The organism is Carnimonas nigrificans ATCC BAA-78, from assembly GCF_000526695.1.
GTDB lineage: Bacteria > Pseudomonadota > Gammaproteobacteria > Pseudomonadales > Halomonadaceae > Carnimonas > Carnimonas nigrificans.
In genome coordinates, this window is record NZ_JAGO01000010.1 from 287,580 (window position 1) to 345,250 (window position 57,671).

The following is a 57,671-nucleotide window of genomic DNA, read 5'->3' on the forward strand; positions in this document are numbered from 1 at the left end:
TCCGATACTGACGGAACTTCCTATATATTCAGAAAGCATCATTCCGGCTATTAACCAAGCGGGAAACGAGCGACCACCAGAGGCAAAGGCACTACCACTTCTTGTATGCTTTTTAGCGTTAAAACCAATCCATAGCATTACTAACAAGTATACAATCAGGGCAGAGACAACAATGATACTACGCATTATTCAAGCAATCCTTTTCAGCACTACCAGCGACTGATTCATCATCAGAATTTCATATAACTTATAGGCTGAATAATTATTCTCACCATTACACATAGGTAGATGAATTCTTTTTTTGGATTAACTGATTTATCGTGAGTATCAAAGCTGTATGAATAGTGCCATTTAGCATCATTAGAGTGAAACGGCTGTAGGCTACCCCCTCAGGAATATACTATTTGACCTTACATCTTTTGATAATTTTTCTAATAACGGTATGCAAGGACAGCTTGGACTGATGACCTTTTCTGCCTGGGCACAACCTTTCATCCAGAGAGATGTCTGTAGCCTTGCTATGACTTTAGGAGGTGATGCGGATTGGTAATATTCCAGTCCGATAAAACAGATAAGTGAGCAGACCACTATAGCGCCACATTTCGCGTAACTCGGCGTTTTGACACCGCGATAGACGTACAGTCGTCGTACATCTTGTCTCACTTGTAGGCTTGAGACACAAAGCCCCACTCCGAACGGTCAATGGAGAAAACCGCTGCCTGTAGCGGCTTTGACCTACCACTATGAGCAAGGTGCATAGCTTTCCTAACCCTTAAGGGATGAAAGTCATTGGCCGTCGCTCTATAATACTTTGTGATTAGAAAAATCCATGGGGTGCATAGATTCCCATGCAGAAACGCGCCTACACCGAAAAATAAAGCACGTCAAGACCGGGACTGTCACCTCTCCCCACTCGATATCAGCCATGGGCAATGGCCAACCGATACCGGCAGGGGCTGACACCCTCGATAAAAATCCAAAAGAATCCATTCCAGTGATCCCGTAATGTGATCATCGAGAGGTAGCTATTCTTGAAAGACAAACACAAGACAGACGTTGGGCAGTGGATGCTCACTCGTCGCAGTGCCGTTACTGGCTTGCTAGGCTCCATGGCCTTGTTGACCTTGCCACGGATGGGGTGGGCTAAAAACCTTCAGTCCGACTACACCCTGCCATCGAAGGCGTCTCGCTTTCTCAATGTTTCCGCTGCACTTACCGAGCGCAGTGATCTGGACCCTTTGATCGCCAATCGCACTTACAAGGCGATCACTGAACTCGACCCTAGTCAAACAGCGGCCATCGAAAAACTGCATGCACTGCTCACCGATGGAATGAGTGCGCGTGAGCTTTTCAATGCGGCAACCGATGCGGGTCTGAAAGATACCGTCGTGAATATCCAGACGGCCTGGTATACCGGCACGGTAGGCTCCGGCGAAGATTCTCGCTTGATCGCCTACAAGGACGCGCTGATGTACCGCACGGTAGAGGATGGCCTGGTTGTGCCTACCTATTGTGACTTTGGCCCGCTGTGGTGGTCAGGCACGCCTGTACCGCCGTCTCGGCTACCTGCCAATAACAGTGCATCGTAAATCGTTGGGAATAGACATGAGTGAAGTGAAATTTGCATCCAACGGCGATGCACAGGCAGACGTTATTATTGTGGGTTCAGGTGTCGTTGGCGCATTGATCGCCAACCAGATGCGTGATGAAGGCCACTCCGTACTGATCATCGAAGCCGGTTTGCGCATCAATCGTGCCCAGGCCGTTGAGAACTGGCGCAACATGCCGCTGCGCAACCGTGCGGGCGGTGACTTCCAGGGGCTTTATCCCCAGTCGGAATATGCTACCGCGCCGCTCTACTTTCCGGCGAACGACTATGTTGGACTGAGCGGCCCCAACGGTTCCAGTTTCAAACAGGGCTATCTGCGTACCGTAGGGGGCACCACCTGGCACTGGGCGGCTTCCTGCTGGAGGCACCTGCCGGAAGATTTCCGCATGAAGTCGCTGTATGGCGTTGGTCGCGACTGGCCGATCTCCTACGAAGACCTGGAACCCTATTACTGCAAGGCGGAAGAGCAGATGGGGGTTGCCGGCCCCAATGATCCTGAGATGCAGTCTCCCAGCCAGCGCAGCCGCCCCTATCCGATGGACATGGTTCCCTGGGGTCATGGTGATCGCTACTTCGCTGAAGTGGTCAACGATCACGGCTTCAAATCCATTCCGATTCCGCAGGCGCGCAGTACCCGCCCATGGAATGGCCGCCCTGAGTGCTGCGGTAACAACAACTGCCAGCCGATCTGCCCGATTGGTGCCATGTACAACGGAATTCATACCGTCGAAGCTGCTGAATCCAAAGGGGCGAAGGTACTTGCGGAATCCGTTGTCTACAAGATCGACACCGACAGCAATAACCGCATCACCGCTGTGCATTGGCTCGACACCGACGGCGCCAGCCACAAGGCGACAGGTCGTCAGTATGTGATCGCCTGTAACGGTATCGAAACGCCGCGCTTGCTGCTATTGGCCGCCAACGAGCGCAATCCGCGCGGTATTGCCAACTCGTCCGATCAGGTAGGGCGCAACATGATGGACCACTCCGGCTTCCATTGTACCTTCCTGACCAAAGAACCCATGTGGCTTGGCCGTGGCCCAGCGCAGAGCAGCTGTCTGGTAGGCCCGCGTAGTGGCGAGTTCCGCTCCGACTACTCAGCCTCCAAGTTCATTTTGAACAATATCAACGAGGTGCCTGGCGCTGCGACCAAGGCGCTGCAACTGGGGCTGGCTGGACGCGAGCTGGAAGCTGAAATTCGTCGCCGCGCCATTCATGGGGTGGATCTCTCCATCAGCCTTGAGCCGCTGCCGGATCCCAATAACCGCCTGACGCTAAGCGACACCCGCAAGGACAAGCATGGCCTGGCGTGCCCTGATATCCACTACGATGTGGGTGACTACGTTCGCAAAGGCTACGATGCAGCCAGCGAGCAGCTTCGCCAGATCGGTCAGCTATTCAATGCCGAAGAGTTCAACATCACCACCAGCCTGAATGCCAACAACCACATCATGGGCGGTTGCATCATGGGCAGTGATCCGTCGGATTCCGTCACCGATGGCGACTGCCGTGCGCACGATCATGACAACCTGTGGCTGCCGGGTGGCGCTGCCATGCCTTCGGCAAGCGTGGTGAATACTACCTTGAGCATGGCGGCACTGGCGCTGAAATCCGCAGATGCCATCTCCCAGGCATTGAGCCGTGACGCACAAGGAGCCACTGCATGAAACCATTACTTTCCCGTGGCTTCGGCATGAAGGTCATGACCTCGCTGGCTCTCTCGGTCTGCATGGGGTCGGGCGCTGTCTGGGCGGCTGATGCGTCCAGCGATACAAGTGCCGACAACAGCGCCGAGGCGAGTGATCAGAACCATGTAACTCCTCATGTGGGCACCACGATCCACGCCCCCCGCCACGGCCCGGCTGCTGCGCCCGGTATCAACGTTGATATCTCCAGCTTCCCGCAAAGTGAGCAGCAGGAGATCAACCAGGGACATGCCCTGGCGGTAGCGGGCGACTGCGCGGCGTGTCACTCACTGCCTCACAGCAGTGACGACCAGATGTTTGCCGGTGGATATGCCATTTCATCCCCGCTGGGCACCATTTTCTCAAGCAACATCACCCCTTCCAAGCAGTATGGTATCGGTAACTATACGGAAGAAGAGTTTAGCCGCGCGGTGCGTGACGGCGTCCGTCGTGATGGCGCCAACCTCTATCCGGCAATGCCCTATACCTCTTATGCGGGCATCACGGATGAAGACATGCACCATCTGTATGTGTACTTCATGCGAGGGGTGAAGCCTGTCGAGAAACCTTCACCGGAGACGCAGCTTCCCTTCCCCTTCAGCATCCGCGCCTCCATGAAAGCGTGGAACATGCTCTATCTGGATCAGAAACCGTTCGAAAACGATCCCGATCAGAGCGAAGAGTGGAACCGCGGTGCCTATCTGGTAGGGCCGCTGGAGCACTGTAGTGCCTGCCATACGCCGCGTAACGTGATGATGGCTGAAAAGGTAGGCGATCACTACCTTGCGGGTGGCAGCGTCGGTTCCTGGTATGCGCCGAACATTACCTCTGATGAAGTCAGCGGTATTGGCAGCTGGTCGAATGATCAGATCGTTCAGTACCTGAAGACAGGGCATGTGCCCGGCAAGGCGCAGGCAGGAGGCGGTATGGCGGAAGCTGTCGAGCACAGCCTGCAATATCTGCCCGATTCCGACCTTCAGGCGATTGCGGTGTATCTCAAGTCCACGCATCCGATTCGTACCAGCGACGAAGAGAAAGCGCGTTTCGATTATGAGCGTTCACAGACTGAAGGTCTTGAAGATGAGCTGAGAGGCAAGCACCCCCAGAATTCCAATCACACCATGGATTCCGGTGCGGCCCTGTACAGCGGATATTGCGCAAGCTGTCACCAGCCCGACGGCTCAGGCAGCAAGAATCAAGCCTACCCTTCACTCTTCAACAACTCGGTGACTGGCGCGGACAACGCCAATAACCTGGTTTCCGTGATACTGGAAGGGGTTGATCGCAACGCAGATGGCCATCATGTGCTGATGCCAGCCTTCGGTCAGAACTCCTACGTTGACGAGCTGAATGATACGCAAATCGCCAGTATCGCCAACTATGTGACCAAAACGTTCGGTAATCCGGATGTTCAGGTCACACCGGAGCAGGTAGCGCAACTGCGTGCCGGCGGCCCCAAACCGCTGATGGCCCAGATGCAGCCCTACATGCTGCCGCTGATGATTATTGGCGCGATCGTGGTGGTACTGCTGATCGTTCTAGTGGTCGTCAAAGTCAAACGCAGGAAAAAGAGAGCCTGATGATCGTTTGATCAAAACCGTTTTGGGTGAGAAGCAGTAGCGCCAAAACGGTTCAGGTAATTGATAAAGCCTTGGCAATCGCCAAGGCTTTGTTGTTATTGGGAAAGCCTCACGGTCAGTACATCTACCGCTTCGTTCTACCCCTATTTTTACCACGCGATACCGGCAAATGTCCTGTCAGACGGGCACAGAAGTGAGCCTCTACGGGGAACAAAAGCTGACTCATAAAGGCCCAGCGTTGCAGTATTCATTCTCGCCCGGCAAGACAATGACTCTCCCGCTCTTGCCTTCAAGTCCCCAATCTGACCTTCCTGCTATCTACCTTCCGACCATTAATGCTCGGATTACTCATGCGCTTTCATATCAACGTGATAAGGCATCTCGCCATCCAGTACACGCTGTGCTCTGGCGCGATCAAAGTCGCCTTCCCATTTGCCTATCGCTATCGTGGCGACGCAGTTGCCCAGCACGTTGGTCAAGGCGCGAGCGATGCCCACAAACCAGTCGATGGGAAGAATAACTGCGAGCGCGGCCACCGGTAAGGAAGGAATTGCTGACAGCGTAGCGGCCAGAATAACGATGGCGGACCCCGGTACACCATGGGCGCCTTTGGAGGTCACCATGGCGACGGCGATAATCAGCACCAGATCGACCGTACTTAGTGCCGTGCCGGTGAACTGAGCAATAAAAACCACAGCCATCGTAATGTAGATGGAAAAGCCATCCAGATTGAACGAATAGCCGGTGGGAATTACCAGCCCTACCGTAGAGCGCCCTACTCCTAGCCACTCCAGCTTGCTCATAAGCTGCGGCAGCACTACATCGGAGGCCGTGGTGCCGAACACAATCCCCAGTTCGGCGCGCAAATAGACCACCAGCTTTTTAAGGCTCACGCCGCAGAAGCCTGAAATTGCCCCCAGCACGACCACGATAAAGATCAGACACGTTGCAAAATAGAGCGCCAGGAAGCCGACGAGATGGCTGAGTGAGTCCAGCCCGTAGTTGCCCACCATATACGCGACAGAGCCGAATACCCCCACAGGAGCCGCGCGCACCAGGATGCCCATCATGCGGAACATCACGGTGCTCAGCCGATCAATCAAATCCACGATAGGCCGCCCTTTTTCGCCACTCAGCGTCAATGCCACGCCGAACAGCACCGAAAGGATCAGCACTTGCAGCACATCGCCGTCAGCAAAGGCGCCGATGAAGGTATTGGGAATAAGCCCGGTAAGAAAATCGACTAGGCTATTCATATGAGCGCCGTGGGTAGCGGCCTCCAGCGCACTCTCACCTTCATCGAGCTGAATATGAGTATGCGAGCCAATCCCCGTGAGCAGCGAAACCACCAGCCCCAGTATCAGCGCGAAGATAGTCACCACTTCGAAATAGATAATGGTTTTGCCAACCAAACGCCCCACATGCCGCAGGTTGGAGTTGGAGGTAATGCCATGCACCACAATAAGAAAGACCAGCGGCGCAATCACCATCTTGATCAGCTTGATAAAGCTGTCGCCCAGCGGTTTGAAGGTAGCGGCTGTTTCAGGGAGTAGCCATCCCAATAGCGCACCTGCTATCAGCGCAATCACCACTTGCCAAAAAATAGAGCGTCCGAAGCGCCGACCTACCGCTGTACCCATTGCTATCTTCTCCCCATTGAACCCGATATTGCCCCAGTCTCAGTCATCTATTGGCGAATCATGACCGCTCAATGGATACCAGATAGCCTAAGTATGCAAAATACAGGCCATGCGCCTCTTGCCGACACGGATACATGTCAGGAAGCCGTACACCCAGCAAGGGCATGGATAGCGCAACGTGAACATCAGGCCATCAGGGAAGAATAAAGGGAGAAATAGCGATAGAGGCCCTTCGCTTATCAGGAAGGAGTAGGATAACCAGCGTGGCGTTGAGAAAAGCAAAGCGCCCCGTCTGGGAGAGTGTGCCCATAGCAGCCAGACATTCGCACCAAAACGGTGCAGATACTCAGCATGAATTACAGAATCTGATGCACGGCTTCACTTCCCGCCAAATCGGCGGCTATTTGAAAACAGGCCGCGCCGTAGGAAGAGTTCATGCGACCCGGCCTACGGGGCAGGCCAATCCAGGAAACGCAGGCTTAGCCTTGATGCAAGGCGCTGCTTTTAACTCTCCAATACCTGTTCATCAAAGGCAGAAGGAAGCCTGCCTTCTATATATAGCTGCGCAAGGGTGGCAGCGCCCTGGCTGGCGCTATGGAGAGGCACTTGCACTTCAAGCCCTGCCTGCTGGAGCCGCGCAACAAGCTGACCACGCAGCCACGAGCCTTCACTGAGCAAGCCACCGCTCAAGGTGACGCTGCGCGATAGCCCTTCGGTGGCCTGACGGGCGGTTTCAAACAGGTGATCGACGGCAGCGTGACATAGCGTGGTAGCGTTCTGATCACCGCTGGCCGCCAGTTCAATCACATTACGAGCGAAGGAGGCCAAGAGCGCGGAAGGCGCATCGGCGCTGTGGACATTGCTGATATAGTCGTCGAGCGATCTGAAGTGCGACAGGAAAGCGCGCTCCAGTGCGCTGGCGCTCGGTGCTCGCTGGGTGATACCGGCGATGGCACGCCACACCGCTTCCCGCCCCAGCCACGCCCCCGAGCCAAGATCACCGGCGAGAAACCCTAGCCCATCCACCCGCCGCCATACCTGAGCACCATTACTCGCCACAGCGATACTGCCGGTGCCAACAGTCAGCAAGGCCCCCGCTCCTACGCCCACGGCCCCCACATAGGAAGCCACGCTGTCGGTGGTAACGATAGTGCGAGCGTTGGGAAAGACGCTTTGCAGCCCCTCCTTCAATACGCTAACACGCTGCGGATGATACTCAGCCCCCGCCATCCCAACGCCGATCAACGCAACCACGGCCTCTTCTCCCGCGAGCTGGCGCACATAGTCGTACAGCGACTGGGCAGCTTCCGGCGGAAACAGCGAGAATGCGTTGCCTTCCGTGTCAAAGCGAAATTCCTGCGACGACAATGGGCGCCGAGAGCAGCCATCAAGCGCAACCGCGCGCAAGCCACTCCCGCCAATATCAATCCCCAGCACCACCTTCTCTGAGGAGGGCGCAGCGATCGCTTCACTGGAGTGTCGAGCCAGTTGATCGGCCCGTGAAGTGCATGAAGGGTGTTCAGAGGAAGGGAACGAAGAAGAGGTCATGAACCGTCCGTTATTGCTGATTCAGAAAGGCATCACTATCCCATAAAGGAACGTCTGAAAGTGTCAAAAATGGCCACCCGCAGGTGACCATTTGAATAGGTGCCCGTCGTGGCGCTACCTTCAATCGGCACTAACCACCGACACCGGCACCTGCCATACGCGCATGCCCGAGGTGGTATAGGCCCAGTGTTCGCCGTTTGAACCCTTGCACAGCGCTACATTGGAGGTCGCTGGCTCTGAGGGGATCAGCACCTTGCCCAACAGCTCAGCGTCAGGTGAGTAGATGTGCAGCCCTTCCTTGCTACTGCTCCACACATTGCCCTTGGTATCCACATCAATGCCATCAGGGCCGCCGGGGGATACGCTCACGAATTCGCGCTCATGAGTCAGCGCATGGTTACGCACGTCATACGCCATGATGCGATGGTGCTCCTCGGAGGAATCCGCCACATACAGCACCTTGCCATCCGGGGAGAAGGCCAGCCCGTTTGGCTTCGCTACTTCTTTGGTGGTGAGCTGGGCAATATCCCCCGAGGCGGGATCAAAGCGATAGACGTGCTCCGCAAGCTCCTGCTCGCCGCCGGGATAGCTTTCGTCCTGGCTTTTCAGCCCATAATCAGGATCGGTAAACCAGATCGCGCCGTCACTGGCGACCACCACATCATTGGGACTGTTAAACCGCTTGCCCTGATAGCGATCTACCAGCATTTCCCATTCGCCATCCGCATTGCGGCGCTCGATACCGCGCTTACCGTGGGAGGCGGCAATCACTCGCCCTTCGCCATCAACTGCATGACCATTCTGGAAGTCGGACGGTGAGCGCTCGACCTTCAAGCCGCCCTCTTCACTCCAGCTCATCAAACGGTTGCGAGGAATTTCACTGAACATCACCGAGCCATCGGGCAAACAGACGGGGCCTTCCGACCATACCGACTGTTTGGCGATCACGCGGGCTTTCCGGGATTGATCCACCAGCTGATTAAAGGCGGCACTGGAGCCTTTGAACTCCACTTGAGGTGTCTCCTCCGCCGCAACACCATGGCTCAGGGTCGAGAGCGCCAAAGGGAGCGTGCAGAGTGCGAGCACCCGCGATGTCGTAGCGCGAGAAAAAGGACGAGAAAAGAGATTGAAACTCACATGAACCTCCTCAACAGAGAGCAACGGATTAGCGATGCCGCCAGTAGCGGCTTGCGCCGGCGGCCTGTTCTACAGTAACCCGTAAACATAGCGCACGAGCTGGCGCATGACCTGAACAAAGTCTTTCAGGTTTATACATTCTTCACATTTATCACGCACCACCAGATATCGAAGGCAGTGAAGCCGCGCGCTTTTCGCTACATAAATGCGGCAAAAGCGCTCCAGCTCTCGTCTCATGCCGATAGTGCCCGTCTCTATGCGGCCATGACCAGGCGCACCGCAATGCCCCACATAAGCAGCGCCACCGCGCCATCCAGCAGCTTCCACGACAGCGGATTGGCAAATAGTGGACGTAGCCAGCGTGCTCCATAGCCCAGCGCAAAGAAGAACAGCAGCGACGCGCAGATTGCTCCGCAGGCGAAGGCGATTTCGTTCCCGGGAAAGCGCGTCGAGATCGTGCCCATAAACACCACAGTATCCAGATAGACGTGGGGGTTGAGCCAGGTCAGCGCCAGACAGGTGAGCAGCGCCTGCTTGAGCGATGGCGTTGCGTCACCCTTCACCACCAGACTGTCGTTGGCACAAAATGCTGCGCGCAGGCTTTTGGCCCCAAACCACAGCAGGAACAGCGCGCCACCGTAGCGCATGACCGGATCAAGCCACGGCAGCAGCGCCATCACGCGGCTGAAGCCACTCACGCCCAGCGTAATAAGCACCATATCCGACAGCGCACAGGTCAGCACCACTGCCAAAACGTGCTCCTGCTTGATCCCTTGCCGCAGCACGAAGGCATTCTGGGCACCTATTGCCAGAATCAGGCTCAGGCCAATACCAAATCCGGTAGAAAACGCGACCGACATCATCGTCCTTATATGGGTTCAGGAAGTAAAACGGCGCTCAGTGTAACGCTTTCTCCCCTTCGGCCACTTGTTCATCACCAAAGCTCCCGCAGGGCAGGTGGCCTGCGAGGCATGAAGCCGCGAGGCCGACCATCACTTTAAAGCGAGTCACCTCAGATGCGCTGCCACTGCAATCGTCATATCCCCTGTCGCTGGAATAGATATAAACGAGGGACTGCCGAGCAGATCTTCAGCGAACCATGCTGGTGAGAAGGCTCGCAGTAAGCGAGCATAGGCGGCACCGATCCATGAAGGCGATTGCCGGTGAACGGCATATGAAGGTGCGAGGGGAATAGTTGCGGTAAGACGTTAATACCCGCTTTGCGCCGCCGGCGCGGGTGACCGGTGTGAGGAGGCTAGGCTCTCGGCTTGCACATTGGCTGGTCTGCGCTGCTGGCCCCGATTTTGGCTCATCCGCCGATAGGGGTGGCGGTTGGTCGCTACACGCAGGGCGGGCATGTGCCATACCCGTGCTCAAGGCACCCCTGCATAATAACCACTTTTTTATTGTGGTTATAGGGCCATGCGACAGTTTTACACATATTTTTTACATACTCCGCCATAATTTCCATTCAAGAAAATGAGTTTTACGCCAAACATGGCCGATACTCGCATAAAAATTCACTATTATCGGCACACAAAAGCGGTTCACTCCCTCTTGCGATCATCCCCTATTTTTTCCGATTGATGCATAGATGGATGTATAAACGAGGAGGCAGCCCCTCCTCCATCACTGTCTTTCAGGAGATGCCCACCATGGCGTTCAAAAAAACCGTTCTCTCTTCCCTTGGCGTGGCGACATTGGCGGCTGGCTTGAGCCAGGCACCGCTGGCCGTGGCAGCCAACGTTCAAAGCGGCACCTATCAGGTAGAGCCGGCCCACACGCAAGTGCTGTTTAGCGTGAATCACTTTGGCTTCACCAATTACCACGGCGTCTTCTCAGGCGCATCGGGCACCCTGACCCTGAATGCCGACGACACCTCCAAAAGCAAGGTTGATATCACCATCCCCATCGGCACCGTGCAAACCACGTCGGACAAGCTGACCGAGGAGTTGAAAGGCACCGACTGGTTCAACACCCAGGCCCACCCCAATGCTCGTTTCATCTCGACCAAGGTGTCTGGCAGCGACAACGACAGCGCGACGGTAGAGGGCAACCTGACGCTGAACGGTGTGACCAAACCGGTCACTCTCAACGTGCGCTTCCATGGCGCGGGCGAAAATCCGCTCAACAAGGCGTATACCGCGGGGTTTGATGCCACTACCACCATCAAGCGCTCCGAGTTTGGTATCAAGCAGTACGTTCCAGCGGTGAGTGATGAAGTCAAACTGACCATTGAAGGTGCGTTTGAAAAGACGAAGTAGAGACGCTACACCGCAATCTTTCAGTGCCCTGCTTCCTCGGCGGGGCTTTTTTTGCCCCACGGCTCCCCTTCTCATCCAGACACATTGCATGCAACATGGAAATAATGGTCGAAGGGGCACAGCCCGCGCGGGCGAGGTTACTTTCTATGCAGTACCCCACCTGGCTCAACCGCTTTACCTTCGCCGCTAATATCGCGGGAGCTGGCCTATTTCCAGGTATCGGGTAATGCTGGTGAGAATTCTTCGGCCCAACATCAGTCTCAGTGATATCAAAAGCTCGTGAAGCCCGACATTGGTACTCTGTCACCGCCAGTGTGTTCTTGAAAAAGAATGGAAAAAACGGGACATCTTGAGCGCCAACGCTCAGCTAGGGATAGGCGCGTTATCATTACCCTTACCGCACAGGCTAGGGTGCTACGTGAGTAGATCACCGCTCAGCGCCGCTTACCTATGCGCTACCCATTCATTTGCCGTGGAGAATCCCATGACACTCAACAAGCACTCAACCGCGCTGATTATCATTGACTTGCAGGAAGGCATTGCCACTGAAGGCAGAGCGCCCTACTCCTCCGAGCAGATTGTCACTACCAACAAGGCCATCGCCGCTCGCTTTCGCGAAGCCGGCGCGCCGGTGGTGCTGGTCAAGGTAGCTTTCAATGCAGATGAAGCGCCCAGCAGCGCGGTTTCCTCACCCTCACTGCCCGAGCAGACCCCGGAAGGATTTGACACGTTGGTAGAAGGTTTGCAGCAGCCAGAAGATATCGTAGTTACCAAGCACCACTGGGGCGCTTTTATCGGCACAGACCTTGATCTACAGCTACGCCGTCGCGGCATTGATACGGTCGTGATCACCGGCATTGCGACCAATTTCGGCGTCGAATCCACCGCGCGCTCAGCGTGGGAGCTTTCCTACAACGTGGTGATTCCAGAGGATGCTTGCACCTCTTTCAGCGACGAGATGCACCGTTTCTCGTGTGAGAATATTCTCAAGCGCATTGCCGTGATCAACCGCAGCGACGATCTTCACTTCGACTAAGGCATCGCACCTTTATCCCCATGGACGGGCCACCTGATGGCCCGATTAGCTGTACCGAATGAACGAACACACTATGCCGCTCGATCTCACCAAACTGCTCGCCGAGCAGCCCATGCTGGTACTGGATGGCGGACTTTCCAATGAGGTAGAAGCACAGGGCGCAACGCTTGCCACTGAGTTGTGGTCAGCGCGTCTGCTGCTTGAAAGCCCTGATCTCATCAAACGCGCCCACCGCGCCTACTTCGACGCGGGCGCGGATGTCGCCATTACCGCCAGCTATCAGGCGTCACTGGCAGGATTTACCGCCATTGGCTTAAGCGAACAGCAGGCGATTGAGCTAATCAAGCGCTCGGTTACTCTAGCGCGTGAGGCGGCGGATGAAAGCAGGCACAGCGCGGCAGGCGCGCGCATTCGCCCCCTGGTGGCGGGATCAATCGGCCCTTACGGGGCTTATCTGGCCGACGGCTCAGAGTATAGCGGCGACTATTCGGTCTCCGAACAGGAGCTGGAAGACTTCCACCGCCCGCGTATCGAGGCCTTGCTGGACGCTGGCGCCGACCTTCTCGCCATTGAAACCCAGCCCTCGTTCAGCGAGGTCACTATCCTGATGCGGCTATTGCAGGATTACCCTGAAGCCCGCGCATGGGTCAGCTTCAGTGCGCGTAATGGCCACGAGATCAACGATGGCACGCCGATTGCGCAGTGCGCAGCGTGGCTGGAGCAGCAACCGCAGGTCGTCGCTCTGGGGGTTAACTGTACCCAACCTGACGTGATCTCCTCGTTGCTTGGTCAACTTTCCCGGCACACTTGCAAACCCTTGGTGGTCTATCCAAACTCAGGCGAGCAGTATGATGCGCACAGCAAATGCTGGAGCGCCACTGGCGAAGCAGGTGCCTCTACTCTGGCCCCGCGCATCAGCGAATGGTATGCCCTGGGGGCGCGCCTGATCGGGGGCTGCTGTCGCACCACGCCTGCCGATATTGCTGAAATAGCCGCAGTGCGTGCCACGCTGCCCCCTGCTTCGATTTCATCACCTTAAGAGCCGACACCATGAGCCACGCGGGATCACACAGCGCCCAGCTTGAACACCAGCAGTGCATCATTGCCGGAGGCGGCCCTGGCGGCCTGGTGCTGGGGCTGCTGCTGGCGCGCGCTGGGGTCACGGTGACCGTGGTTGAAAAGCACGCCGACTTTCTGCGCGATTTCCGTGGCGATACCGTGCATCCTTCCACCCTTGATGTGATGGATGAACTCGGGCTGCTCGATGAGCTGCTCAGGATTCCCCATACCCGCGCCGAGCAGCTGCATGCAGAGATGGGCGGTCAACAGATCACCATCGCTGACTTCTCACGGCTCAAAAGCAAATGCCGCTTTATTGCCTTTATGGCGCAGTGGGACTTCCTCGACTTTATTGCGCGCGAAGCAGGCAAATATCCCAACTTCCAGCTACTCATGCGCACCGAAGTCACCGAACTTATCAACCACAATGGCCGTATCTCGGGAGTGAAAGCGACCTCCATCGACGGTGATATCACGCTAAAGGCCGATCTTGTCGTGGGCGCAGATGGTCGTCACTCCAAGGTGCGCGAACATGCAGGCATGAAGGTCGACGCGTTCGGCGTGCCCACCGATGTGCTGTGGATGAAGCTCAGCCATCAGCCTGACGATCCGCCCTATACCATGGGGCATGGGGGGCCGCGCATGGGAGTGGTCATGATTGATCGCGGCGACTATTGGCAGTGCGGCTACGTGATTCGCAAGGGCAGCTTCGATGATATCAAGGCGGCGGGGATTGACGCCTTCCGTGAAGAAGTGGGCGAGGCGCTGCCACTGCCCACCGCACGCATGGAGGAGATCGAGCGCTGGAACGATGTCTTCTTGCTGCGCGTTCGCATCGACCGCCTGGAGCACTGGTGGAAGCCGGGACTTTTGTGTATCGGCGATGCTGCCCACGCCATGTCGCCGATTGGCGGCGTGGGCGTCAATCTCGCCATCCAGGATGCGGTTGCCACGGCCAATATTCTGGCAGCGCCGCTGCGCGAAGGACGGCTGAAGGACAAGCACCTGGCCGCGGTAGAGAAGCGGCGCAGCTTCCCGACCCGCGCCACTCAGAAACTTCAGATGATGATGAAGCGCCGCCAGAAGCCTGACAGTAGCGATACCTCCACCAGCGCCACCAGTCCTGCTTCCGAAAGCACACCGAAAGGACCGCCGCGTTTTATTCGGGCGCTGGCAGGTTCTCCGGTGCTGGCACGCCTGGCAGGGCGCTTGATGGGGCTAGGGTTCCGCCCCGAGCATATTCGTCATGCAGCGGTGCCGGTCAGCTCGCCCCAACCGACGACTCCACCCGACTCGCCGTCATAAACACCTTGCTCAAGGTCTGCTGCGCCGCGGCTTTGCTGGGTTAAAAACCGGCTCCAGGCGCATCGCGATCACCGCAACGCTCCGCTGTCCGATTATCAGAAAATCGTCGGGGCCATGTTATAAAGGGCGATCTCTTGCATAGCGCGCGGCCATTTACTGCGCCTTACCGCTGTGCAGAAAGTACCCGTTCATCAGCATAAGCGTCATGCGTAGCTCTCCCCACACGGCGCTGGGTCGAGTACACTCTTGGCGTCATTAGTTTAGGGAAACCACGATGGGAAGGACGTTCGAAAACCGCAAGGCCTCGATGGCCAAGACGGCAGCCGCGAAAACCAAGGTCTATAGCAAATACGGGCGCGAGCTTTATGTGTGCGCCAAGCATGGCGGCCCCGACCCCAGTGCCAACCTTGCGCTGCGCAGCATGATCGACCGGGCCAAGAAGGATCAGGTGCCCAGCCACGTTATCGACAAGGCGCTGGAAAAGGCCAACGGCGTTGGCGGTGAAGACTACTCACCCGCGCGCTACGAAGGGTTCGGCCCGGCCAACTCGATGCTGATTATCGAGTGTCTGACCGACAACCCCAACCGTACCTTTGGGGATGTGCGCGGCAGCTTTACCAAAAGCAAGTGCAAGATCGGCACCCAGGGCACCGTATCGCACATGTTCAACCACAATGCGATCTTCTCGTTCAAGGCCGACGCCGAACGTAACGAAGAGAGCGTGTTGGAAGCCTTGATGATGGCGGATGTCGATGTCACCGATATCGAGCAGGATGACGACCAGATCAACGTCTTCGTGCCGCCCACCGAGTACGGTAAAACCACTCAGGCGCTCACCGATCAGTTCGGCACCATCGACTTCGATACCGCAGAAATTCAGTTCCTGCCGCAATCGACCATGACGCTTGAAGGTGATGAGCTTGCCCAGTTCGAAAAGCTCTGTGATCTGCTCAACGACCTGGATGACGTGCAGAACATCTACCACAACGTAGAGCTGTAGCCAGGCAGATAGCGCGCGGTGGGTACGGCAATGGTCACCGGCGCTGGCAGCGCAGTAGAGGGCAAGGCATGGATCGTCTCGAATGTGACCGCATGTTGGTGGCGGTACTGGAAAGCGGCAGCTTCTCACGCGCTGCCGAGCGTTTGGGCATCAGCACCGCCAAAGCCTCCAAGCTGATCTCCCGTCTTGAATCCGACCTTGGCGTGCAGTTGATTTCCCGCACCACGCGCGCCCTCTCTGCCACTGAAATCGGTCAGTTCTACTATGAGCGGGTTCGTGTCCTGCTCAATCAGATCGACGAACTGGACAACGCTGTCCAGCACTCCTCAAGCAACCCATCGGGCAGGCTGCGCATTACCGCGCCGCTCTCCTTTGGCGTTAGCCAACTGGTGCCTGTGCTCAATCGGTTTGCTGAGCACTACCCCGATATCCAGCTTGATGTCAGCTTCAGCGACAAGTTCGTCAGTCTGGTTGATGAAGGATTCGACGCGGCAGTGCGTATCGGCATTCCCGCCGATAGCCGTTTGATGGCCCGCCGCCTGTGCAGCGCCAGCGTCGTGACAGTGGCCTCACCTGCCTATCTGAAACAGCACGGTGAACCCACGACACCGCAGCAGCTTGGCGAGCATGAGTGCATCATCGACACCAATGTGGCGGAGCCGTGCTCATGGCGATTTTCATGCGGCCAGTCGGATCTCTCGGTCACTGTCAACGGCAGAATCAGGTTCTCCGACCCGACGGCCTGCCTCAAGGCCGCTGAAAGTGGTCTTGGCATCGCGCGCTCCCCCGCCTTCGTCGCTGATCGCGCTATCAGCACCGGCCGCGTCAGGCAGATTCTGCGCGAACACGTTACTCCTCCCAATCACGGCATCTACGTGCTCTACCCTGCCAGCCGCCATCTCGCGCTGAAAGTGCGCGTACTCATCGACTTCCTGGTAGAACAGTTTCCCGAGCCGCCGCCCTGGGAAGCCCACCTGCACCATTAACTGTCCCCAAGAACTGTCCCCAAGGGCAGCTTTACATCATCTCCCCCGTTATCTTGCCCCGTCGCCTTGATGGGTGGCACCTGCCGCCATATGGATAATCGCCTCTCTTGCTGACGGCACTAGCGAAATGCTGATACCTTTACATATTCTTGACGTTGCCGCTGCGGCCCACGCTGGAGTGAGTCATGGAAAAACCGAAGGAACCGATCACTGTTTCGCCTACTGCCCGCTGGATATATCTGGGCATCGGGTGGCTGTTTGTCGCGCTGGCCGTTATCGGCGCTTTCCTGCCGGTCATGCCCACGGTGCCGTTTCTGATTGTCGCGGCCTGGGCGTTCGAACGCGGCTCGCCACGGCTGCATCGCTGGCTCTATCAGCACCCGCTATTAGGCCCACCGCTCACCCGCTGGCGCGATCACGGCGTCATTCCTCGCTACGCCAAATGGCTGGCGGTTGTCTCGATGAGCGGTAGTGTCATACTGATGCTGATTATCGGCTTGCCCTTTATTCTGATTGGTGGCGTCGCGTTCATCATGATCGCCACCGCCGTGTACATCGTGACACGGCCTTCCAACGTGAGGACATCACGCAAGTAACCCTTTTCATTCACTTTGAAGGAGTACCCAATGAGTCGTGCAGATATTCCCACGTTTACGCTTAACGATGGTAACCGCCTCCCCTCCATCGGGTTCGGCACCTATAAGCTCAATGGCAAGGAGGGCGTTGACAGCATGACGGCCGCTATCAGCCGCGGCTATCGACTGCTGGACTGTGCCTTCAACTACGAAAATGAAGGTGCCGTGGGTCAGGCGGTGCGTCAAAGTGAAGTGCCTCGCGATCAGCTGTTTGTGGCATCGAAACTGCCGGGCCGTCATCACAAGTACGATCAGGCAGTAGTAACCATCGAAGAGTCGCTTTATCGCACCGGGCTGGATTATCTCGATCTCTACCTGATTCACTGGCCGAACCCCAAGCAGGGAATCTATGTCGAAGCCTGGCAAGCCTTGATTGATGCCCAGAAGCGCGGGCTGGTGAAGTCGATTGGCGTCAGTAACTTCCTGCCGGAGCATATTGATACCCTTATCAAGGAGACCGGTGTAGCGCCAGCCGTCAATCAGGTCGAGCTATCCCCCTATTTCGCGCAGAAAGAACAGCGCGCCTTCGATGCCAAGCACAATATCGTGACGGAAGCCTGGAGTCCGCTGGGCCACGCTTCGGCGCTGCTGGAAGACAAGCATCTTCAGGAAATTGCCGATCAGCACAACAAGAACATTGTGCAGATCATTTTGCGCTGGCACTTCCAGCTCGGCGTGCTGGCGATTCCCAAATCAGCCAATCCTGAGCGCCAGAAGCAGAACCTTGAGCTGTTTGACTTCGAGCTGAATGACGACGAAATGGCCGCTATCGAACGCCTTGATCGTCCGGATGGCCGCACCAACGATCAGGACCCCGCCGAATACGAAGAGTTCTAGGAAACTGTTCGACGTCTGATCAGGCCATTGCACCGACAGGCGCGGGCAGTCAGCGGATATGCCAAAGGGCGTCTGTCATGCAGGCGCCTTTCTTCTATCTGGCGGCCCCGTGGACGTTACGCGCCGCCCCCGCTAACGTATTTGCATCAATCTGACACTCGCAACGATATGGACGACAAGATGAGCAAGCGCCCGAATATATTGATAGTGATTGCCGATCAGGTGAATGGCCGCCTGTTCGAAAATGGCCCCGCTGACTACCTGAAAGTGCCTCACTTGCGCCAATGGTTCGCGCAGGCGACCAATTTTTCCAACAGCTATACCGGCAGCCCGCTCTGCTCACCAGCCAGGGCATCGCTGATGACGGGGCAGCTTCCTTCCCATACAGGCGTCTACGACAATGCCGCCGAATTTCCTTCCAGCCTGCCCACCTACGCCCACCACCTGCGCCGTGCCGGCTATCAGACCCTTTTGTCGGGCAAGATGCACTTTGTCGGCCCCGATCAGCTGCACGGCTTCGAGAAACGCCTGACCACCGATGTCTATCCCGCTGATTTCGGCTGGACGCCCGACTATCGCAAGCCGGGCGAGCGCATCGACTGGTGGTATCACAACCTGGGGTCGGTGACCGGCGCAGGCGTGGCGGAAACCTCAAACCAGCTTGAATATGACGACGAAGTAGCCTTCTTTGCCGAGCAGGCACTCTTCAATCTGGCGCGTGGTCACGATCAGCGCCCCTGGTGCCTGACGGTCAGCTTCACCCATCCTCACGATCCTTATGTAGCGCGCCGCAGCTACTGGGATCGCTACGAAGAGTGCCCCGCCCTGCTGCCAGAGATTCCTGCCGTCCCCTTCCAGCAGCAGGATGCCCACTCGCAGCGGCTGATGAAGGCCAGTGAATTCGAGAAATTCGACATTACTGACACCGATATTCAGCGGGCGCGGCGCGGCTATTTCGCCAATCTGTCGTTTATCGACGAGAAGTTCGGTTCACTACTGAATGTGCTAGAACGCACCCGCATGCGCGACAACACCATCGTGCTGTTTCTGTCTGACCACGGCGACATGCTTGGCGAGCGCGGTCTGTGGTTCAAGATGAGCCCTCGCGAAGGTTCATCGCGCGTGCCGTTCGCCATCCAGCTTCCCGGACAGAGCGGCCGCACCATTGAGACGCCCGTCTCCACTCTCGATCTGACCTCAACGCTGGCTGATCTGGTGGGCATTGATCTGAGCGAGGTCAGCCCCTGGAGCGACGGTGAGTCGCTGCTGCCATTGATGCGCGCTGAAGGCGGCCATGCGCCGGTGGCAATGGAGTACGCAGCCGAAGGCACAGAAGCGCCGCTGGTGACACTGCGCGACGGTCGTTTCAAGTACAACCATTGTGAAATTGACCCGCCGCAGCTTTTTGACCTTGAAAATGACCCGCATGAATCCCACAACCTGATAGAGGAAGAGGAGTACGCTGAGTTGGCTGCCCGCTTCGCTGAACGCATTGCCAAGCGCTGGGACATGGCCCGCTTCGATCGGGAAGTACGCGAAAGCCAGGCGCGGCGTCTGGTGGTTTATGAGGCGCTGCGTCAAGGCCACTACTTCCCGTGGGATTATCAGCCCTTGCAGGCCGCCAGCGAGCGCTATATGCGCAACCACATGGATCTCAATACGCTGGAAGAAGATCAGCGTTTTCCGCGTGGCGAATAGCGAGGCGAGCAGGAACAGCCCCCGTTTCCAGGTACTGAATCGCCAGGTACTGGGGGCAAATCGCCAATGTGTCATCTACTGTCTTTCGATCCACCAATGTCCCTGGTCATAAGGAGCAGACATGAGTATGTATCGCACCGTTAACCCTGCCACAGGTGAAGTAGAGAAAGAGTTCGATACCCATACCGACGAGCAGATGTTCGCCAAACTGGATACCGCTCATGCGTTGTGGAGCAACGATTGGAAATTCCGCTCTTTCGAAGAGCGTCGCAAGATCGTGCAGGGCGCTGCCGAAGTGCTGCGTCGTGATAAAGAGAAGCACGCACGCCTGATTGCGACCGACATGGGCAAAGCCTACAAGGAAGCCATCGGCGAAATCGAGCTGGCCGCCGATATTCTGGCCTACTACGCCGACATTGCAGAAGAGACGCTGGCTCCCCAAAAGATCGACACCGATACCGGCAACGCAACCGTGGTCAATCAATCCCTCGGTGTCATCTACTGCGTCGAGCCATGGAACTTCCCTTACTATCAGCTGGCGCGCGTGGCAGGCCCCAACCTGATGGCGGGCAACGTGGTGATGGTCAAGCATGCCCCCAGCGTACCGCAGTGCGCCCTCGGCTTCGAGTCGCTGTTCAAGGACGCTGGCGCGCCGGAAGGGGCCTACACCAACCTGTTCCTCACCAACGATCAGTCCGAACAGCTCATCGGCCGCTTCGAAGTGCGCGGTGTCGCACTGACCGGCAGTGAGCGCGCCGGTAGCGCCGTAGCCTCTCAGGCAGGCAAGGCGCTCAAGAAAACCACCCTTGAGCTGGGCGGCTCCGACGCCTTCATCGTGCTTGATGACGCCGATCTGGATGAAGTCATCCCCTGCGCAGTAGCAGGCCGCATGTCAAACAACGGCCAGGTCTGCACCGCTGCCAAGCGCATGATCGTCCATGAATCGCTGGTCGATGAATTCACTCGTCGTCTGGGTGAAGCGCTGAAAGAGCTTCACTACGGCGATCCGCTGGATGAAAACACCACCCATGGCCCGATGAGCAGCGAAGATGCCATGCAGCGTGCCTTGGATCAGGTACAGAAAGCGGTGGATAACGGCGCCACGCTGCTCACTGGCGGCAAGCGTATCGACCGCAAGGGCTTCTTTATGGAAGCTGGTATTCTGACCAATGTGAGCAAGGATAACCCGGTCTATTACGAAGAGATTTTTGGTCCGGTAGCGACCATCTATTCGGTCGCCAGTGAAGAAGAAGCAATTGAGCTTGCCAACGACAGCCCCTACGGTCTGGGCGGCTCGGTTTACACCACCAATATCGAACGCGGCGTCAAAGTGGCCGAACTGATCGAAACGGGCATGGTGTTTATCAACAAGCCCACCGATACCGCCCCCGAACTGCCGTTTGGCGGCGTAGGCAACTCAGGCTATGGCCGTGAGCTTTCCAAATTCGGTATCGAGGAGTTCATCAACCGTAAGCTGATTCACACGCCTTCCTAAGCACAATCCGCTATTACCGGTAGTCCCTCGCTAGAGGCTACCGGCACACCCAGAGAAGCGCCGATGCTGTAAACCAGCTTCGGCGCTTTTTATCGCTTTTAGCTCAGTTCTACCTCATCACATCAGTTCAGCGAGCAGCACTGCTGCCTGCACCGCTTCCCGCCTGAATATCTTCCCTTCACTCTCACCCGCTGCATCGAATCGCCCTCGCACCAAACGGCAGCCATCAACGACTTCCCCAAACAGCCCCAGGCACCTGATACGCGGCCAACATTTGCAACCACGCCTTCCGGTGTTATAAGAACTGGATCAGTGAAGGAGCCTTGACCGCGTGAATCTGCGCCACATCGAAATCATCCATGCCATCGTTCAGTACGGCAGCATCTCCTCGGCGGCACGAGCGCTGCATGTCTCTCAGCCCAACGTGACCCGCGTACTGGCCCATGCCGAGCAGCAGCTTGGGTTTGCGCTGTTCGAGCGGAGTGCCCAGGGGCTGGTGCCGCGCCCCGAAACGCTGCGCTTGATTCCCGAGATCGAGCAACTTATGCAGCAGCGCGGTGCCATTGATACCCTGGTGGCTCATCTCAAGCGGGGAGAATCCTGCCATTTACGGCTGGGGGCCGCCCAGACACTGGGGCAAACGATCCTCCCGCAGCTACTGCTTAAAGCGCACCAGCAGATGCCGGAAGTAGCCGTTGAGCTGACCACCGGCCACTGGGAGACGCTGTGTGATGCCCTTCTGCGCCAGCGTCTCGATGTTGCGCTGGTGTTTGGTCAGCACACCCAGCCCGGCATTCAGCGTGAAGTGATTGCGACGTGCCCGCTTATGGCACTGCTCCCCCCCGGTACTCCGCCTCGCAGCACGATCCGACTCGACGAGCTGGGGCATTCGCCAGTGTTGATGCAGCCGCAGGACCCGCTGGGAACGCTGCTGCACTCAGCGCTTGAGCACCACGCCATCGAGCTGCACTCCCCCTGGCTGATCCAGTCCTATACCGTGATCGCCGAAATGGTCGCGCTGGGCGCAGGCATCGGCGTCGTGGACGCTTTTACCGCCCGCCGCTATCCGCAGCTACACAGTGTTCCGCTTACTCCCGCTCTCACCGGCGAGATTTCACTGATTACCCTCGCACGCCAGCAGCTATCCTTGCCCGCCGAAACGCTCTGTCAGCTCTTGCGCCACCACCTTTGAAAAGCCGCCGTCGCTTCATCTGACCATTGCCCATAACCTGGGGTTATTGCGCGGCGTCAAACAGGTATTCGTATTCCCCCCTTCATCTCTGAATACTAAGGACTTGACTGAACTCTCCTTCGATCAGGTGCCTTTCAACATGCAGATTCCCCAACCGTACCTTCTGTTTCTTGGTGATGTGAGTGATCCTCTCGCGATCAAAATGGCGCGAGGCATCCATAGCTGGCGCCCCGAAGCCTGCATTGGTCAGTTACGCCTGAATCAGGAGACCCCATCAGTCGGCATCAGTGATCTGACGCTTGCACAGGGGCGTGAAGGAGGTGCCAAAACCTTGGTGATCGGCACCACCAACGCAGGCGGCAAGCTGCCGCAGCACTGGCTCGATACGTTGCTGGAAGCCGTCGAATGCGGCTATCACGTTGCCAGCGGCATGCACCAGCGTTTGTCTGATATTGCACCGCTGGCGGAAGCTGCGCGCAGAAAAGCTGTCGAGCTATTCGATATTCGTCACTCGGCCCCCCTGCTTGATGTGGGTAACGGTAAAAAACGCAGCGGCAAGCGGATACTCACCGTCGGGCTGGATTGTGCGGTGGGCAAGATGTTCTCGGCACTGGCGATTGAACAGGAGCTGAATGCACGCGGGCTGAACAGCGATTTCCGCGCCACGGGGCAAAGCGGCATTCTGATCGAAGGCAGCGGTATCGCCATTGATGCCGTAGTGGCCGACTTCATTTCCGGCGCAGTGGAACAGCTTGCGCCCGATGCCAGTGACGACCACTGGGATGTGATCGAAGGCCAGGGCTCGCTCTACAACCCCAGTTTTGCAGGGGTCAGCATGGGGCTTTTACACGGCGCCCAGCCAGATTATTTGGTGATGTGCCATGAATTTGAGCGTCCGCATATGCGCCACCTTCCCCACTTTTCACTGCCTTCCTATGAAGAGTGCGTCAACGCCAACCTGGTTCATGCACGCACCACGAATCCCAATGTGCGGCTGGCGGGCTTCTCGATCAACACCTCCAATGTCGATGAAAAACGTGCCCGTGCCCACCTGGCAGAACTTGAGGAAAAATTTGGTGTGCCCGCCACCGATCCAGTGCGCTTTGGCATTGCGCCGGTGATTGATTCACTGCTCGCCATGGATGCGTGAATATTGATGACCTTCTCCAGCGATTACGCCTTCCAGAAGCTGCCATTGGCGCGCCCGTTTGCCATTGCACGCGGCACCCGCACCGCCGTCGACGTGGTACGGGTAACGCTGAGCGATGGCAAGCATCACGTTACCGCTGAAGCCACACCCACGCCCCGCTATGGTGATACCTGCGAGGCGGTCGAGCGGGCTCTTCAGCACTATCAGCCATTGCTTTTGCAGCAGTTGAATAACCACGGTCAGGTGACGACTGCCAGAGAGTGGCTGAATGCCAACATGGCAGCAGGAACCGCTCGCAATGCGCTGGACTGCGCCCTGTGGCTACTCGAAGCCAAACAGCAGCACACTTCGCTGGAAAACCTGGTCGCCCAGGCACTGGATGAACCACCGCTCACCTACGAGCAGATCAAGACCGTGCAGACCGTCGGCATTGATAGCCCAGCGGCCATGGCACTCGATGCCCGCGCCCAGTTCGACAAGGGCATCCGACTGCTCAAGATCAAGCTGAATGGTGAGCAGATTGAGGAGCGTATGCGCGCGATTCGGCGCGCCGTGCCCGAAACGCGTCTAGTGGTCGATGCCAATGAAGCATTTACTGCCGCTGACTTGCCCCTCACCCTTGAGCTATTGGCCAGTCTTGGTGTGGAAATGGTCGAGCAGCCTCTTCCCGCAGGGCAGGACAACCTTCCAGCAGAAGCACGCCAGATTGTGCCGCTCTGTGCTGATGAAAGTGCGCATACCGCAGACGATCTCCCGCTCCTGCTTGAATGCGGCTACCGCATGATCAACATCAAGCTCGATAAATGCGGTGGGATCAGTGAAGCCATCAAATTGATCAACGCCGCCCGCCACCATGGGCTAGATATCATGGTCGGCTGCATGCTGGGCAGCTCACTCGCCATGCGCTGCGCCCTGCCCATTGCCGCCCGCGCCTCACTGGTCGATCTGGATGGCCCCACCTGGCTGGCACACGACGCAGCGCCAGCGCTTGTTTTCCACGCAGGGCAAATATCAGGCATGGATATGGCCGAGTAATTTGATGCGACGACAATCACGATAACAACGGACAACAACAAGGATTGCCATGACCACGCAGAACACTGTCAACGATAGCCATGCGCTGATCCTCAAAGCAGATCACCTCAGTGTCGCTTTTGAGAGCGAACAGGGGCCTACCCAGGCGCTCCATGAGATCAGCTTCGATGTATATGAAGGTGAAATTCTTGCCATTGTCGGCGAAAGCGGCTCTGGCAAGTCGGTTACCTCACTGACCACCATGGGGCTGCTGCCGGAAAATGGCCGAGTGACCAACGGTCATTTGTGGTATTCCCCCCGCGATGGCGATGCCATTGATCTCACCACTCTTGATGATGAACAGAGCCGTATTCTGCGTGGCACGCGCCTAGGGATGATCTTTCAGGAGCCGATGACCTCGCTCAATCCGGTGCTGAAGGTGGGCGATCAGCTTACCGAAGCGGCACGGCTGCATTTGAAGCTCTCTGCGCGCAAAGCGCGCGATGAGGCTCTGGCGATGCTAAGCAAAGTGCGTATTCCTTCCCCCGAGCGCGTGATGGATGAATTTCCCTACTCGCTCTCGGGCGGGATGCGCCAGCGTGTGATGATTGCGATGGCCTTGATGACACGCCCACGCCTGCTGATCGCCGACGAACCGACCACCGCACTGGATGTGACCGTTCAGGCCCACGTGCTTGAAATCATCCGTGAACTGCAGCGTGAATTTGGCATGTCGGTGATTTTCATTACCCATGACATGGGCGTGGTCGCTGAGCTGGCTGACCGCGTGGTGGTCATGCAGGCGGGGCGCGTGGTTGAGCAGAACAGCGTGCACGATATTTTCGCGGCCCCTGCCCATCCTTACACGCAAAAGCTGCTGGCCGCCGTGCCACGCCTGGGGGCGATGCGCGGTATGCCCCTGCCCCACTCCTTCGAGATACCGGGAGAGAGCGCTGCCGAGGCTCAAGCCAGTATTGACTACGACACCGATCCACTGCTGGAAGTCGATGCCCTTGAAGTACGCTTCCCCATTTCCAGCGGCTGGTTTGGCCGTGCCCGCCAGGAAGTGCTCGCCGTTGACCGCGTGCCACTGAAAATATGGCCGGGCGAGACCCTCGCGCTGGTGGGCGAGAGTGGTTCGGGCAAATCGACCATTGGCCGCGCCCTGCTACGGTTGGCCAAAAGCAAGCAGGGCTTCATCCAGTTTGCTGATACGCGGCTCGATAATCTTACCGATGACCAGTTTCGTCACTGGCGCGGCGATATGCAGATGGTCTTTCAAGACCCCTACGCCTCCCTCAATCCGCGTCTGACCGTTGGCTTCTCCATCGCAGAGCCGCTGCTGATACACAAAAGAGTGCCTTCACTCAACAAGGCAATGCCCACCGTAGAGCGTTTGCTTGAGCAGGTCGGCCTTAAGGCAGAGCACGCCCGACGTTATCCCCACGAATTCTCGGGAGGGCAACGTCAGCGTATTGCCATTGCTCGTGCCCTCGCCCTTGAACCCAAACTGATTGTGGCTGACGAGGCGGTATCGGCGCTCGATGTGTCGATCAAGGCGCAGGTCATCAATCTGATGATGAAGCTACAGCGGGAATTGGGTATCGCGTGGCTTTTTATCTCCCATGACATGGCCGTGGTTGAACGTATCGCCCATCGTGTAGCCGTCATGCATCTGGGCAGGATCGTCGAAATTGCCCCGCGCGAACAGCTGTTTGCGGCCCCGCGGCATCCGTACACCAAGCGCTTGATGGAGGCCGTCCCGATTGCCGACCCTGCCCAGCGCCATCACCGCCCTGTTGATACCCAGGAGCCACGCTCTGCGGTCATTCCGCGCCATCAGCAACAGCCGCCCTATCACTACCGTGAAGTGGGCGAACAGCACTGGCTATTTACCGAAGGAAACCCTTGAGCCACACGCTACCGGCACAGCAGTCGGTTTCTGACTCACTGCGCACGCTGGGTACAACACCACGTAAAACAACAATGACCAGGATGTTGATGATGATTCCAAGCAAAAAGGTGCAACGCTGTCTGCTGGCAGTGCTCTTCACCACTCTCGCTACCGGAGCGCACAGCGCTGCGGCGCATGAGTTGCGCCTCGCCATGCAGAGTGACATTACCGGACTGGACCCGCACGACACCACCGATAACCTGAGCTATTCGGTGCAGAGCGCCGTCTACGAGCGGCTGTTTCAGTTTGACCGCCAGATGAAGCTGGTACCTGCGCTGGCGACGGGCTACCGCGCCAATGACAACGCCACCGAGTTCGTGATCGACCTGCGCGATAACGTGCGCTTCTCCGATGGCGCACCCTTTAACGCAGCGGCGGCCAAAACCAACCTTGACCGCCTTGCAGACCAGGGGATGGGGCTGAAGCGCAACAACATGTTCTCGATGATTGATCACACTGAGATCATCAACGAGCACCGCATCAAAATTGTGCTCAAGCAGCCGTTTGGCGCCATGATCAATACCCTGGCCCACCCCTCGGCGGTGATGATCAGCCCACAGGCGCTCAAAAAGTACTCGAATGAGAATGACCTGCGCGTACATCCGGTGGGTACCGGCCCCTTTATCTTCACCGGCTGGGCATCGGGGCGCAGTGTCAGCTTCGTGAAAAACCCCAACTATTGGGAGAAGGGCTGGCCCAGGGTAGACAAGGTGACCTTCTATCCGACACCGGAATCCGCCACCCGTGTCGCACGGCTGCGCGCAGGCGAAGTGGATGCAGTGATGCCACTGGATGCCCAATTGACCAAAGCCATTGGCAGAGACACTCATCTCAAGGTTGTCCACGATGCCAGCGTGTTGCAGCACTATATTGTCATCAACAATCTGAAGCCTGCGCTCAAGGATGTACGAGTACGCAGGGCGCTCAATTACGCCATGGATCGCAACATCTGGCTGCGCGCGGTGCATGGCAACATGGGCACGGTGGCCTCGGCACCGATGGCTAACGCCATTCCCTTCTATCAAGCCCAGGCCCCCTATGCGCATGATCCGCATAAAGCCAGGGAGTTGCTGAAGGAAGCCGGATACCCTGACGGGCTATCGCTGAACATGTGGATTGCCAACGACACCAGCTCGATACTCGCCAGCCAGTTGATCAAGCAGCAGTTGGCCGCGGCTGGGGTCAGGCTTCAGGTAGTCCCCATGGACTCCGCCACTCGCACCGGCATGATCTACAACGTCAGTGACCCCAACGCTGCCCGCTATGATCTGGTACTGCGCGGCTGGTCTCCTTCCACCGGTGATGCCGACTGGGCGCTTCGTCCGCTCTTCACTACCGGCGCCTGGGTGCCAAAGCTTGATAACGAATCCTACTACTCCAATCCCCAGGTGGATGACGCCATCCAGGGCGCACTTGGCAGCGCTGATGCCGATAAGCGCGGCGCGCAATATGCGCGTGCCCAGCAGCTTATCTGGAAGGATGCGCCGGTGATCTTTTTGGGCAACCCCGACAACCTGACCGCTCTTTCCCGCAATCTTGACGGGGTCTACATGCTGCCCGATACCACTTTCGCCTTTAATCACGCCCACTTCGTTTCAGACAACGTCCAACAATAAGGAGGGGATATGCTGAGTTATGCCTTGCGCCGCCTGCTCGGGATCATTCCCGTACTGATTGTGGTATCACTGCTGGTATTCGCCTTCGTCAAACTGATGCCCGGCGACCCTGCGCGCATCTACGCAGGCCCCGATGCCTCTCTTGAAGCCGTCGATGCTGCACGTCACCAACTGGGGCTGGATCAGCCTCTGACCATTCAATATCTACAGTGGGTCGGCAACTTTTTAACCGGCGATCTGGGCATCGCTTACCGCAACCGTCAACCGGTAGCCGATGCCATTGGCGAGAGCTTTTTCCCTACGTTGTGGCTATCGCTGGCGGCCTTCGCCTGGTCATCGGTAGCAGGCATTGCCATTGGCGTCTTCGCAGCGCGCCGTCGCGGGCGCTGGCAGGACTACACCGCCATGAGCATCGCCGTATGTGGCATTTCGATGCCCTCTTTCTGGCTGGGCCTGCTGTTGATCCAGTACGTTGCCGTGCCTTTTGGTCTGTTCGCCACCAGCGGTTATGCCAAGCCTCTCGATATCGTGCTGCCCGCCATTACCCTCGGCTCCACCGTCGCGGCAGTGATGGCGCGCTACACTCGCTCCGCTTATCTGGAAGCGACCCATGAAGACTACGTGCGCACCGCGCGTGCCAAGGGCCTGACCAACCGTATGGTGGTATGGAAACACACCTTTCGTAATGCGCTGATTCCGGTTCTCACCATGCTGGGGCTGCAGTTCGGCTTCTTGCTGAGTGGCTCGATTGTCATTGAGAGCGTCTTCAGCTGGCCTGGGCTTGGCTGGCTATTGATCGAATCTATAAAAACGCAGGATCAGCCGGTTATTCAGGCCCTCGTGATGCTGTTTGTCACCATGTTCCTGGTGATCAATCTCGTGGTGGATCTGCTTTACGGCTTTATTGACCCTTCTGCGCGCCGGGATTAGCTACAAGCCGCCCGGCACATGAGGGTCAGACACAACAATAATGGGCGAAGAAGCTGGATTTTCACGCTGTTAACGCAGCCTTTAAGCCACTCTTCGTCACCGCATAACCGAGCACAGGCAGTTCTCAGCAACTGCCTCAGGAGCACACCATGACATCCACCACTGCCATGCCCACCGCCGCTTCGTTATCGTCACCGTTTCAACGCTGGCGGCGGCGCTTTTTACGCCATCGTGTTGCGCTGGCTGCCAGCGTCATTCTGCTACTGCTCGTAGTGATTGCCCTGCTGGCCCCAGTGCTGGCGCCCTATAATCCTTACCAGTCCGATTGGCTGGCGATTTCCAGCTTTCCTACCGCTGCTCACTGGTTTGGTACCGATGAACTGGGCCGCGATATTCTCTCACGCATTATGTATGGCGCTCGCCTCTCGCTATGGGTGGGTCTGGCATCAGTATCGCTGGGCACGATCGGCGGCATTGTGCTGGGCCTGATCGCTGGTTTTAAGGGGGGCTGGCTCGATAGTCTGATCATGCGCAGCTCCGATGTGCTGTTTGCCTTCCCCGGCATGTTGCTGGCCATTGCTGTGGTAGCGCTATTGGGCCCAGGGCTTAACAACGTCATTCTCGCCGTAGCCATTTTCAGCGTGCCCATCTTTGCTCGCCTGGTGCGCGCGCAAACTCTGACACTGCGCCACAGCACCTATGTGGATGCCTCACGCAGCGTCGGCGCATCCAACACTACACTGATGTTTCGCCATATTTTGCCGGCAACGCTGCCAAGCGTAGTGGTCTACTTCACCATGCGTATCGGCTCCAGCATCCTGACCGCCGCAGGGCTTAGCTTTATTGGCCTGGGGCCTGAGCCGGACGTACCTGAATGGGGCAATATGCTGGCATCCAGCCGCAGCCTGATGATGGCGGGCGCCTGGCACGTTAGCGTCTTCCCGGGCATGGCGATTCTGATTACCGTGCTGGTGTTCAATCTACTCGGGGATGCCCTGCGCGACACCCTTGACCCCAAGGCGCGCTGAGCGAGCATCGCTATGCGATTAAGTGATTCAATGAGGAATCCATGAGCCACTCCGATTTTCACTGGCGTCCATTCGAACGTGACGGTGCCACAGCACTGCTTCAGCGCCACCAACACGAAAACCTCTGGCTGGCGCCTCGGCTACCGACGGGTCCCCATGACCGCCTGTCAGATGTGGCAGGCGTACGGGTCGGCCACTGCACACTGGCTGATGGCGAGATTCAGAGCGGATGCAGCGCGCTGGATATGGGCGCGACTCCCGCCCGCCCACTACCCTGTGGCATCGCTATTCTGAATGGTTTTGCCAAGCCGGTAGGACTCACTCAAGTGGCAGAACTTGGCACAATCAGCGGCCCTATTTTGCTTGGCAACACCTACAGCATCGGCGCGCTTTTCGATGCTTCTATCCAGTGGGCAACACGACAGGAGCCGCAACTGGGACGTGAGCTGCCAACCTTCAATCCCGTAGCGCTTGAATGCAATGACGGCTTTCTCAACGATTTGCAGGCGCGTGCCCTGCGCCCCGAGCATGCACTCGCCGCGATCAATAGTGCCGCAGTGGAGTTCGACACAGGAGCCGTTGGCGCAGGGCGCGGCATGAGCTGTTTCGGACTCAAGGGCGGTATTGGGACAGCCTCGCGCATGGTGACTACGGCGACCGGCCAATGGACCCTCGGCGCTCTGGTGCTCAGCAACTTCGGCAAGGCCGAGGATTTCACTCTTGACGGCGTGCGGCTCGGGCCGTGGCTGGCAGCACAGCTTCAACAGCATGAAACCGCTCATCCAGAAGATGCTGCCACTCAGCCTGAAAAAGGCTCGATCATTATTGTGCTGGCTACCGATGCGCCGCTGGATAAACGCCAGCTTGATCGCGTGGTTCGCCGCGCAGGAGTGGGGATTGGACGTACCGGCGGCTACTGGGGCCACGGCTCTGGGGATATCGCGCTGGCTGTCTCTACGGCAGCCTCTCAGCCGCTGCTTGAAGATCACACCCTGGACCCGCTGTTCAAGGCCAGTGCCGATGCAACCGAAGCCGCTATCATCGACGCCCTGCTCAACGCCGAGCCAGTTACCGGGTTTCGTCAGCATCAGCGTACTGCGCTCAGCGACTGGCTCACACAACTGCATCAGCAACTGCCATAACGAGCGTTTGCTACAGGAGCATCATCATGAAAGTTTTTATTGTTGCCGACATTGAAGGCGTTGCCGGCGTAACGCGACCGACTCAATGCCAGCAAGGCAACACCGAATACGAAGGCGCACGCGGTTTGATGGAAGGCGAGGTCAACGCCGCCATCGAAGGCGCACTGCTGGCCGGCGCGACGCGGATTGTGGTCGCCGACAGCCATGGCACCATGGGTAACCTGCGTGCCGACAACATCCACCCTGCCGCCGAACTGGTACAGGGCAAGCCGCGCGAATTCTCAATGGCTCAGGGGATCGAGACCGACCACTTTGATGCCGTCGCCTTTATCGGTCTGCACTCACCGGCCAGCGTCAAGGGCGTACTCGCTCACACCATTAACGGACGCGCCTTCCATCGCGTGGAGCTAAACGGCAAAGTGGTAGGCGAAAGTGATCTTTACGCCGCCTTCGCTGCCGAACACGGCACACCGCTGGTACTCACTTCCGGCGATGATTGCTTCTCTCAATGGGTGTCAAAGCGTCATCCAGAGGTAGAGGCCGTTTGCGTCAAGACCATGCACTCGACCGTCAGCGCTCAATCGCTCTCCCCGCAAACCGCCCGAAAGCTGCTGCGTGAGGCGATGGAGAAAACGCTCTCCCGACCGCTGCCTTCCGTAACACCGCACTTTACCGCTCCTTTCTCGATACGCCTGACGACTACCCGACCGGTATTGGCCGATGGCTTTGCGATGCTGCCTGGCATTGTCCAGGAAGAAGCTCAGGTGGTCAGCTTCACCTGTGACGATATGGGCGGCGTTATTCGTACCCTCGGTGCACTGTCACTCTATTCAGGAAGCCTGCTATGACGACCCGCCCGCGCATCTACTCCTTCACTCAGGAAAGCAACGACGGTTACGCCATTGCGCTGCACGGCGGTGCCGGCACCCTGGATGAAAACGCCCTCGACGATGAACGTCTGGCGTACTTTCACCAGACGCTGCGCCACTGTCTAGCGCAAGGAGAGAGAATACTGGCAAATGGCGGCAGCGCACTTGATGCGGTAGAAGCGACAGTCAAGGCGCTGGAGCTGGCAGAAGAGTTCAACGCCGGCCACGGAGCCTGCATGACCTGGAATGGCGAGCACGAACTCGACGCAGCCATTATGGATGGCGCTACCCGACAGAGTGGTGCTATCGCCTCTATCCGCACCACCAAAAGCCCCATCGCCGCCGCCCGCGCAGTGCTCGACCATAGCGACCACCTGCTGTTAAGCGGCCAGGGCGCCGACGACTTTGCACGCCTCGCGGGGCTGGAAAGTGTCGATAACAGCTACTTCACCACCCCCATGCGCTTACAACACTGGCAAGACCTGCACACCGAGCGCGCAGACGCAGAACGTGACCTCTTCCGTTTCGGCACCGTCGGCGCCGTCGCCCGCGACCGCCACGGCAACCTTGCCGCCGCCACCTCCACTGGCGGGATTACCAACAAGCGCTGGGGCCGTATCGGCGACAGCCCACTGGTCGGCAGCGGCACCTACGCCGATAACCGCAGCTGCGCCATCTCCTGTACCGGCCACGGCGAGCTGTTTATTCGTGCCGTTGCCGCCCACGACATCAGCAGCCGCATGCGCTACCTCGGCGAACGCCTCGACACCGCCTGCACCACTCTGCTCGCCAATGATCTTAATGTCCCCAACGGCGCCGGCGGAATGATCGGCGTCGATGCCCAGGGCAACCTCACCCTCGCCTTCAACTCACGCGGCATGTACCGCGCCTGGAGCAGCGAGTGCGGTGCCGCCGGCAGCGCCATTGGCGAAGGTGTGGTGGAGTGGCAGCCGATGAAGGCAGAGGGGTGAAGAGGCACTTTCAGTCACCACGCGCCCTGCCGTGGAAGAGATCCCCAGTGTTGATCACACGTTCAAACGGTGAGTCTTATATCCTGATGTCTTTGGACAAATATAAGTCACTGGGGGAACAGCCCACCTGCTTCTTTCGCTGAACAATGCACATCGCCAGAACGCTGTTTGCGCAAATCCCTAATGCGTCAAACATAGCTGGTCGTGCAGATTTATGCCGTTACCAACGGCTCAGTGCTGCCTACCGGCGGCATTCGTGATCTATCTCTACCGCATTACCCTCTCCTATCGGTAAAATTTCCCAACTGATTGCGGATTAATGGATGCTCTGGAGGGCGAAAAGTGCTCTACCGTTTTAACGGAAGATGAAAAGTAGCGCTTATTTAACGGTATTCAGCCACTGGCGAGGTATCAGATTTTTCATGAGCATATTTCCACGTCCAGGTGTAGATAACTCAGGGCTATTCTTTGCCCACTCGATGCTGATGAGACCAAGGCCGTTGTTGCACCAAAATAGTCAGAGGCCGCCCTTCTACTCAATTACTCAATACTCTGCCAAGTGTTCTCGAAGTGATGCCCCACCTCTTTCTATCCTTGAAGGCCGATTCTGCGCAATCACAAGTGCTTCATACTCCGAGTATTTTTACACTAAAGGCCAGTAGGCAATCAGTATGGGTTGCACAATACTACTCCTCAAAGGCGCGCCAATAGTGCCCCCTCTGGAGTTACCCAATCATGCTAAAAAAATTAACGATAGCCATTGGTTTAGTCCTTACCACCGCTCCCATAGTAGCCAACGCCCATGACTGGGTTATTTCCACCAATGACGCTAAATACCAGCGGGTTAAAGACACCGATACCTTCTCACAATCTGGCCCTGGTGATTCCGTAGATATTTTCGATGCCTCAGTGAACCCACTCAAACTCTTGCACCGGGTTCCTGTAGCGGCAACTATTGCAGGCCCTCCTCAAGCAGCTGCCATTTCCAGCGATGGAAAATTGGCCATCGTTTCTGCGCCTAACCATTATGATGCTGAGCAGAAAAAGCCGGTCTATGACAACTATCTACAAGTAATTGATCTGAGTAGTGAACAACCGAAGGTTATTGCCAAGGTCGAGACCCTGGCCCACCCACAAGGGGTCGCGCTTTCCAAAGATGGCAAACTACTGCTAGTTGCCACAGTTGCCGGCACTCTTGAAGCCTATTCAATTGACGGCACACAACTAACTCGCACGGCTAATTTAATCTTGTCCAAAGGACGCCTGGCGAGTGTTGCTATCACTCCTGATGGAAAATCGGCACTTGTTTCTCTACGAAATGAAGGCGGCTTAGTCACCTTAAATATTGATAACGGTCATGTGACCAATAGCAAAGAAAGAGTTAGCTCGGGACTGGCTCCCTATAGTATTGATGTCAGCGCCGATGGCAAATGGGCCATTGTGGGTAATGTAGGTGGTTCTGGTCTACCGGGTACTCCAGGTATTCTTGCCGGTGATGCCGACAGCATTACGCTAATTGACATCAGCAAGCGCCCTTTCCGCGCCGTACAATTTATTACCACGAAAGCACTGCCAGAAGGCATTGCGATATCCCCCAACGGCGAGTGGATTGCCGCACAGACGATGGATGGCTCGCAACTAACGCCTGATAATCCTGGCGTCCATACCAACGGCAAGCTGCAACTATTTAAACTTAGTAATGGCCAGGCACATTTTGTGAATGAGCTTGACTCAGGCACAGCAGGTCAGGGGCTGGTCTTTGCCAAGGATAATAAAACCTTGATTGCTCAGTTTAACGTAGAAAAACAACTAGCCATATTCCAAATTCAGAGCGGAAAGTTGGTTGATACAAAAGAACGTATTGATGTACCTGGCGGCCCCTCTTCCCTACGCACCATGCCTCGCTAGCCAAGTTATATTCATTAAAACAGCCTCAGAATGTTTATGTGACGACACTCTGAGGCTGTTATCGTTATATTTTATTAACCAGGAAGCACTGAGAGAACTTTGCGAGTTATATCTCTATATAAATCAAGAAAGTTTAGGTCATAATGAAGACACGACCGCTGATGAAACGAATGATTTTGCAAAGCTCACGCAGGTAACTCTCTTCCAGTAAATGCTGTGACAATGGGGAGATTGTTATCCAAGCCTCGGTACCAAGTCTGGAGGAAGCTCCCAAACAAAATGACCTGCTCTAATACTTCTCCCATTCACTCACGGAAAAACACCTCAGACAGCGCTGGCATCCCCTTAGCCAAGCCGTCAGGTGATTGGGCAGCGAATCAAGTGCTACACCAAAGAGTGACCGTATCAGTTATGGGCTATGCCCCCGCACCGATCTAGCGTTAGTCATGCAGGCTGAGCAAAAACCAGAGAATTATTGCAGCACTACTGTATCCGAAGTTAATACGACAATATTAGATCAATAAGTAAACATTAAAATTTTGTTAAGTATTTAAAGCAGTTACCATAATTTTTATGGAACAGCCTTCAACACAGATAAAATAACAAGGGGGTGCATGCTCCATCACTAAACCACAGTTTACAAGGTTAGATTATTAGACGTAGGTATAATAATGACTCTTACTATTTTATTGATGATAGATATCCAAAATTTTCCTCCTCAGTGATATTTTAGCTTTATCCAACTACAGGTTTACTGTATAAAAATCTAAGTATCGTCAGAAACCCGCTGACAGGTCATGCATCATCCACCTGTGTGCTGCCCCTTCTTCAATAGGGGGCTATTGCGAATGGTCACTGAAATACCGCCACTATAGGCCGTAGGACAGTGAGGATTGGCTTCTTTTGGGGGAACTACAATGGATAATGCAGGTATGGCAGTACACGCAGGCGATAGCCTGGAAACCTCCTCTCTTCCTCCCAGCAGGAAAGTGCGGCTCTCCTCCCCGAAGATAGAAGCCAGGGTGCGTCCTAAAGTGCTTTACGTCACTCCGGAGCTTGCTGACTTTGTCAAAGTCGGTGGTCTGGGGGATCTGTCCGCGGCCCTGCCCCGAGCGATGCTGAAAGATTTTGATGTACGCATCCTGATTCCCGGTTTCCCTCGGGTAATTGAATCCGGCCACCCCATGATCTCGCTGGGGAGCCTGCCCGGTTATGCCGATATACCGGAATGCGAGCTGCTGCAAATTACCCTGCCGGATGGGCTTGTTGTCTTTACCCTCAAGCATGCAGACCTGTTCGAACGCCACGGTTCACCCTACATTGATGAGCATGGGCAAGACTGGCCGGATAACCATATCCGCTTTGCTCGTCTCTCTCTGGCCGCCGTACAGCTGGCCGGTCTCTCCGATTCCTGGTGCCCCGAGCTGCTTCACCTGAATGACTGGCCGACCGCACTGGCAGCAGGCTATGCACACTGGCTGCATCTGGATATTCCCAGCGTATTCACCATTCATAACCTTGCCCATCAGGGCATTTTCCCGATGGATTATTACCATTCACTGGGCATTCCCGAGTCGGCACTCAACGGCGACGAGATGGAATATTATGGTCAGCTGGCTTTGATCAAGGCGGGGCTTATATATGCCAACCAGATTACAACCGTCAGCCACACCTATGCGACCGAGATTCTCACTCCAGAAATAGGCTTCGGCATGGATGGCGCTCTGCGTATGCGAGCCGCAGAAGGATGCCTGCGCGGAATCGTCAATGGCATTGGCAGTGAATGGTCATCGGAGCATAGCCCAGAACTGAAACGGCACTTTTCCATTCATGATCTGGCGGGCAAACAGGCTAACAAGGAATATATTGAAGAGCTGTTTAACTTAACACCCAGTGAAGGGCCGCTTTTTTGCATCATTTCCCGACTTGTCCACCAGAAAGGGCTGGATATTATTATCGCTACGGCCAATACCATTGTGGAACATGGCGGCAAGCTGGCTATTCTTGGTACAGGTGAAGCGGGTATTGAAGGGGCACTGATAGAACTTTCCCAACGCTATCCGGATCAAATCAGCTGTCATCTTGACTTTGATGAGCACCGTTCCCACAACCTGTTTGGCGGCAGCGATTTTCTTCTGATGCCTTCCCGCTACGAACCCTGCGGTCTTTCCCAGATGTATGCGCAGGAGTATGGCTGCCTGCCGGTTGCCCACAAGACGGGCGGACTGGTCGATACCGTTGTCGATGATGTTACGGGAATTCTGTGTGATTCCATTGAACCCAGCGCATTTACAGAAACTCTCCAGCGTGCGTTGGCTATCTATGAAAACAAGGAGAGATTGCACGAAATGCGAGCAGCGGCGATGAATGCCGATTTCAGTTGGCAACAACCCGTCAAGGAGTACAAGGCCGTCTATGATCTCCTGCTGAAGCCCACCCTCCAGAGTGCAGCCTCGTGATCATTTAAGGTGGGATGTATAGAAAATCGCCATAAAGTGGCCGATAAATGTACTCAAGTGTTCTATATAAAGGGTTGGGAAGGGTGAATAGAAACGCGATTCATCCTTCTCATGGATGGATTTGACTGGGGAACCAACATGCCTAGCCGGGATAAGCAAACCCTGTTGCCATTGGATAGCGCGCGTGTACAGGCACTGGTGGATGGACGCGATGGCTCGGCTTATGAAGTGCTTGGTCGCTTCCCTTTAGCGGACAAGACAACCGCTGCAAAAAATACCTCCACGGGGGTGCGTATTTTCATGCCGGAAGCCGAGCGTGTTGAAGTCACTGACGCTCAGGGAAAATCATATGGCAGCTTGCAGGATACAGACGGCAATGGCCTTTTTACCGGTGAACTCACCAGTTCCCTAAAAGGGCACTATCGGCTGCGGGTTACATGGCCCAGCGGGGCTATTTCTGAAAGCGAGGACCCGTACGACTTCCCCCCCTCACTCAGTGATCTTGATCTTTATCTGATAAACGAAGGCACGCATCGTCATCTGGCGGATGCCTTGGGTGCCAACGTGATTGAGATCGACGGTATCAGCGGTACTCGCTTTGCGGTGTGGGCTCCCAATGCCCAGCGTGTTGCCGTTATTGGCGATTTCAACGGCTGGGATGGTCGGCGGCACCCTATGCGTGCCCGTGCCAGCTCAGGGGTATGGGAACTGTTCATCCCTGGTGTCAAGGCAGGTGAACGCTACAAGTATGCCATCACTCCGGCTGGCTCTTCCCCCGATGGGAAACCCTCCATAGAGAAGGCAGACCCTGTGGCACGGCAGGCTGAACTTCCACCGTCCACTGCCTCGATCGTGACCTCTCCCCTGCCGTTTGACTGGCACGATCAACAGTGGATGAGCGAACACGCCAGCAAGGACCCTCTCAGCTCAGCGATTTCGATTTATGAAGTGCATGCGACGTCATGGCGGCGTAACGCCCAGGGGGGCACGCTTGATTGGCATCAACTGGCTGATGAACTGATTCCCTATGTGCAGTCGCTCGGATTCACGCATATAGAGCTGCTGCCCGTGGCCGAATTTCCGTTCGGTGACTCATGGGGCTATCAGCCACTGGGACTGTTCGCGCCTACGGCACGGCTGGGGTCTCCCCATGATTTTGCTGCCTTCGTGGACCGTTGCCACTGTGCTGGCATTGGTGTGCTGGTGGATTGGGTCTCTGCCCATTTCCCCAATGATGCCCACGGCCTTGAACGTTTCGATGGCACTCCGCTGTATGAATATGCCGATCCGCGTGAAGGCTTTCATCAGGACTGGAATACGCTGATCTATAACTATGGCCGCCATGAAGTGCGAGGCTTTCTGATTGCCAGCGCGCTGGAGTGGATAGAGCGCTATCACATCGACGGGCTACGGGTGGATGCAGTGGCCTCCATGCTCTATCGCGACTACAGCCGCGCACCGGGGGAATGGGTGCCCAATGTAGACGGCGGGCGCGAAAACTATGAGGCCATGGTGTTTCTGCGCACGCTGAACCAGACCATCCATGAAGCTCACCCCGGCACCTTGATGATCGCCGAAGAGTCCACGTCCTGGCCTGGCGTCACCGCACCGGTGGCAATGGGCGGGCTAGGCTTTACCTTCAAATGGAACATGGGCTGGATGCACGACACCCTGCTCTACATGGGGCGCAACCCCATCTATCGCCGCTTTCATCATTCTGAAATTACCTTTTCCTTCCTTTATGCGCCGTCAGAAAACTTTATTCTGCCCCTCTCCCATGATGAAGTCGTACACGGTAAAGGCTCCCTGCTCAACAAGATGGTAGGGGCCGATAGCTGGCAGAAATGTGCGACATTGCGCGCCTATCTCGCCTTCATGTGGGGACATCCGGGCAAGAAGTTACTGTTCATGGGGGCTGAACTCGGTCAGTGGCAGGAGTGGAACTTCAATGCCGAGCTGGACTGGAAATTGCTGGATGATCCCCGCCATAAGGGCATTGCCAGAGTAATCGCTGATATCAACCGCCTCTATTGTCACCACCCCGCCCTGCACCATATTGATCGTGCGAGGGAAGGATATAGCCTGGTGATAGGCGACGACAGCGACAACGACGTACTGGCCTTTCTGCGCCAGCACGACGGTCGCTTTATGCTGATCGTCTGTAACTTTTCCCCCATTGTGCGCCATGACTATGACATCGGCGTTCCCAAGGGTGGGCAATGGCAAGAGATCTTCAACTCCGATAGCCATTTCTACGGCGGCACGGATGTGGGTAACTTTGGGGGCGTGGCGACACGTGATATACCTCATCATGGCTTCGATCATTCACTCTCTTTGTGCTTGCCCCCCTTGGCGACCCTGTATCTTGAACCGTTCGGTTAACTCCAGGCCGCCCCCCCAGCGGCGACCAGCCAGCAATGCCCTCTTCCACTTGTTAGTCTCATGAGAACATTCCTGATGAATGATTCCTATAGCAGCCCTGATGACAGCACCCTGGTCAACGATTTTCGTACCCTCATTGTCAACAAGCTCACTTATGCAGTGGGCGTATCATCGTCCCAGGCCACGCCACGCGAGTGGTTTGTCGCTGTTGCCCTGGCGGTGCGCGATAAGCTGGTCGATACATGGCACCTCTCTGCTGAACAGGAACAGCAGCGTGGCAAGCATGTGTATTACCTCTCAATGGAATTTCTCATTGGCCGGCTGCTGTTTGATAACCTCAATAACTCAGGCTGGCTCAAGGTAGCGGATCATGCCCTGCGTGATCTTGGTATCGACTTACAAACACTGCGTGAACTCGAACCCGATGCAGCACTGGGTAACGGCGGTCTTGGCCGGCTGGCAGCCTGCTACATGGAGAGCATGGCCACCCTTGATATTCCGGCCTATGGCTATGGCATTCGCTATGAGCACGGCATGTTCCGGCAATCCTTCGCTGATGGCTATCAGCAGGAAGAACCTGAAGACTGGCTGGAGCAAGGTAACCCTTGGGAGTTTGCCAAGCCGCAAACGCGCTGGCGAATCGGCCTGGGGGGTGAGGTAACCGAGGATGAACACGGGAAAAGCACTTGGCTACCCGAGACTGACATACTGGCCACGGCCTACGATATTCCAGTGGTCGGCTGGCGTGGCAAAACCACCAATACCCTGCGCTTATGGCGAGCAGAGGCAGAGAACGGCCTGGCCCTTGATCTGTTCAATGCAGGCAAGCATGTCGAGTCAATGTCGGCAGATGATCAGGCACGCGCCATTTCCCAGATCCTTTACCCGGGCGATGACAATGAGCCCGGAAGAGAGCTACGCCTGGCACAGGAATTCTTCTTTACTTCCGCCTCACTACAGGATTTGATCCTGCGCTTTCTGCAACAGGATAGTGACTTCACCACGCTGCCGGAACGGGCCGCCATCCAATTAAACGATACCCACCCCGCCCTGGCCGTGGCGGAGCTTATGCGCCTGCTGGTCGATAGTCACGGCGTCAACTGGGACGATGCCTGGCACATTACCGTCAATACCATTGCCTATACCAACCACACCCTTCTGCCGGAAGCGTTGGAAAAATGGCCGTTGAGCACGATGGCCCGCCTGCTGCCGCGCCATTTGCAGCTGATTGAGCAGATCAATACACAGCATCTCCAGGAATTGAGTACACGCGGCATTGATGACGCCGAACTGCTCAAGGATGTGTCGCTGATCGATTATGTTGAGGCCAGGGATAGCGATAGCAGAAAAGCGAAGAAGAAGAAAAAGGACAAGAAGAAAGAGAAGCACGGCAAAGTGAATGCAACATCCGAACATCAGCTTCAGGTGCTGCCTGAAGGCACGGTGAAAATGGGTAACCTTGCCTTCCTCGGCTCACACAGCATCAATGGGGTGTCGGGGCTGCATACCGAACTGATGCGGTCGACCATATTCAAGCATTTCAACCAGTTATATCCGGACCGCATCAATAACAAAACCAATGGGATTACCTTCAGGCGCTGGCTGTTTGACGCCAACCCGCGCTTGACCGAGCTGCTGGTCGCCACCCTGGGTGAGGATGTGCTGGATCATGCCGAGACTCGCTTGAAGGAGCTGGCACCCTATGCAAGCAACGCTGAATTCCGCCACGCATTCAGTCAACAGCGCCAATTAGCCAAGCAAAAACTCATTGATACGGTCAATGAACAAGTCGGTATATCCCTGAATCCGGACGCGCTCTTTGATGTACAGATCAAGCGGATACATGAGTACAAGCGGCAACTGCTCAACGTGTTGCATATAGTCGCGCTGTACCAGTCCATTCTTGATGACCCGCACAAACAGATTATACCGAGAGTCAAGATTCTCGGTGGCAAGGCAGCCCCCAGCTATCGTCAGGCCAAGCTGATTATCAAGCTCGCCAATGACGTAGCGCGCACCATCAATGCCAATGCGGATCTTCAGGATGCTCTGAAAGTGGTCTTCCTGCCCAACTACAACGTCAGTCTGGCGGAAATCCTCATTCCTGCGGCAGACCTCTCCGAACAAATCTCGACGGCTGGCTATGAAGCCTCAGGCACCAGCAATATGAAGTTTGCGCTCAATGGCGCATTGACCATTGGCACAATGGACGGGGCCAATGTCGAGATGAGCAAGCTGATTGGTCAGGAGAACATGTTTATCTTCGGCATGGATGCTGACGAGGTAGATACACTCAAGGCCAACAATGCCTTCAATGCCAAGCAGGTGGTCGAATCATCGCCCCGCCTTGCCAAAGCCTTGAAGGCCATCCGTTCAGGCGCGTTTTCTCCCGAAGAGCCGGATAGATATGTCGGGCTGGTCGATGGCCTGCTGGAACATGATGCGTTTTTTATCTGTGCAGACTTTGATGCCTACTGGAAGGCCCAGGGTGCGGTGGAGCAGGCATGGCTGCAACCTGATCAATGGTGGCAGGCCGCGATACTGAATACCGCCAATACTGGCTGGTTCTCGGCAGATCGTTCCATCAATGAGTACGCCAGAGATATCTGGGGAGTACGCGGAGATAAAGCCAATGATTGACAATACTCCCCTGTCAGACGAAGAAAAACTCGATGCCCATCGTTTCGGCTCACAAAACGGAGGGCCGGTAGATGTCATCGCTGGCATCGCTCTGTCTGAAGAAGATGTGCAGCGAATGCAGGATGCCAGCAACAGTGTTCGTGTCCGCGAAGGTTCCGCGTATCCACTGGGCGCCACCTGGGATGGACTGGGGGTCAACTTCGCCCTGTTCTCGGCCAATGCCACGAAGGTGGAGCTATGCCTTTTCGATGATGAAGGTACGGAAACCCGTGTCGAGCTACCCGAATATACCAATGAAGTGTGGCATGGCTACTTGCCCGATATTCGCGCAGGACAGCTTTATGCCTATCGGGTATATGGCCCATATGATCCTGAAAATGGTCACCGCTTCAACCACCACAAGCTGCTTCTGGACCCCTATGCCAAACAGATTGTCGGCGACCTGATCTGGGATGATGCGCTGTTTGGCTATATCGTTGGGCATCCTGACGGCGATCTCTCCTTTGATACCCGCGACAGCGCCCCCTTTATGCCCAGATGCCGGGTCATCGACCCCGCGTTTACCTGGGGGCGCTCCACGCGTCCCACGGTACCGCTCGATGAAGCGATCATTTATGAGCTACATGTGCGTGGCTATACCAAGCTACATCCTCATGTAGATGAGCGGTTTCGCGGCACCTTCTCCGGCCTGATGGCCCCTCATGTAGTGGAATATATCCGCCACCTCGGGGTGACCTCGGTCGAACTGCTGCCCATGCATTACTTTGTGGATGACCGAGGGCTACAGGAAAAAGGGCTCCACAATTACTGGGGTTACAACACGCTAAGCTTCTTTGCGCCCCACCCCCGCTACATGGCTACCGAGAACGTCAATGAATTCAAGGAAATGGTCGCACGCTTTCATGCCAGTGGCCTGCAAGTCATCCTTGACGTGGTTTATAACCATACCGCTGAAGGCAACGAGCTGGGGCCAACCCTATCGTACAAGGGCATCGACAACGCCACCTACTATCGCCTGATGCCGAATGACAAGCGCTACTACATCAACGATACCGGCACCGGTAATACCCTCAACCTGAGCAGTCAGAGGGTGTTGCAGATGGTTACCGACTCCTTGCGCTACTGGGCCCATGAAACCCATGTGGATGGCTTCCGCTTTGACCTGGCCACGATTCTGGGGCGTGAAGATGACGGTTTTGATGAAAATGGCGGCTTCCTCGATACCTGCCGCCAGGACCCTATCCTTAGCGTGTGCCGATTGATTGCCGAACCCTGGGATCTTGGTCCCGGCGGTTATCAGGTGGGAGGATTCCCCCCCGGCTGGTCGGAATGGAACGACCGCTTTCGCGATACGGTAAGAAGCTTCTGGCGTGGTGATGACAACGTTATGGGCGACCTGGCTACCCGCGTCGTAGGCTCGGCAGACCTGTTCAACGAACGTGGCCGACGCCCGGACGCTTCCGTCAACTTCATTACCGCGCACGATGGCTTCACCCTGCACGACCTGGTGACCTACAGTGATAAACACAATGATGAAAATGGTGAAGATAATAACGACGGCACCAATCACAACCTCTCCTTCAACTACGGAGTTGAAGGGGAAACTGATGATGAGCAGATCAACACCATTCGCCTGCGCCAAATGCGCAACATGATTGCCATGCTCATGTTCTCCCAGGGCACCCCCATGCTCTTGGCAGGGGACGAATTTGCCCGCACCCAACAAGGCAACAACAACGCATATTGCCAGGATACCGAGATAAGCTGGGTAAACTGGAAAATGGATCAGAACAGACGCTCATTGCTGCTGTTTACCCAACACGTCATCGGCCTGCGCAAACGCAACCCAACCCTGCGCCGCACCCGCTTCACTACCGGTATCTTCAACGAAGTTGCAGGGGTCAAGGATGTCACCTGGCTAAGGCCCGATGGCAAAGAGATGCAAGAACAGGATTGGGAACAGCCCCATGCCAGAAGTCTCGCCATTTTGCTGGATGGCCGCGCCCAGCCCACGGGAATCCGCCGCCCAGGCTGGTATACCACGCTACTATGGCTGGTCAATGCGCATGTAGAAGCGGTGACCTTCCAGCTTCCCAAAGCCTCGGAAGGCACACACTGGGAAAGGCTGATTGATACCTATGAAGATGACCCCAGCAGGGAGGAGTGCCCACTGCTCTCCATGGGCTATCTGTGTGAAGCGCGAAGTATGGCATTGTTTAAACTTAGCCATGATTAAAGCGCCGGTTTAAGGAGGTTTAAGGTTAAAAACCGAGGCCATTGCCTGTAGCGAGCTGTAATTGGGAGCTGCTACAGGTGGTGAGGGTTGTATGGTTGGGGGGCAGGAGGGGTTACGCCCCTAGCTGTAACTTCTAGGTAGGTTGCTGGCTCGGCCCCAATCCTGGAAGACTGAAGAAGTCGAATCCACAACCGAAGAGTTCTTCAACGTAACCGATTTTAGCCTCTTTTCGCCACGTAGTACTTGATTATGCGAAGCGCGTAACGCGCACTCACGGCAATGAAGTAAACTTTTGACGAATACCTTTAGTTTAAATTCTCCAATATTTATTCACTGCACTACAACTCTCTTAAATTAAAAACATCATATATTGAGTTAGTTCACTAACGGTTAGCCCTGAAGGAAAAAAATATTTTCAACAATGATATAATTAAGAATACGCCCAGAGAGCCAAACCAACCGAGCATAAGTCCTTTAAACACAAAGCGAACAGTATCATTCCACGTTATCATAGATAGAAATATTTTTAAATAATAATAAACCAGTATTATAACACAAATACTTGCACAGCTTATTATTCCGTTTAGCAACGCATCTTCTTTTGCATCTAACTTATCGCCTTTATTTTTTATCGTTTCGGGGTATACAAATGTGACCATTACCCCTAGAATCGTGAATAATATTGCTGAAAAAGTTAATAATGTATCGAGATATTTTTCCAAATCCTTACTGTCATAATTCATATCATGAGCTCCTGCAACACCTGATATGATCATAATTATTGGAATCCCAATTCTATTTATATTCTTCACTTTAAACACACTCTAAAAATAAAATAAAAAATCAACATTCCAAACAAAAATAAAAATTCTAACTACGATTCCATCATAACATAAATAGACACAACACATTATTTAAATTCAGTTATTTATAAATCAACCATCTAGAAATACCATGAATTATACCACCCGAAGAATTTTTGCTACTTTTTTGCAGCTCTGCATTTCCGAAGCTCAGCCCGAGCCCAGACAGATACCTCTGCTCTGCCATGTCACTGCACAGCTCTTGCTTCTCTTCAGCGAGGTCCCGAGGTAATTCTATCCATCTTGTGATTCCAGCTTGTCACAGTACATTTTTAAAATGCACTAAAACATGAGTTACCAGCAATAAACCTTGGGGATATTTTTGGATTATTTTTCATACACATTTTGAAAGCCATAAATACTGCACAAAGACTATGCAACTAGGAATAAGTTCGTTAAATAAAAGGGGCAAATCATGGGTTTGAAACCAGGACCAAAACCAATAGCCAAGTCTACTGGCAAACCAGATCAACCTCGACGTGACAACAAAAAACTCTAGGGAACACTCCGGGCTTAAAGCCGAGAAAATCTTAAACCAAATAACGCAACCTCAATATCGAGTCAAATTAAGCGGTACTGACTCTTGTTAATAAAGCCCAAAACACACTTTTGCCCCAAATGAGTTTTAAATACTATTTAAATCAATAAGAAATTCTAATAGGAATAAGCCTCGCGATGAATACGAGGCTCACATACGACTAGATTTTTACCACTAATTCAGAATTATGGTATACAGCATCGTTTATATTTCTTACCACTGCCGCATGGGCAAGGCTCATTTCTTCCAACTTTTCTACCTTCTATCTGCGGCTGCTTACCAAAGGAAATTTTTCTTACGTCTTCTATATGATGCTCTGGTGAAATAGGCTTTAGGTCAGCAACTAACCTATCCATTTCACCTGATTGGTTCCACTTGCTTTCGTGGTATGAAGCAAATCGGAGCTTATCTTTAGTTGGGCTAAAACAACATCCAACCCAAGATTCTGCTTTGCATGTGTATTTTCGCTTATCACAATGTGTAACCAGTCTCTTATAGGCAGTATCATTATCATCTTCATTACAATGGACAGTTAAACCAGTTTTTTCCTCTAACAAGGGAAGAGATATATCATGGTGATGATGATCTTTTTTAAATTGAGTAATCATCTTTGAAATTGCTTTATTGAGTAGATCTATACTATTACCACTCATAGATAGAAGGTGTAATCCTAGCTTCTGAAGACAATAATCTGCCGAAAACTCAATATCATCGATAATTCTTCCAATATGAGACTTTCTAGGAAATGTGAGAAAGCCTTCAGGAGTTTTTGGGCCATCATAACCATCTCTTCTGGCTAAAATGGCTAATTCAAGATCTGTGGAAATATCATCGTCAATCATAACTAGCGTTGGATCTTCCTCAAAGTATAAGTTTTGCTTTATGTAAGTTGAAAGAATTATTAGTTCATGATTAGAAAGAATTGAATCACCATAGTCACTCCGTTTATTAAGATAGTCGATAACCCAAAGAGGAGATGGCAACATTTCTGTAATCAGATCCATTAAAAACACATCCATTACATAAGGGTGTTTTATTACATTGGTTGTTTTATATTTCAGAAAGTGCCGAGCTTGGGCAGCAAGAGCTGGGAAGTGATCTGATACGATACAAACAGGAAATATCGTCTTGAAATCTGATTGAATATTAACTTCTTTTCCAAATTCGTCTTTGAAAATATAACCTTCTTTTTGCAACAGTTGGCTACACAAGTCGGCTTGGTCATAGGCATCTTGAATCGCTTTTTTAAAATCATCTTCAAGCTGCTGACTATTACCTTTACGAGCTTCAATAGTGAGCTTCTTGGACTTAGCTTGCACTACTATCGCGAAACGACCAAATGTGACTAAAACGTCAATTTCGCCAGCTTTGTCTTTACCATCGAAGATATCGAGATTGGTTAATACATTCTCTTTGCCAAATACTAATGCTAGGCGTTCAGCGGTAAAACCCTCAGTAAAAGCACCTCTGTGTTTGCTTGCAATAGACTTGTAAGCTTTGTCTTCGTTAAACCAAAAGAATGGGCTTTCATAAAGAGCTTCCCATAAACTGTAGGCTTGAAAACTGACGAAGGTTTCTTCGCCAATTTTTATTATAGGAAACGCATTCTTATGATTAAAATCATCTACAGATTTAAAGCATTTCATTCCTTCTTCGGGCCTGGCTGATAAAGCTGCGATCACAGCCTCGACAACCTCTTCGCCTAAACCACTTTGTGTTACCACTTCAGAGATAGTAAAAATGACATAGGTAGGTGGTATGGCAATGACCAGCTTTTTGCTGAATAGGCTAACTGATTGGCTTTTTCTAGTTGAATTTGTTCTATAGCCGAAATAACATGGACTGCTTGAGAGATTTTAAACCCTTTGTTTGCCTCAACCCAATCCTCATCAAGAGAATATCTTCGCTTGGCTAAATCTCTATATTGATATTTAAAAACCCCATCCCCTCCGTAAAAAATAGCTTCTCGCATAAAGTGATTTTTATCTCTGTTTGGGGCTAATTCTCGCATGAACTCACCAAAATTAGGGATATCATCACCACCCTTGGGACCCAATTTTTCAGACAAGGCAGCAAAGTCTAGTGGTGGATAAAAGCTATGATGTAATTCATCGAGAAGATGCCAGACATGTTCCGCTCTTTTTTTAATTCATCTAAGCTCAGTTGCTTCGCCCTGAATCCGCTTTTACACGCTAAACCAATGAGTATTAAAAGCTCTGTTCTGGATAAGCGAGTTCTATCAAATGCCTGCGCGAAGGCTTCAGCGTCCAACTTTTCACCAGAAAAATGAATAAAAGTGTCTTTCCAACAGAAAAAAGCTATAACTTCCCAGAAACCTTCTTGGGCAGCAATTACCTCTAGCTCATCAAAAATTTCTTGCTCAGTTCTCATAGTGTCCCGTGATGTGTGGTTACTTATATTAAATTTAACACATACTGAAGCATATCAATTAGAAGCAGGCCTTGTTTTTCATTAGTTATTTTAATCAATAGCCACGGTATTACAGCAATGATACAAAATAGTTTCTGTCCAGAAACAAGTTACAGCTTCACCATAATCGGTTTTATGTATGTAAATAAGCAGAACACAACAACCAATGACACCTCAAGCAGTATCTAAAGCATTAGCAGCAGTTCGCAAAGATTTTTGCTTCCTGCTAACAGGCCACGAAAAAGCCAACCTAAATTTTAGCCGCTAAAATTTAGGTTGTGGCCCAAGGAGGCTGAAGCCCTAAATCGCTGTAAACACCCTCCAGAGGCTCAAGATCAAGAGGCCATTTTCGATATAATGACGCACGAAACCTTTTTGCAAGAAAGTACATTAAAAGAACAAACGGATGCCTAAATTCTACCGAACCGGCTTGCCTCTCTTTAATCTTTTCACTTACATAGGAATAATTTGGATCTTCAAGGAAAGCTAAAAACTCATCTGTTGAAGTTTTTTGTAATAAATCACTAATTGAGTTGAGTAAATGGTCTGCACTTTTACTATCATCAATGAGCTGAATGTCACCAAGACGTTTTTTCGCTTCGGTGTTGATGGCATTCTTCCATGCATTTATATCGGCCGTCGCATTTTCTAATAAAATCTTTGCATTACACAATAAATCATCAGTAGTTTCCATCAGAGCCATACTTTTTGCGAATGTTCTGTGGACCTCTGGTGAAGCCGCTATATTACCTTTATAGATAGTATCATGAGTAAGCTCCGCATAAGCATGTTGAAGCAAAGTCCTTAATTGCACTTCGCAGGGGGTGCCTTCTTTTATCTGAACACCTTTGTGCTCAATATCCCTAGCGGCGTAAACAATATAGTGAACAGATTGATAATCAAATAGTCTCGGATCATCACCTTTCCACTCATCAAATTCTTTATCCTTTGAATAAGCCCAACTTGTAGCTTCTTCAACTATATTACACAACAGCTCAAGTTGAGATGTTAGCAGCACAACAAATCGAATGCCTGCTTTATCAGTGATTTCCTTGTAAGGGTCTTTATACTTGTTCCGCTTCCTGATAAATGCCTTCGTGACCAGAGAATCCACCTGTTTTACTCTTTGAGATGGTGGTATTTTCACCCATTCCAAGTACGCACTTTTTGTTCCCGCATGAGACAAAATACTGGAATCAATTTTAATCAGTACAAAGTCAGCCCATGCTTTATACATGGGCAATTCAGCTTCATACAACTGGATGAACTCGTCGCGTTTCACTATTCTTGCTCAGTCAGCTTACCCTGTATTCTCAGGGTAGTATGTTCATCAGTAACGTCAATAACCTGAACCATTTCTTCAAAAGTATCAGCTGGAGCTGTCAACTTAACGCTGGAAGAGAAGTTCATTTTACGATGTTGCAACTTCCTCTTAATTAAAGAGTTATCTTTAACTATTGCGTTAGTTGGAAAATTTTTACTTTCCATGTAAGCAGCATAATCATCTCTTAATTCCTCTTCCATGAATTGGTCAGCGAAACTACTAGTCTGAACTGTATTGCTTTGATCAGTTTTCAGGTATGTGTGTAGAGCTTGTTGAAGATCGACCTTACTTTCTGTCGACAGATCAGAATCATTAATGAAATTTTTTGTATATTCAAAAAAGTCCCGAGTTCTCTGCTCTGAGTTTTCAGGAATTCTTAAGCCCAAGAAACCAGAATAAAAATACCTTGCAGCCTTTCTATCATCTTTTGCTTGGATGTTACTATCAAAAACATAGGCTTCAAAGTCGTCAGCATTTCTAATTTCATTACTAACACTTTCCCTGCTTATTTCAACAAATGCACCAACTTTGTAGAGTTTCGCTTGAGGAGTAAGTATTAAGTTGTCCAAGTAATCCATAACAATCTTATCACTCTCTTCTTTTCCAACGAACCCTGCTTGCTGCTCTGCTTTAATGATGAATAAGCATCTTTTATTCACAGCTCCAGCAGTTCCATCAATAATTACTAAAGTTCCTCCAGGCCAGCTCTTGCTTGTATGAGCGGTGGTATGCAACTCAGCAATTTCTACTGAATTTTTTATAAAACTAGCATCGTCATCAGTTAAGAGTCGGGTAGCACAATGAAAACAGCTAGCAGCGCCATCCTGAGCTATGTCCATTTGCAAGCTGTGCGAACCATTACCGAGTACACTACTGATACGCTGTTGTAGCTTATCTAAACCAGTACCAGCTAACTGTGTTAATACACGACTAGGAAACGGATCAACACGCCCTTCATCGTTAGGCTTATAGACGTTATGTAAAATTATTCTGTGAAAATTAAGGTTATCAAATGTAAAAGTCATTAAAAGCACCACTCCCTACATTATTTTTTATTTAAAACCACCGGCGTTAAGAGACCCGATCATCTATCATATCCGCCCAGTCTTGCAGCATTGATACACGCTGCTCTCTATATTCTGCCTTGTTATAAACAGCCCTAACACCTTTTTGTTCATGAGCTAAGCATTTTTCAATCCAGTCAGTATTATAGCCTGCTTCGTGCAACAGGGTACTAACCGCCCGTCTCAGATCATGCGGCCCAAACTTGGCTAGAGACTGCCCATCTTTCTGCGCAGCCTTGTAAGTCAGCTTCAGCACTTGATTGATAGTGGCAGCACTCATCGGCGCATCAGAGTCGTACCGTGAAGACAGCATATAATCTGAGCCACCAGCGAAGGTTTTCAGGGCAATAAAGATATCCAGTGCCTGTTGTGAGAGAAACACCTGGTGAGTGTTATATCGTTGCATCCGCTCTCGCGGCCCAAATCTGGTCATATCCGCTGACCATACCAACATATACAGATGTTCGACCTTCTGAGCTCTCCAATTACCCAACAACATCCCTCACATCTTCTTCACGAACTCTGATTTCAAACTCATTGCTCCGAATTTGTCGATCTTGCAATCAATATCATGATCTCCATCGACCAGGCGGATATTCTTGACCTTGGTTCCCATCTTCACAACACCACTCGATCCCTTGAGCTTCAGGTCTTTAATGACAGTGACACTATCGCCATCGCTCAGTACGTTTCCAGCGGCATCGCGGTGAACACGTTCTTCCGACTCAGCCTCAGTCGTGGTCTGAGCCGACCACTCGTGACCGCATTCAGGGCAGATGTAGAGTCCGCCACCATCTTCATAAGTAAGGGTGGACTGACATTGGGAACAGGGAGGAAGAGTGCTCATATCAACAAATCCTTGAAACGTGCTCCGGCATATCCGAAAGCTGTGCCAATACCATGATTACATCGCTCATCTGTTCATAGTATCGGCGTTTTATTTGAACAGCATGCTCTCTGCATACCATAAAAAATACCATTGACGACGTGTATAAAATCATCAATGGCATTTATTTTAACAATTAAAATCAACTAGTTATAAAAAGCAATCACTCCCACTCAATCGTGGCGGGGGGCTTGCTGCTCACATCATAGGCGACCCTGGAAATACCGGCGATCTCGTTGATAATGCGGTTGGAGACCTTTTCCAGCAGTTCATAAGGCAGGTGCGCCCAGCGGGCGGTCATGAAGTCGATGGTTTCGACAGCGCGAAGGGAGACGACCCATTCGTAGCGGCGGTTGTCACCAACAACGCCGACAGATTTTACCGGCAGGAAGACAACAAAGGCCTGGGAGGTTTTTTCGTACCAGCCGGCATTGCGCAGCTCTTCAATGAAGATGGCGTCGGCTTCGCGGAGGATGTCGGCGTACTCTTTTTTCACTTCACCAAGAATACGTACGCCGAGGCCGGGGCCGGGGAAGGGATGGCGGTAAACCATGGCTTCAGGCAGGCCGAGTTCGACGCCGATCTTGCGCACTTCATCCTTGAACAGTTCGCGCAGTGGCTCGACCAGCGCCATTTTCATGGTCTCGGGCAGGCCGCCTACGTTGTGGTGCGATTTAATCACCTGGGCCTTGCCGGTTTTGGTCGCGGCGGATTCGACTACATCGGGGTAGATGGTGCCCTGAGCGAGGAAGCTGACTTCAGTGAGCTTTTCGGCTTCGGCATCGAACACGTCGATGAAGGTGTTGCCGATAATCTTGCGCTTCGCTTCAGGATCGCTGACGCCTGCGAGCTTGGAGAGGAACAGCTCTTCTGCGTCGGCGCGAATTACCTTGACGCCGAGGTGTTCGCCGAACACCTTCATCACGTCGTCGCCTTCGTTCTTGCGCAGCAGACCGTTATCAACGAAGACGCAGGTGAGCTGGTCACCGATGGCCTGATGCAGCAGTGCCGCTACCACGGAGGAATCAACACCACCGGAGAGGCCGAGCAGTACCTTTTTATCACCGACCTGCTCGCGAACGCGGGCGATCTGATCTTCGATAATCCGTGCAGGAGTCCATAGCTGGGCGCATCCGCACACCTCTACCACGAAGCGCTCGATAATCTGCTTGCCGCGAATCGAGTGGGTTACTTCCGGATGGAACTGCACACCGTAGAAGCGCTTCTCTTCCCAGCTCATCGCGGCAATCGGGCAGCTTGGCGTCGATGCGGTCACGGTGAACTGCTCAGGGGCGCGTGCCACCTTGTCGCCGTGACTCATCCACACGTCCAGCAGCGGCTTGCCGCCCTCGCCTTCGCTATCCTTCAGCCCCTTCAGAAGACGGTCGTCGGCATCCACCTGAATCTGCGCGTAGCCAAACTCACGCTTGTTGGAGCCTTGCGTTTCGCCGCCCAGCTGATGCGCCATGGTTTGCAGGCCATAGCAGATGCCAAACAGCGGAATGCCCATCTCGAACACGCATTCGGGAGCACGCGGTGAACCAAGCTCTGCTACGGATTCAGGGCCACCGGAGAGGATGATGCCCTTTGGCGCGAAGTCGCGAATCTCGGCTTCGCTCATGTCGAAGGGATGAATTTCGCAGAAGACGCCGATTTCGCGCACGCGGCGCGCGATCAGCTGAGTGTACTGAGAGCCGAAGTCCAGAATCAGGAGCTTATCGGAATGAATATCGGTCATAGAGGCTATTCCGGCGGTTAAAGCTAAAAAAGGCTGCGCTAGCGCGACGGCAGCCAGTATAAAAGAAGCAAGCGCTCCCGCCTAAACGGGAACGCCTGAACGGTCATGGCAACGCTGGATTACGCGCCGCGGTAGTTGGGGGCTTCCTTGGTAATCTGCACGTCGTGTACGTGCGATTCAGCGAAGCCGGCAGCGCTGATCTTGACGAACTGCGGCTTGGTGCGCATGTCATCAATGGAGTGGCTGCCCGTGTAGCCCATGGAAGCACGCAGACCGCCCATCAGCTGATGCACGATGGCGCTCATGGCACCTTTATAAGGCACGCGCCCTTCGATACCTTCCGGCACCAGCTTCTCGACACCTTCGCTCTTGTCCTGGAAGTAACGATCGGAAGAGCCCTGGGTCTGGGACATGGCGCCCATCGAGCCCATGCCGCGGTAAGCCTTGTAGGTACGGCCCTGATAAAGCTCGACCTCACCGGGCGCTTCTTCAGTTCCGGCCAGCAGGCCGCCGACCATCACGCAGGAAGCACCGGCGACAATCGCTTTGGAGATATCACCGGAGAAGCGAATGCCGCCATCGGCGATCAGCGGTACACCGGTGCCTTCCAGCGCTTCTGCTACGTCGGCAACAGCCGTAATCTGCGGTACGCCCACACCTGCCACGATACGTGTGGTGCAGATCGAGCCGGGGCCGATGCCTACTTTCACGCCATCTGCGCCAGCTTCAACCAGCGCCTTGGCAGCCGCCGCCGTGGCGATGTTTCCACCAATCACCTGCACATGGGGGAAGCTCTTCTTCACCCAGCTAATGCGATCCAGCACGCCTTGCGAGTGGCCGTGCGCGGTATCCACCACCAGCACGTCAACGCCTGCTTCCGCCAGCGCCTTGACGCGATCTTCGGTGTCAGCGCCGGTGCCTACGGCGGCGCCCACCAGCAAGCGGCCATCTTCATCCTTGGCGGCGTTGGGCCAGGTGCGCGCTTTCTCGATATCACGCACGGTGACCAGGCCGATCAGGTGATCGCCATCGACCACCAGCATTTTTTCGATGCGGTTCTCTTGCAGCTGCGCCTTGATCTCACTGATCGAGGTGTTGTTCGGCACGGTCACCAGACGCTCACGGGGCGTCATGATCGCCGCGACATCATCGCCAGTTTCAGGCAAAAAGCGCATGTCACGGCCGGTTACGATGCCTACCAGCTTACCGTTATCAATCACGGGGAAACCGGAGTAGCCGTACTCTTCCGCCATCGGCAGCAGCTCATTGAGCTTCAGCGTCGGGCTAACGGTGACCGGGTCCTTGACGATCACGCTCTCGTGCTTTTTCACCTTGCGCACTTCCGCCGCCTGCTTCTCGACGCTCATGCTCTTGTGAATGATGCCAAGCCCCCCTTCCTGCGCCATGGCGATCGCGAGGCGCGCCTCGGTTACCGTATCCATGGCAGAAGAGAGCAGCGGAATATTCAGTGAAATAGCACGCGTTACCCTGGTTTTCAGACTGACGTTCTTCGGCAGTACATTGGAGTAGCCGGGTACCAGTAATACGTCGTCAAACGTAAGCGCTTCCTGAGCTATACGTAGCATGATATGTATCCTTGAGCTGTAAAGACATTGAAAGAGGCTGATAAAAATGGGTAGAGCAGCGTTGCCAGTGCGTTAGTGAGGGCAGCAACATCGCCCTCGCGGCCATAAGGGCAGCCGCTGATAAAATTCGGTGAGAAAGGCGTGCCATGCGGTTTTATGAGGCCCATATACACGAAGCCGGTCAGCTTTCGACGCGCAAAAGTGCGCAGGGAAAGTGACCGGCTCAGGGCAGGCTCGGCGCGTACCGCCAGGTGGCGGCACACACCGATCGAAGCGCCTGAAACAGCCCCGCAGCCCCCTCTCCCGAGCCTTGCCGGGCAGTGAGGGGCGTATGGTGCGGGCCAAATAGAGCATGGACGTCTTCGATGTAAAAGTTAATCGCGAATTCTAATGGATCGAAGGCTATTCTGTCCAGCGCGAACCCACGGGCTGAATGCCAACACCGGACAACTCCCCTTCCCGCCCCTGAAATGCGGTGGGTACTTCTTCAATACGCCTGCTACACGCTCAACCGGCTAACTGGCTCGCCTTGCGAAAACGGCTGATCAGAAGCGCGGCCAGTAATGTCTGCTGAATATCGCGACGCTGAACAAGATAATAAGGCACCTGGGGCAGTGTCTCTGCAATCGGAATCTGCACCAGGCCATACTCCACCTCAGGGCAGTCGATGGGCAGAATGGTCAGAAAATCGCTCTGCCTCACCAGGCCCGCCGTCGAAGAGATACTCTCGCACACCACATCAATGGAGAGGCGCATCGGGTCGGCGCCGGCACTTTTGAGCAATGCCTGAAAGTAGCCATTGTGGGAAGTGGGCACCGTCCAGTCACACTGAAGCAGCTCCGCGACGGAAGTAGCCTGCGCCATGGGATGATCCCGGCGGGCGAAAATGGCATAGGTTTTCTCGAACACCTTTTCAAAGACAAGGTCCTGATTGAAGGTGTCGGGGGAGTGAGTATTGATCGTGAAATCGAGCCTTCCCTGACGTAGCTCTCCCACGAGAAACCCTAACGAGCCTTCCAGCACCTTGACCCGCGCATGGGGATACTGCCAGTAAAAATGGTGAATAATCGGCGGCATCAGCGTATTGGCAACGCTGGGAGAAAGCCCAATGTTAATGCAGCCCGATAACTCCCCCTGCTGCTGCTGAATATCTTCCTGGGCAACCCGCAGCTCTTCGAGAATCAGGCTGGCGTGCTGATAAAAACCCTTCCCGATTTCGGTCAGCATCACGCCTTCCCTGCGGCGCACAAAAAGCTGTATCGCCAGGCCCGTTTCAAGCTCTTTAATGGTTTTGGTCAGCCCCGGCTGTGAACGCTCAAGCGTACGACCAGCGCCACGAATGCTGCCCTGGCGCGCTACTTCTACAAAGGCTTGTAGATGATGAAACTTGATCTGAAATGTCATGCTTCTTCCGATAACCTGAAATTATCACCCTTAAGAAAATAACATCTATCGAGCGCCAGTGCTCCGTGTCAGATTGGAGGAAGCGGCCCACGCCAACATGAACGGGCCTTCTGTTTTCCATCCACGGTCAATGTCGTTATGCCCCACTTACACCAGAATGCACGCCAGTTGCTCCCCCAGATGACTGAATGGCGGCGTGATTTTCATCACTATGCCGAATCGGGCTGGGTGGAGTTTCGCACCGCAACTCACGTAGCAGCCGAGCTGGATCGGCTGGGGTTCGAGCTGGCGCTGGGGCGAGAGGTGGTTGATGCAGATACGCGCATGGGCCTGCCTGACCAGGCCACTCTGGATAAGGAGCTGGCTCGCGCCCGTACACAAGGCGCTCTGGAGGCGTGGCTGCCCTTCTTTGCCGATGGCTTCACCGGCATTGTGGCAACGCTGGATACTGGCCGTGCGGGACCCGTTATCGCGTTTCGCGTCGATATGGATGCGCTCGATCTTGATGAACGCAGTGACGAGCTGCACCGCCCCGGCAAGGAGGGCTTCGCCTCCTGTAACCCCGGCATGATGCACGCCTGTGGTCATGATGGGCATACCGCCATCGGGCTAGGCTTGGCACGGCTTTTAATTGCCTATCAGGATCAGCTACACGGCGTGATCAAGCTTATCTTTCAGCCAGCAGAAGAAGGAACTCGTGGTGCCCGTGCCATGGTGGCCGCCGGTGCGCTGGAAAGTGTTGATTACTTTACCGCCATTCACATAGGCACCGGCATTCCTGCAGGAACGGTCATCTGCGGAGATGACAAGTTCATGGCCACCACCAAGCTTGA

Annotated in this window: 44 protein-coding genes and 2 pseudogenes (2 of these 46 cut by a window edge); 29 read left to right on the forward strand and 17 right to left on the reverse strand. The window is 54.4% G+C overall.

The features are described from left to right. Nucleotides 1-186 carry the 5' portion of a sodium:solute symporter family protein gene (locus L881_RS0102550; RefSeq protein ID WP_025732157.1) on the reverse strand. 1,185 nt of this gene lie to the left of the window's left edge, so only the first 186 of its 1,371 coding nucleotides appear in the window; the start codon lies at nt 184-186; its stop codon lies off the left edge, out of view. 845 nt (nt 187-1,031) lie between these two features. On the opposite strand from L881_RS0102550, the gene L881_RS0102560 reads away from it, so the two are divergent. From L881_RS0102560 to L881_RS0102570, 3 genes are read left to right on the forward strand one after another with little or no spacing between them, the layout of a single operon-like run. Further along, complete coding sequence (locus L881_RS0102560; protein ID WP_156926479.1) at nt 1,032-1,589, forward strand: sugar dehydrogenase complex small subunit; 558 nt, start codon at nt 1,032-1,034, stop codon at nt 1,587-1,589. Nucleotides 1,590-1,605: 16 nt separating this feature from the next. Continuing rightward, nucleotides 1,606-3,276, forward strand: a complete 1,671-nt coding sequence (locus L881_RS0102565) for a GMC family oxidoreductase (protein ID WP_025732159.1) — start codon at nt 1,606-1,608, stop codon at nt 3,274-3,276. Continuing rightward, a complete protein-coding gene (locus L881_RS0102570; RefSeq protein WP_025732161.1) occupies nt 3,273-4,874 on the forward strand; it encodes a cytochrome c in 1,602 nt (533 codons plus the stop codon). Before L881_RS0102565 ends, L881_RS0102570 begins: the two co-directional genes overlap by 4 nt. A gap of 344 nt (nt 4,875-5,218) precedes the next feature. Here the strand turns inward: L881_RS0102570 and dctA are convergent, their stop codons facing one another. The 4 genes from dctA to L881_RS0102590 all read right to left on the reverse strand — a co-directional run bounded on the left by dctA (nt 5,219) and on the right by L881_RS0102590 (nt 10,059). Beyond that, nucleotides 5,219-6,514: a C4-dicarboxylate transporter DctA gene (dctA, locus tag L881_RS0102575; RefSeq protein ID WP_025732163.1), complete on the reverse strand. Its 1,296-nt coding sequence runs from the start codon at nt 6,512-6,514 to the stop codon at nt 5,219-5,221. A 504-nt stretch (nt 6,515-7,018) separates the two neighbouring features. Then, entirely contained in the window at nt 7,019-8,062 is a 1,044-nt protein-coding gene (locus tag L881_RS0102580) for an N-acetylglucosamine kinase (protein WP_034578212.1), read from the reverse strand. A gap of 120 nt (nt 8,063-8,182) precedes the next feature. Beyond that, complete coding sequence (locus L881_RS0102585) at nt 8,183-9,199, reverse strand: SMP-30/gluconolactonase/LRE family protein (RefSeq protein ID WP_051464769.1); 1,017 nt, start codon at nt 9,197-9,199, stop codon at nt 8,183-8,185. A 254-nt stretch (nt 9,200-9,453) separates the two neighbouring features. Next, a complete protein-coding gene (locus L881_RS0102590; protein ID WP_156926480.1) occupies nt 9,454-10,059 on the reverse strand; it encodes a LysE/ArgO family amino acid transporter in 606 nt (201 codons plus the stop codon). 795 nt (nt 10,060-10,854) lie between these two features. On the opposite strand from L881_RS0102590, the gene L881_RS0102595 reads away from it, so the two are divergent. The 25 genes from L881_RS0102595 to glgX all read left to right on the forward strand — a co-directional run bounded on the left by L881_RS0102595 (nt 10,855) and on the right by glgX (nt 45,005). Further along, nucleotides 10,855-11,463, forward strand: a complete 609-nt coding sequence (locus tag L881_RS0102595) for a YceI family protein (protein ID WP_025732167.1) — start codon at nt 10,855-10,857, stop codon at nt 11,461-11,463. Nucleotides 11,464-11,947: 484 nt separating this feature from the next. Then, on the forward strand, nt 11,948-12,499 hold the full coding sequence (locus tag L881_RS0102600) for an isochorismatase family protein (RefSeq protein WP_025732168.1): 552 nt from the start codon (nt 11,948-11,950) through the stop codon (nt 12,497-12,499). 58 nt (nt 12,500-12,557) lie between these two features. Next, the gene (gene mmuM / locus L881_RS0102605) at nt 12,558-13,538 is read left to right on the forward strand and encodes a homocysteine S-methyltransferase (protein WP_245587911.1); all 981 of its coding nucleotides are present in this window, start codon (nt 12,558-12,560) and stop codon (nt 13,536-13,538) included. A gap of 11 nt (nt 13,539-13,549) precedes the next feature. Continuing rightward, on the forward strand, nt 13,550-14,863 hold the full coding sequence (locus L881_RS0102610) for an FAD-dependent oxidoreductase (RefSeq protein ID WP_025732170.1): 1,314 nt from the start codon (nt 13,550-13,552) through the stop codon (nt 14,861-14,863). A 274-nt stretch (nt 14,864-15,137) separates the two neighbouring features. Next, nucleotides 15,138-15,863 (forward strand): YebC/PmpR family DNA-binding transcriptional regulator, encoded by a 726-nt coding sequence (locus tag L881_RS0102615; protein ID WP_025732171.1) that lies wholly within the window; start codon nt 15,138-15,140, stop codon nt 15,861-15,863. A 68-nt stretch (nt 15,864-15,931) separates the two neighbouring features. Beyond that, nucleotides 15,932-16,849, forward strand: a complete 918-nt coding sequence (locus L881_RS0102620; protein ID WP_025732172.1) for a LysR family transcriptional regulator — start codon at nt 15,932-15,934, stop codon at nt 16,847-16,849. 185 nt (nt 16,850-17,034) lie between these two features. Then, the gene (locus L881_RS0102625) at nt 17,035-17,445 is read left to right on the forward strand and encodes a YbaN family protein (protein WP_025732173.1); all 411 of its coding nucleotides are present in this window, start codon (nt 17,035-17,037) and stop codon (nt 17,443-17,445) included. 30 nt (nt 17,446-17,475) lie between these two features. Next, nucleotides 17,476-18,321: an aldo/keto reductase gene (locus L881_RS0102630; RefSeq protein ID WP_034578216.1), complete on the forward strand. Its 846-nt coding sequence runs from the start codon at nt 17,476-17,478 to the stop codon at nt 18,319-18,321. Nucleotides 18,322-18,501: 180 nt separating this feature from the next. Then, the gene (gene betC / locus L881_RS0102635; protein ID WP_025732175.1) at nt 18,502-20,019 is read left to right on the forward strand and encodes a choline-sulfatase; all 1,518 of its coding nucleotides are present in this window, start codon (nt 18,502-18,504) and stop codon (nt 20,017-20,019) included. A gap of 121 nt (nt 20,020-20,140) precedes the next feature. After that, on the forward strand, nt 20,141-21,514 hold the full coding sequence (locus L881_RS0102640; RefSeq protein WP_025732176.1) for an NAD-dependent succinate-semialdehyde dehydrogenase: 1,374 nt from the start codon (nt 20,141-20,143) through the stop codon (nt 21,512-21,514). 331 nt (nt 21,515-21,845) lie between these two features. Continuing rightward, on the forward strand, nt 21,846-22,706 hold the full coding sequence (locus L881_RS12700) for a LysR family transcriptional regulator (RefSeq protein WP_034578219.1): 861 nt from the start codon (nt 21,846-21,848) through the stop codon (nt 22,704-22,706). Nucleotides 22,707-22,845: 139 nt separating this feature from the next. After that, complete coding sequence (dgcN, locus tag L881_RS0102650; RefSeq protein WP_025732177.1) at nt 22,846-23,856, forward strand: N-acetyltransferase DgcN; 1,011 nt, start codon at nt 22,846-22,848, stop codon at nt 23,854-23,856. Nucleotides 23,857-23,862: 6 nt separating this feature from the next. After that, nucleotides 23,863-24,891, forward strand: a complete 1,029-nt coding sequence (locus L881_RS0102655) for an enolase C-terminal domain-like protein (protein WP_025732178.1) — start codon at nt 23,863-23,865, stop codon at nt 24,889-24,891. 49 nt (nt 24,892-24,940) lie between these two features. After that, nucleotides 24,941-26,782: an ABC transporter ATP-binding protein gene (locus L881_RS0102660; protein WP_025732179.1), complete on the forward strand. Its 1,842-nt coding sequence runs from the start codon at nt 24,941-24,943 to the stop codon at nt 26,780-26,782. Further along, entirely contained in the window at nt 26,779-28,440 is a 1,662-nt protein-coding gene (locus tag L881_RS0102665; protein WP_211238874.1) for a glutathione ABC transporter substrate-binding protein, read from the forward strand. The genes L881_RS0102660 and L881_RS0102665 overlap by 4 nt, the downstream gene beginning before the upstream one ends. Before the next feature lie 9 nt (nt 28,441-28,449). After that, nucleotides 28,450-29,370: an ABC transporter permease gene (locus L881_RS0102670; protein ID WP_025732181.1), complete on the forward strand. Its 921-nt coding sequence runs from the start codon at nt 28,450-28,452 to the stop codon at nt 29,368-29,370. A gap of 149 nt (nt 29,371-29,519) precedes the next feature. Beyond that, nucleotides 29,520-30,398 carry an ABC transporter permease subunit gene (locus tag L881_RS0102675; protein WP_025732182.1) on the forward strand — a complete coding sequence of 293 codons (879 nt, stop codon included), beginning with the start codon at nt 29,520-29,522 and terminating at the stop codon, nt 30,396-30,398. A gap of 41 nt (nt 30,399-30,439) precedes the next feature. Then, nucleotides 30,440-31,540: a DmpA family aminopeptidase gene (locus L881_RS0102680; RefSeq protein ID WP_025732183.1), complete on the forward strand. Its 1,101-nt coding sequence runs from the start codon at nt 30,440-30,442 to the stop codon at nt 31,538-31,540. A 26-nt stretch (nt 31,541-31,566) separates the two neighbouring features. Continuing rightward, a complete protein-coding gene (locus tag L881_RS0102685) occupies nt 31,567-32,388 on the forward strand; it encodes a M55 family metallopeptidase (protein ID WP_025732184.1) in 822 nt (273 codons plus the stop codon). Continuing rightward, entirely contained in the window at nt 32,385-33,380 is a 996-nt protein-coding gene (locus tag L881_RS0102690; RefSeq protein ID WP_025732185.1) for an isoaspartyl peptidase/L-asparaginase family protein, read from the forward strand. Before L881_RS0102685 ends, L881_RS0102690 begins: the two co-directional genes overlap by 4 nt. A gap of 735 nt (nt 33,381-34,115) precedes the next feature. Continuing rightward, complete coding sequence (locus L881_RS0102695) at nt 34,116-35,288, forward strand: YncE family protein (RefSeq protein ID WP_025732186.1); 1,173 nt, start codon at nt 34,116-34,118, stop codon at nt 35,286-35,288. A gap of 932 nt (nt 35,289-36,220) precedes the next feature. After that, a complete protein-coding gene (gene glgA, locus L881_RS0102700) occupies nt 36,221-37,747 on the forward strand; it encodes a glycogen synthase GlgA (protein ID WP_025732187.1) in 1,527 nt (508 codons plus the stop codon). 138 nt (nt 37,748-37,885) lie between these two features. Next, complete coding sequence (glgB, locus tag L881_RS0102705; protein ID WP_025732188.1) at nt 37,886-40,129, forward strand: 1,4-alpha-glucan branching protein GlgB; 2,244 nt, start codon at nt 37,886-37,888, stop codon at nt 40,127-40,129. A 75-nt stretch (nt 40,130-40,204) separates the two neighbouring features. Continuing rightward, entirely contained in the window at nt 40,205-42,769 is a 2,565-nt protein-coding gene (locus tag L881_RS0102710) for a glycogen/starch/alpha-glucan phosphorylase (RefSeq protein WP_025732189.1), read from the forward strand. Beyond that, a complete protein-coding gene (gene glgX, locus L881_RS12705; protein ID WP_084055375.1) occupies nt 42,762-45,005 on the forward strand; it encodes a glycogen debranching protein GlgX in 2,244 nt (747 codons plus the stop codon). The genes L881_RS0102710 and glgX overlap by 8 nt, the downstream gene beginning before the upstream one ends. 383 nt (nt 45,006-45,388) lie before the next feature. Here the strand turns inward: glgX and L881_RS0102720 are convergent, their stop codons facing one another. The 12 genes and pseudogenes from L881_RS0102720 to L881_RS0102760 form a co-directional block, all read right to left on the reverse strand. Continuing rightward, on the reverse strand, nt 45,389-45,748 hold the full coding sequence (locus L881_RS0102720; RefSeq protein ID WP_025732190.1) for a hypothetical protein: 360 nt from the start codon (nt 45,746-45,748) through the stop codon (nt 45,389-45,391). An 843-nt stretch (nt 45,749-46,591) separates the two neighbouring features. After that, nucleotides 46,592-46,669: pseudogene (locus L881_RS14090) on the reverse strand (SEC-C metal-binding domain-containing protein); the annotation flags it as partial. A gap of 930 nt (nt 46,670-47,599) precedes the next feature. Continuing rightward, a pseudogene (locus L881_RS14095) lies at nt 47,600-48,052 on the reverse strand (nuclease-related domain-containing protein); the annotation flags it as partial. A 71-nt stretch (nt 48,053-48,123) separates the two neighbouring features. Then, complete coding sequence (locus L881_RS13890) at nt 48,124-48,474, reverse strand: hypothetical protein (protein ID WP_211238877.1); 351 nt, start codon at nt 48,472-48,474, stop codon at nt 48,124-48,126. An 11-nt stretch (nt 48,475-48,485) separates the two neighbouring features. Beyond that, nucleotides 48,486-48,797, reverse strand: a complete 312-nt coding sequence (locus L881_RS13895; protein WP_034578224.1) for a hypothetical protein — start codon at nt 48,795-48,797, stop codon at nt 48,486-48,488. Between the two features lie 310 nt (nt 48,798-49,107). After that, complete coding sequence (locus tag L881_RS0102730) at nt 49,108-50,118, reverse strand: GTP pyrophosphokinase (protein ID WP_034578236.1); 1,011 nt, start codon at nt 50,116-50,118, stop codon at nt 49,108-49,110. Then, complete coding sequence (locus tag L881_RS0102735; protein WP_025732192.1) at nt 50,118-51,185, reverse strand: nucleoid-associated protein; 1,068 nt, start codon at nt 51,183-51,185, stop codon at nt 50,118-50,120. The genes L881_RS0102730 and L881_RS0102735 overlap by 1 nt, the downstream gene beginning before the upstream one ends. Before the next feature lie 46 nt (nt 51,186-51,231). Continuing rightward, entirely contained in the window at nt 51,232-51,630 is a 399-nt protein-coding gene (locus L881_RS0102740; protein ID WP_425393533.1) for a tyrosine-type recombinase/integrase, read from the reverse strand. Nucleotides 51,631-51,726: 96 nt separating this feature from the next. After that, nucleotides 51,727-52,071, reverse strand: a complete 345-nt coding sequence (locus L881_RS0102745) for a zinc ribbon domain-containing protein YjdM (protein ID WP_025732194.1) — start codon at nt 52,069-52,071, stop codon at nt 51,727-51,729. 202 nt (nt 52,072-52,273) lie between these two features. Then, nucleotides 52,274-53,848 (reverse strand): glutamine-hydrolyzing GMP synthase, encoded by a 1,575-nt coding sequence (gene guaA / locus L881_RS0102750; RefSeq protein WP_025732195.1) that lies wholly within the window; start codon nt 53,846-53,848, stop codon nt 52,274-52,276. A gap of 119 nt (nt 53,849-53,967) precedes the next feature. Next, the gene (gene guaB, locus L881_RS0102755) at nt 53,968-55,434 is read right to left on the reverse strand and encodes an IMP dehydrogenase (RefSeq protein WP_025732196.1); all 1,467 of its coding nucleotides are present in this window, start codon (nt 55,432-55,434) and stop codon (nt 53,968-53,970) included. A gap of 507 nt (nt 55,435-55,941) precedes the next feature. Further along, nucleotides 55,942-56,838, reverse strand: a complete 897-nt coding sequence (locus L881_RS0102760; RefSeq protein WP_025732197.1) for a LysR family transcriptional regulator — start codon at nt 56,836-56,838, stop codon at nt 55,942-55,944. Between the two features lie 138 nt (nt 56,839-56,976). Here L881_RS0102760 and L881_RS0102765 point away from each other — a divergent pair, with 138 nt between their 5' ends. Next, nucleotides 56,977-57,671 carry the 5' portion of a M20 family metallo-hydrolase gene (locus L881_RS0102765; protein WP_025732198.1) on the forward strand. The gene runs 619 nt beyond the window's last position, so 695 of the gene's 1,314 nt are visible here — the first part of the coding sequence; it begins with the start codon at nt 56,977-56,979; its stop codon lies off the right edge, out of view.

Excerpts from the sequence above, each read along its gene's own strand:
- L881_RS0102685 (WP_025732184.1), top strand. The coding sequence starts at position 31,567 with ATGAAAGTTTTTATTGTTGCCGACATTGAAGGCGTTGCCGGCGTAACG.
- L881_RS0102595 (WP_025732167.1), top strand. The coding sequence starts at position 10,855 with ATGGCGTTCAAAAAAACCGTTCTCTCTTCCCTTGGCGTGGCGACATTG.
- guaA (WP_025732195.1), bottom strand. The coding sequence starts at position 53,848 with ATGACCGATATTCATTCCGATAAGCTCCTGATTCTGGACTTCGGCTCT.
- L881_RS0102630 (WP_034578216.1), top strand. The coding sequence starts at position 17,476 with ATGAGTCGTGCAGATATTCCCACGTTTACGCTTAACGATGGTAACCGC.
- L881_RS0102695 (WP_025732186.1), top strand. The coding sequence starts at position 34,116 with ATGCTAAAAAAATTAACGATAGCCATTGGTTTAGTCCTTACCACCGCT.
- L881_RS0102615 (WP_025732171.1), top strand. The coding sequence starts at position 15,138 with ATGGGAAGGACGTTCGAAAACCGCAAGGCCTCGATGGCCAAGACGGCA.
- L881_RS0102640 (WP_025732176.1), top strand. The coding sequence starts at position 20,141 with ATGAGTATGTATCGCACCGTTAACCCTGCCACAGGTGAAGTAGAGAAA.
- L881_RS0102570 (WP_025732161.1), top strand. The coding sequence starts at position 3,273 with ATGAAACCATTACTTTCCCGTGGCTTCGGCATGAAGGTCATGACCTCG.
- dgcN (WP_025732177.1), top strand. The coding sequence starts at position 22,846 with ATGCAGATTCCCCAACCGTACCTTCTGTTTCTTGGTGATGTGAGTGAT.
- glgA (WP_025732187.1), top strand. The coding sequence starts at position 36,221 with ATGGCAGTACACGCAGGCGATAGCCTGGAAACCTCCTCTCTTCCTCCC.
- glgX (WP_084055375.1), top strand. The coding sequence starts at position 42,762 with ATGATTGACAATACTCCCCTGTCAGACGAAGAAAAACTCGATGCCCAT.
- L881_RS0102710 (WP_025732189.1), top strand. The coding sequence starts at position 40,205 with ATGAATGATTCCTATAGCAGCCCTGATGACAGCACCCTGGTCAACGAT.
- L881_RS0102610 (WP_025732170.1), top strand. The coding sequence starts at position 13,550 with ATGAGCCACGCGGGATCACACAGCGCCCAGCTTGAACACCAGCAGTGC.
- L881_RS13895 (WP_034578224.1), bottom strand. The coding sequence starts at position 48,797 with ATGAGAACTGAGCAAGAAATTTTTGATGAGCTAGAGGTAATTGCTGCC.
- L881_RS0102720 (WP_025732190.1), bottom strand. The coding sequence starts at position 45,748 with ATGAATTATGACAGTAAGGATTTGGAAAAATATCTCGATACATTATTA.
- L881_RS0102625 (WP_025732173.1), top strand. The coding sequence starts at position 17,035 with ATGGAAAAACCGAAGGAACCGATCACTGTTTCGCCTACTGCCCGCTGG.
- L881_RS0102620 (WP_025732172.1), top strand. The coding sequence starts at position 15,932 with ATGGATCGTCTCGAATGTGACCGCATGTTGGTGGCGGTACTGGAAAGC.
- guaB (WP_025732196.1), bottom strand. The coding sequence starts at position 55,434 with ATGCTACGTATAGCTCAGGAAGCGCTTACGTTTGACGACGTATTACTG.
- L881_RS0102735 (WP_025732192.1), bottom strand. The coding sequence starts at position 51,185 with ATGACTTTTACATTTGATAACCTTAATTTTCACAGAATAATTTTACAT.
- L881_RS0102600 (WP_025732168.1), top strand. The coding sequence starts at position 11,948 with ATGACACTCAACAAGCACTCAACCGCGCTGATTATCATTGACTTGCAG.
- L881_RS0102580 (WP_034578212.1), bottom strand. The coding sequence starts at position 8,062 with ATGACCTCTTCTTCGTTCCCTTCCTCTGAACACCCTTCATGCACTTCA.
- glgB (WP_025732188.1), top strand. The coding sequence starts at position 37,886 with ATGCCTAGCCGGGATAAGCAAACCCTGTTGCCATTGGATAGCGCGCGT.
- L881_RS0102745 (WP_025732194.1), bottom strand. The coding sequence starts at position 52,071 with ATGAGCACTCTTCCTCCCTGTTCCCAATGTCAGTCCACCCTTACTTAT.
- L881_RS0102690 (WP_025732185.1), top strand. The coding sequence starts at position 32,385 with ATGACGACCCGCCCGCGCATCTACTCCTTCACTCAGGAAAGCAACGAC.
- betC (WP_025732175.1), top strand. The coding sequence starts at position 18,502 with ATGAGCAAGCGCCCGAATATATTGATAGTGATTGCCGATCAGGTGAAT.
- L881_RS0102760 (WP_025732197.1), bottom strand. The coding sequence starts at position 56,838 with ATGACATTTCAGATCAAGTTTCATCATCTACAAGCCTTTGTAGAAGTA.
- L881_RS0102655 (WP_025732178.1), top strand. The coding sequence starts at position 23,863 with ATGACCTTCTCCAGCGATTACGCCTTCCAGAAGCTGCCATTGGCGCGC.
- L881_RS0102590 (WP_156926480.1), bottom strand. The coding sequence starts at position 10,059 with ATGTCGGTCGCGTTTTCTACCGGATTTGGTATTGGCCTGAGCCTGATT.
- L881_RS0102675 (WP_025732182.1), top strand. The coding sequence starts at position 29,520 with ATGACATCCACCACTGCCATGCCCACCGCCGCTTCGTTATCGTCACCG.
- L881_RS0102565 (WP_025732159.1), top strand. The coding sequence starts at position 1,606 with ATGAGTGAAGTGAAATTTGCATCCAACGGCGATGCACAGGCAGACGTT.
- L881_RS0102670 (WP_025732181.1), top strand. The coding sequence starts at position 28,450 with ATGCTGAGTTATGCCTTGCGCCGCCTGCTCGGGATCATTCCCGTACTG.
- dctA (WP_025732163.1), bottom strand. The coding sequence starts at position 6,514 with ATGGGTACAGCGGTAGGTCGGCGCTTCGGACGCTCTATTTTTTGGCAA.
- L881_RS0102660 (WP_025732179.1), top strand. The coding sequence starts at position 24,941 with ATGACCACGCAGAACACTGTCAACGATAGCCATGCGCTGATCCTCAAA.
- mmuM (WP_245587911.1), top strand. The coding sequence starts at position 12,558 with ATGAACGAACACACTATGCCGCTCGATCTCACCAAACTGCTCGCCGAG.
- L881_RS0102680 (WP_025732183.1), top strand. The coding sequence starts at position 30,440 with ATGAGCCACTCCGATTTTCACTGGCGTCCATTCGAACGTGACGGTGCC.
- L881_RS0102740 (WP_425393533.1), bottom strand. The coding sequence starts at position 51,630 with ATGCAACGATATAACACTCACCAGGTGTTTCTCTCACAACAGGCACTG.